The following is a 57,671-nucleotide window of genomic DNA, read 5'->3' as shown; positions in this document are numbered from 1 at the left end:
GAAGGCGCGTCGATGCCGGCCAAGCTGGTCGACTGCCGCTCCACCGGGGTCGAGCGCAGCGAGCTGTTCATCGTCGAGGGCGACAGCGCGCTCGGCACCGCCCGGCTGGCCCGCTCCGCCGAGTACCAGGCGCTGCTCCCCATCCGCGGCAAGATCCTCAACGTGCAAAAGGCCAACCTGCAGCAGGTCCTCGACAACGCCGAGTGCTCGGCGATCGTCCAGGTGCTCGGCGCCGGCTCCGGCCGCACCTTCGACCTGGCGTCGCTGCGCTACGGCCGCATCCTCATCATGGCCGACGCCGACGTCGACGGCTCACACATCCGCACCCTGCTGATCACGCTCTTCGCCCGCTACATGCGCCCGGTCATCGAGGCCGGCCGCCTCTTCGCCGCCATGCCGCCGCTGCACAAGGTGACGACCAAGGGGCGCGACCCGAAGACCGTGTACACGTACACCCAGGCGGAGATGGAGAGCACGGTCGCCCGGCTGGAAAAGTCCGGCAAGCAGGTGGTCACGCCGGTGCCCCGGTTCAAGGGACTCGGCGAGATGGACGCCGACGAGCTGTGGGACACCACGATGAACCCGGCCGCCCGTTCCGTGCGCCGCATCACCATGAAGGACGCCGACGAGGCGGAGCGGGTGCTCGACCTGCTGATGGGCGACGCGGTGCCACCACGCCGCGCCTGGCTGATCGACCAGGCGGCGCGGGTCGACCGCGACGCCATCGACGCGTGAGAGAGGTTTTGCCTCGGCGGCCGCCGGCGGGCGGCGCCGAACGAGCGACAACGGGAGCACACTGATGGCACGCCGCAAGGACAAGGGGTCCACTGTAGACCTTTCCGCCTTCGACCAGGCGGGGGCGACGGTGGTCGACAACCCGCTGGTCCAGGAGGTGGAAGACTCCTACCTGGAGTACGCGGTCTCGGTCATCCACTCCCGCGCGCTCCCCGACGCCCGCGACGGCCTCAAGCCGGTGCACCGCCGCATCCTCTACTCGATGTACGAGCAGGGCCACCGCCCCGACCGACCGCACGTCAAGTCCGCCCGCGTCGTCGGCGACTGCTTCGTGCGCGGCACGCTCGTCTCTACGCCGGACGGGCTACGGCCCATCGAGTCCATCGAGGCGGGCGAGCTCGTGCTCGACGGCCAAGGGCGTCCGGTGCCGGTCACGGCCGTTTACGAAAACCCGGTCTCCGAGCTGGTCCGCGTCCGTTGGTCGAATGGGCACACCATGTCGGTCACGCCAGGGCAGCGCTTCCGGGCCGTGGGCGAGGATCTCGACACCGAGTGGGTCGAGGCCCGCGACCTCGCCGGCAGGCTGACCATCGGCTACGGCGCCGCCCGCCACGACGGCCTGCGTCGCACCGGCGACGATACCTACGCGTACGTGCGCGGCCTCGTCGCCGCGGAGGGCTTCGCGGTCGACCGGGCGCGTCCGGCCGACGGGCGGGTCCGTCTCCGCATGGTCGACCCCGAGCCGATCGACGCGGCCCACGCGTGGGCGATCGAGGCCGGCCTGAACGTCTCGCGCGGCAAGCGTGAGGCCCGGCAGCCGCACCACAAGGACCAGCACATCCTGACGTTCGCCCGGCACGATGGCCTGCTGGAGGTGGCCACGCCGGGCGGCGACGCCAAGGCGGTGCCCGCCGACGTGCTGGCCGACCGCGCCGCCTGGGTGCCGTTCCTCGCTGGCTTCTTCGACGGCGACGGGTACGTGCGCAAGCGCTTCCGCGAGATCGTCCTCGTGAGCACCAGCGAGCGCCTGATCCGGCAGCTGCACTCGATGCTGGCCGACGCGGGCGTCCACGGCCACCACTGGTCCCGCCCCAGCGAGGCGGGCCACAAGACACTGATGGGCCTGTCCATCTCCGGCCGCGACGCCGCGACGCTCGCCAGCGCTCTTCTGGGGGCCGTGAAGGTTGGCTACAAGCGCGACGACCTCCACCGCGTCGCCGACCTCTCCTACGCCTACGGCGGCAAGCAGGGCAACGACCGCCTTCCCGGTGGCCCCGTGATGGCCGAGCGCGACGGCTGGATTCGCCGGCCGCACCGGATCGGTTCGCCGCTCGGGCAGCGGCTCGACGCGCTCGCCGGCTCGTCGTTCCTGCGGGTGGAGTCGGTCGAGCCGGTCGAGCCGGACGCCACGTACGACATCCAGGTCGGCAGCGACGAGCACGCCTTCGTGGCCGAGGGCTTCGTGGTCCACAACTGCATGGGTAAGTACCACCCGCATGGCGACGGGGCGATCTACGACGCCATGGTGCGGATGGCGCAGCCCTTCTCGCTCAACGCGACGCTCGTCGACGGGCACGGCAACTTCGGGTCCCCAGACGACGGACCGGCTGCTTCGCGTTACACGGAAGCGCGGATGTCGCGGGAGGCGATGCTGCTCGTCGGGGAGCTCGGCGAGGGGACCGTCGACTTCTACCCCAACTACGACGGGTCGCTGGAGCAGCCGACCGTGCTGCCCGCCGCCTTCCCGAGCCTGCTGGTCAACGGCACCTCGGGCATCGCGGTCGGGATGGCCACCAACATGATCCCGCACAACCTGGGTGAGGTGGTCGCGGCCGCCCGGTGGCTGATCAAGCACCCGGACGCGACGCTCGACAAGCTGATGACGTTCGTGCCCGGGCCCGACCTGCCCACCGGCGGGCTGCTGCTCGGCCTCGACGAGGTGCGCAAGGCGTACGAAACGGGGCGCGGGATCGTGCGCATGCGGGGCAAGGTGGAGATCGGGCCGCTGGAGGGGAGCCGCGGGCGGCAGGCGATCACGGTCACCGAGCTGCCGTACGGGGTCGGCGCCGAGAAGGTGATCGAGCGGATCACCGAGGAGGTCAACCGCACCAAGCGGCTGCAGGGCATCGCCGACGTCAAGGACCTGACCGACCGCGAGGCCGGCACCCGGCTCGTCGTCGAGTGCAAGGTCGGGGTCAACCCGCAGGCGCTGCTCGCCGACCTGTACCGGCTCACCCCGCTGGAGTCGTCGTTCGGCGTCAACAACCTGGTGCTGGTCGACGGGCAGCCGCAGACGCTCGGGCTCAAGGCGCTGCTGGAGGTCTTCCTCCACCACCGGTACGAGGTGGTGACCCGGCGCACCACGTTCCGGCGGCGCAAGCGGCAGGAGCGCCTGCACCTGGTCGACGGCCTGCTCATCGCGCTGCTCGACATCGACAAGGTGGTCCGCCTGATCCGGGCGAGCGAAAACGCGCAGGCCGCCAAGGACGGGTTGATGAGCCAGTTCAAGCTCTCCGAGATCCAGGCGACGTACATCCTGGACACCCCGCTGCGCCGGCTGACCAAGTTCGACCGGCTGGAGCTGGAGGCCGAGGGGGAAAAGCTGCGCGCCGAGATCGCCGAGCTCACCACGATCCTCGACGACGACCAGGTGCTCAAGAAGGTGGTCTCGGACGAGCTGGCCGCGGTGGCCAAGGAGTTCTCCCGCGAGCGGCGCACCACGCTGATCGGCGGCGACCTCAAGGAGACGCTCGCCGCGTCGGTGCCGTCCGGGCCCCTGGAAGTCGGCGACGACCCGTGCCAGGTGATCCTGTCGGCGAGCGGCCTCGTGGCCCGTACCGCCGTCGAGTCGGAGGAGGCGCCGGAGGGGCGCAGCCGCCGGGGCCGGGTCAAGCACGACAGCGTGCGCGCGGTGGTGCACTCCACCGCCCGGGGCCGGGTGCTGCTGGTGACCAGCCACGGGCGGGCGTTCAAGACGGACGTGCTGCCGCTGCCGGTGCTGCCCGAGCAGTCCGGCACGGTGTCGCTGAGCGGCGGCATGTCCGCCTCCGAGCTGGTCCCGCTCGCGGCGGGGGAGACGGTGATCGGGCTCGCCCCGCTGACCGGGGAGGGTTCGCCGGGGCTGGCGCTCGGCACCAAGCAGGGCGTGGTGAAGGTGTGCGCGCCCGAGTGGCCGGTGCGCTCGGACGAGTTCGAGGTGATCGGGCTGCGCGAGGGCGACGAGGTGATCGGCGCGACCTGGCTCACCGACGGCGCGGAGATGCTCACGTTCGTCAGCTCCGACTCCTCGCTGCTGTACTACGCGGCGGGCCTCGTCCGGGCGCAGGGCCTCAAGGGCGGCGGCATGGCCGGCATCAACCTGGCGGCCGGTGCGCACGCGGTGTTCTTCGGCGCGGTGCGCACCGACGACCCGGAGCACGGCGAACCGTTGGTGGTCACCTCCAGCGGCGGCAGCGTGAAGGTCACGCCGCTGTCGGCGTACCCGAGCAAGGGGAGGGCGACCGGCGGGGTGCGCACCCAGCGCTTCCTCAAGGGTGAGCGGCGGCTGGCCCTGGCCTGGGTGGGGCCGCGCCCGGCGGCGGCCAGCGGCAGCGGCGAGCCGGTCACGCTGCCCGAGGTCGACCCGCGGCGCGACGGGTCGGGCGCCGCCATGTACGGCCCGGCCGTTGTGGGGCACCTCATAGAGCGCGGCTGATTGACCTCAACCGGGGTTGAGGTTTGAGACTCGGACCTATGAGAGCGGCCATTTTCAGCGAGTACGGCGGTCCCGAGGTGCTGCGGGTGTCCGACGTGGACACTCCACACGCGAGCGACGGGCACGTGCGGGTCCGGGTGCGCGCGGCCGGCGTGCAGCCGTACGACCTGGCGGTGCGCGCCGGCTGGACGCCGCCCGGCGTGACGAAGCCGCTGCCGCGGATACCGGGCAACGAGTTCGCCGGGGTGGTCGACGAGGTCGGGGCGGGCGTCACCGGGGTCTCCGCCGGCGACGAGGTGCTCGGCTTCGGGCAGCTGCAGGCCTACGCGGAGTACCTGGTCGTCCCGGCTGACCAGGTCACGGGCAAGCCCGAGGCGATGCCGTGGGAGGTGGCCGGCGGCTTCACGGCGGGCGCGCAGACCGCGTCGCTCGCCCTCGAGGCGCTGAGTGTCGGCTCGGGAGACGTGCTGGTCGTGCACGGGGCGGCCGGGGCGGTCGGCACGATGGCGGTGCAGCTCGCCGTGCTGGCCGGGGCGGCGGTGGTCGGCACGGCGGCGCCGGACAACCACGACTACCTGCGGGAGCTGGGCGCGACGCCGGTCGCGTACGGCGACGGGCTGGTCGAGCGGCTGCGGCCGTTCGCGGTGACGGCGGCGCTCGACGGCGCGGGCGGGGCGGCGCTGGACGCGTCCCTGGCGCTGGTGCCCGACCGGCGGCGGATCCTCACGCTGGTGGACCACGGCCGGGCCGCCGAGCTGGGCGTGCGGGTGGTCGAGGGCGTGCGCTCGGCGCGCCGGCTGGCCTCTCTCGCCGACCGGTACGCGAAGGGTGAGCTGCGCTTCCACGTCCGGCGCACGTATCCGCTCGACCGGGCCGCGGACGCGCACCGGGAGCTGGAGCGGGGCCACGGCCGCGGCAAGGTGGTCCTGCTGGTCTGATCCCGTCCGGCGGCCCGGTCTCAGCCCTGGCGAAGGCGCGGACGCTGCCCGGACTCGGCCCGGACGCTGCCGGTCTCAGTCCGGGAGGGAGCGGACGATCGCCACCGGGCACTCCGCGTGGTAGAGCAGCTGCTGGCTGACCGAGCCGAGCAGCAGCCCGCGAAAGCCGCCCCGGCCGCGGGAGCCGACGACGGCGAGCTGGGCGCCGCGGCTCGCCTCGATCAGCGCCTCGGCGGGGCGGCCGGCGACCACGTGGATGCTCGCCGTCACCCGCGGGTACTTGTCCCGCCAGGCGGCGACGAACTCCGCGGTCTCCTCGTGCTGGGCGGCGATCTGCGCGTCCGGGTTGTAGCCCGACGGGCGCCAGCGCGCTGACGGCGGCTCCCAGGAGCGGATCACCCGCAGGCTGGTACCCCGGCTGGCCGCGGCGGCGAACGCGAACTCCGCGGCGAGCTGCGCGTAGTCGGAGTCGTCGACGCCGACCACGACCGGGGCGCCGGGGGCCGGCTCCGAGCCGCGTACGACGACGACCGGGCAGTGGGCGTGCGCCGAGACGCCGATGCTCGTCGACCCGATCAGCTGGTCGGCGAACCCGCCGGCGCCGCGGCCGCCGAGCACGACCAGGCGCGCCCCCCGGGAGCGTTGCACCAGGACCGCGCTGGCGGCGCCGGGCACCACCGCGCCGGCCACCGGTACGCCGGAGTGGCTCTCGCGCGCCTTCGACAGGGCAGCGGCGAGGACCCGGTCCGCCTCGTCGTGGGCGCCGTGGTCGGGCCAGGCGGTCGGGGCCAGGCCGGCGATCGCGGAGCTTGTCGGCCAGTCGAACGCGTACACGACGACCACCGGCGTTCCGGTGCGGGCGCCCTCGGCCATCGCCCAGTTCAGCGCGGCGTCGGCGCCGTCGGAGGCGTCGAAGCCGACGACGATCGGTGGTACGGCGTCAGACACCCCGCCACCGTAGGCACGGCCGGCGGCGGCCACGCCGGAAACCCGCGAACGCCGGGCGACGCCTCACCCGCGGCGGTGGAGCAGGGGTGAGCAAAGCGTAGGGAAGCACCCGATTCCCGCGCCCCGCCGCGCCCCTAGCGTCGTACGCATGAGAACTCGCGTACTCGTGCCGGTGGCGGTCGCCCTCCTCTTCGCCGTGGCCGGCTGCGGCGGCGGATCGGGTGCCGCGGCGGGTGAAGGGTCCGATGTGGACCTTCCGGTGGCCGGCGGCGACCTGGGTACGGCGGTGCCCGCGTGCCCGTTCACCGCGGAGAAGGTCGCCGAGATCGTCGGCAAGCCGATGGTGGACGAGGGGAACTGCCTCTTCGGCGACGGCAAGGGCGTCGGCAGCGTCACGATCACCATGTCGTCGCAGCTGGCCGGCTCCACCACGTACGACTACCAGCGCAAGACCGCCGACGAGTCGTACGCGACGGTGACCGACGTGCCGAAGGGGGACCGGGCGTACATCGCGGTGGACGACATCAAGGCCGAGGCGGTCCTGGTCGGCGCCGGCGGCAGCTACACGCTGATCATGTCGAGCCTCAGCCTCGACCCGCCCGCCTACGAGCGGGCCCTGCGGACGATGCTCGACGCGCTCCCCGCGTAGCCGGGACAGCTCAGCGGCCACCCGATAAGATCCCGGGTTGATCTCAGGCGCGTCGGACGGGGAGCGGTGAGCATCCACGATCTGCTGCTGGCCGGTGGGCACGTGGTCGACGTGGGCGGCGGCCACGTCGGCCGCTTCGACGTGGCGGTCCGGGGCGGGCGGATCGCCGCCGTCGCGCCCGCGCTGCCGGCCGGCTCCGCCCGCGAGGTGGTCGACGCCGGCGGGCACCTCGTCACGCCCGGGCTGGTCGACCTGCACACGCACGTGCACCCGGGCGCCACCTACTGGGGCATCCACCCCGATCCGGTGGCTTGGCACTCCGGCGTCACCACCTGGGTGGACGCCGGGTCCGCGGGGGCCTGGGGGATCGACGCGCTGCGGGCCGCGGTCGAGACTTATCGGGTACGGGTGCCGGTGCTCCTCAACGTCTCCGCGCTGGGCCTGACCGGCCGCACCGGCGAGTCCACCGACCTGGCGCACGTCGACGTCGACGCCGCGCTGGACGCGATCGCCCGCCACCCCGACCTGGTCGCCGGCGTCAAGGCGCGGATCGACCGGGAGACCGCGGGCGGCAACGGGCTGCGCCCCCTCGAACGCGCCCTCGACGTCGCCCGCGCCGCCGGGCTGCCGCTGATGGTGCACGTGGCCGCCGGCCCGCCCGGCCCCGCCGACGTGCTCCCGCTGCTGCGCCCCGGCGACATCCTCACCCACTGCGCCAGCGGCGTGGCGGCGACCGGGGCCGGCCCGGCGGTCCGCGAGGCGTACGCGCGGGGCGTGCTGCTCGACGTGGGGCACGGCGCCGGCGGGTTCGCGTTCGACGTGCTGGCGGAGCAGCTCGCCGCCGGGCTCCCGCCGCACACCGTCTCCACCGACCTGCACGCGCGGTGCCGGTACGGGCCGGTGTTCGACCTGCCCACGACGATGGCGAAGCTGCGCGCGGCGGGCATGGCCCTCGACGAGGTCGTGGCCGCCGCCACCGCCAACCCCGCGGCGGCGCTGCGCCTGCCCGGCGGGGTGGGGACGCTGGCGGTGGGGGCACCGGCGGACATGGCGGTGTTCGCGGTGGAGCAGGGGGCGTTTCCGGTCGTCGACGCGCACGGGCAGGTGCGCCAGGCCCCGGAGCGGCTGCGCAACGTCGCCACCTACGTCGCCGGCCGCCGCCTCCCGCCGTCACTGCCCGAGCCGCCACCGCCGTGGGTACCCCTGACCCGGGCGCAGCGGGCCGCCCTGGACCGGCGCGAGCAGGCCCTGCGCGACCTCCTCGGCGAGCCCCTGGTCGGCCCGGAAGGCCTGACCGAGCAGTTCCCGCGCTAGCCCGCGCCGGTGAGTCCCGCGCCGGTGATCGAAGCTCCCCTCACGTCGTTCTAACGACTTCAGGGGAGCTTCGATCACCCTTAGCCCACGGGGGTCGGTACCGGCTCGGGCTGGGCGATGTCGTCGCCGACCCGGCGGGCCCAGCGGCCGGCCACGACCGCGTACCAGCCGGCGATCACGGCGAACCCGGCCGCGACCACGAACACCGCCGCCGGCGAGTGCCCGTCGCCGGGGAGGGTGAGCGCGGCGGCGAAGAGCCCCAGCACGTACGAGAGGTTGTAGGTGGTGTCGTTGACCGCGAAGACCCGGCCCCGGTAGTCGTCGTCGCACTCGTGCTGGATCGACGTGTCGACCACGATCTTGGTGCCCTGCGCGGCGATGTTGACGCAGAAGACCGCGACCACCAGCAGCGGCTGGGTGAACGACGAGACCGTCAGCGGCAGCGCGATCGCGATCCCCGCGATCAGGCCGGCCACCCACCGCCAGCCGCCGATCCGCCGGGTGACCGCCGGCGTGACCAGCGCCGCCACCATCACGCCCAGGCTGCCGGCCACCACCACGAACGCCAGCCCGGTGATCGAGTCCTGCACGTCGTCGTCGGTGACGAAGTAGTTGCGGTAGAGCAGCAGCATGGCCAGGGTCAGTACGCCGAAGAGCGCGCGGAAGCCGGCCTTGGCCGCCATCGTGTACGCCGCGCCGCGCTTGCTCGCCAGGTGCGCCAGCCCGTCGCCCAGGCCGCGCACCACCTCGCCGAGCGCCGAGTGCATGGGCGCCCGCGCGGGTACGCCGGCGTGGTCCGGCCCGAGGTCGGACACCCGGAAGGAACGCCAGGCGAGCAGCGCGGAGGCCACGTACCCGATCGGTGCGACCAGCGCCATCGCCGCGTAGCCGGAGTCGCCGGCGGCGATCAGCCAATTGATCAGGACGACCGCGATGCCGAGGCCGGCGGAGAAGCAGACCGATCCGAGGGTGCCGGAGAGCGAGTTGGCTGTGACGAGGCGCCGATCCTCCACGACGTGCGGTACCGCCGCGGAGAGGCCGGCGAGCAGGAAGCGGTTGAGGCCGATGATCGCGAACGCCACCACCACGAACGCCACACCGTTGTCGCCGGCGCTGATCAGGTAGGCCGCGGGCAGCACGAGCGCCGCCCGCACCAGGTTGGTGAAGACCACGAGCTGGCGCCGGCTCCACCGGTCCAGGAACACCCCGACGAAGGGCCCGATCAGCGAGTACGGGGTGACGAGCAACGCCGACCCGGCGGCGATCGCCATCGCGCTGGTCTGCTTGTCGGGATTGAAGAGCACGCTGCCGGCGAGGGCGGCCTGGAAGAGCCCGTCCGCGAGCTGGCTGGACAGCCGTACGCCCAGGAGCCTCCGGAAGCCGCGGACGGCGAGCACGGAGCGCAGGTTGTGGGTGTCGCGGGTGGCCATGACGACCTAGCGTAGGCCGTGTTTCCGCGTTATCGGTTCGTGATGTGCGACGTTGGCTCACGAACCGCGTCACAAACCGGACAGAGGGCGGGTGAACGGCCGGTGTCCGCCGCCCGTCGGGTCGGTGCACCCCGCGTCCGGCGTGTCGTGGCGCGCCGCGCCGCGGATAGAGTTGGCGGGTGGCTGGACGTCTGACAACCGAACGACTGACCCTGCGCCCCTGGGAGGTCGACGACGCCGAAGCGGCGCTGGGCGTCTACGGCGACGGCGGTGTGGCCCGCTGGCTCAGTCCGGCCATGGACACGGTCTCCGACCTCGGCGCGATGCGGCTGATCCTGCAGCAGTGGATCGCCGAGGACCAGCGCCTCTTCACCCCCGCCGGGCGATGGGCGATCGAGCGCGTCGACGACAAGCAGGTCATCGGCGGCGCCCTGCTGCTCCCGCTCCCGCCCGGCGGCGAAGACCTCGAGATGGGCTGGCAGCTCCGCCCGGACGCGTGGGGCCAGGGCTACGCCGCCGAGGCCGGCCGCCGGCTGGCGCGGTGGGCGTTCGACGAGGGCTCCGACGAGGTCTTCGCGGTCGCCCGCCCGGCCAACGAGCGGGCCGGCGCCACCGCGCGCCGCATCGGCATGCAGTGGGTCGGCGAGACCGAGAAGTACTACGGCCTGCGCCTCCAGGTCTTCCGCCTCCGCCCCGGCGACATCGATTAGTGCTGTGGCCACTAACCTTTGCCGTCTTCGCCGGGCCGTGTGACCAGCGGCCGAAGGCCGCCGGTCACACGGTGAACGTCAGTGATCACCGCACTGGCCCCTTCCCGGCGAAGATCCGAGCTACCGCGACGTCCGCCGGGACCCGGACCCTTGCGCGGGGCCGAGGTCTCCGCGGGGCCGCGGCGCGGCGCGAACAGATCGTGGTATTCAGGTGCCCCCAGGGGGGCACTCAAATACCACGATCTCTTCCGGCGCGCCCGTCGCGGCGGCCGGGGCCGCCGCCGGTGGTCTCGGAGTGCCGATCACGGGCCCGCGACGGCCGGCCCGGCCAGCTGGGCCGGCGCGGGTGGGAAGCGCGGAGGGTGAGGCCGCGGGAGCGACGGTCGTGACCACCGCGGACGTCGCGGTAGCTCAAAATCTTCCGCTAGGGGTTGACAACGTTGTCCGTGCATCGACAGGCTTGACTGATCTCCGGCGCCGGCCGCCCACCCCCGCGGCCGGCCGTCCCCTGTGGAGGTACCGGCATGTCTGTGCGACGGCGCACCGCGCTCCTGGCAACCGCCCTGCTCGTTCCCGCCGCTCCGGTCCTACCGGCGCCGGCCGAGGCCGCGCCGCCGGCCGGCTTCTACTCCTCTTTCGAGGCCGGTGACCCGGCGCCGACCTGGGTCGACACCGCCGAGACCGACCGCTCCGGCGCCAAGCGGATGGACGGGGTGACCGGCGACCCGATCGTCGGCATACCCGGCAACCAGACCGACCGGGTCGTCGAGGTCACCACCGGCGGCGACAACCCGCCGAACGAGACCGCCGACCGGCTCGTGGACGGCAACATCAGTACCAAGTGGCTGGCGCACGCGCCGAACGGGTGGGTGAGCGTCCGGTTCGACGCGCCGGTCGCGATCGTCCACTACGCACTGATCTCCGCCAACGACGCGCCCGAGCGGGACCCGCGGGACTGGACCCTCGAAGGGTCGGCGGACGGCACCACGTGGTCCACACTGGACACCCGCGCTGGCGAGGAGTTTCCCGAGCGCTTCCAGGCCAAGGACTACCGCCTCGCGAACACCGCGGCCTACCTCCACTACCGGCTCACCGTCACCGCCGTCGCGGGCGGGCCGGCCACGCAGCTCGCCGAGCTCCAACTCTCCAATGGAGACGGTACGCCGCCGCCGGCCACCGACATGCGGGCGTTCGTCAGCGGCGGGCCGGTCAACGGGCCCACCATGCGCCCGAACGCCGGATGGACGGGCCTTCGGGCGCTGCAGATGTCCGGCGGCCAGACCAGCGACGGGCGCGGATACGCGTACGACAAGGTCTTCGACGTCGACATCCGGGTGACCCGGGACACCGAGCTGTCGTACGTGATCTTCCCGGAGCTGACCGCGCAGGACCTCGACTACCCGAGCACGTACGCGGCCGTGGACCTGGCGTTCACCGACGGCACGTACCTCAGCGAGCTGGGCGCGCGGGACCAGCACGGGTTCGGGCTCAGCCCGCGGGCGCAAGGGGCCGCCAAGTCGCTCTACGCCGACCAGTGGAACAGCAAGCGTTCCCGGATCGGCGCCGTCGCGGCCGGCAAGCGGATCGACCGCATCCTCGTCGGCTACGACAGCACGACCGGCAAGGGGCTCTTCAACGGGTGGATCGACGACGTCCGGATCGGCGCGGCGGCCGCCCCGAGCGCGGCCCACCTCTCCGACCACGTCGTCACCACCCGCGGCACCAACTCCAGCGGCGCCTTCTCCCGGGGCAACAACATCCCGGCCACCGCGGTGCCGCACGGCTTCAACTTCTGGGTGCCGATGACGAACGCCGGCTCCACCACCTGGCTGTACGACTACCAGCGGGGCAACGACGCGCAGAACCGCCCCACCCTGCAGGCGTTCACGGCCAGCCACGAGCCGAGCCCGTGGATGGGCGACCGGCAGACGTTCCAGGTGATGCCCTCGGCGGCGACCGGCACGCCGACCGCCGACCGGGCCGCGCGGGCGCTGCCGTTCAGCCACGCGAACGAGGTCGCCAAGCCGCACTACTACGGCGTGACGTTCGACAACGGGCTGAAGACGGAGATCGCGCCGACCGACCACGCGGCCGTGTTCCGGTTCACGTTCCCCGGGGACCGGGGCAACCTCGTCTTCGACAACGTCAACGGCGACGGTGGCCTCACCCTCGACGGCACCACGGTCACCGGGTACTCCGACGTCCGCAGTGGACTGTCCAATGGCGCCACCCGCATGTTCGTCTACGGCGTCGTGGACCGGCCGGTGGCCGCGAGTGGGCGGTTCACCGGCGTGGCCGGCTACCTCGCCTTCGACACCAGCGCCGGGAGGACGGTGACGCTGCGGATCGCCACCTCGCTCATCTCCGTCGACCAGGCGCGGCACAACCTGGAGCTGGAGGTCGGCGGGGCCGGCTTCGAGACGATCCGGGCCCGGGCCCAGCGGCTCTGGGACGACAAGCTCCGCGTCGTCGAGGTCGAGGGGGCCACCCCGGACCAGCTCACCACGCTCTACTCCAGCCTGTACCGCCTCTTCCTCTACCCCAACTCCGCCCACGAGAACACCGGCACCGCCCACCGTCCAGTGTGGAAGCACGCGGTGCAGTCCTCAGCCTCGACCGCGATCCCGGACGGCACCACGCCGACCGGGACGGGGGCGCCGGTGGTGGACGGCAAGGTGTACGTCAACAACGGGTTCTGGGACACGTACCGCACCACCTGGTCGGCGTACACCCTCTTCACCCCGCGGATGGCCGGTGAGCTGGTCGACGGGTTCGTGCAGCAGTACCGCGACGGCGGCTGGGTCTCCCGCTGGTCCGCGCCGGGCTACGCCAACCTCATGACCGGCACCAGCTCCGACGTCTCCTTCGCCGACGCGTACGTCAAGGGGGTGCGCGGCTTCGACGCCAAGGACGCGTACGACGCGGCGCTGCGCAACGCCACCTCCGCCCCGCCCGGCGCCGACCCCGACAACACCAACGTCGGGCGGAAGGGCCTCCAGACGTCGGTGTTCCGCGGGTACACGGCGTCGTCCGTCTCCGAGGGCGTGTCGTGGGCGCTGGAGGGGTACGTCAACGACTTCGGCCTCGCCAACATGGCCGCCGCGCTCGCCACCGACCCGGCCACGCCCCGCGCCGAGCGGGCCCGCTACCGGGAGGAGGCCGAGTACTTCCGCAACCGGGCGCTGGGCTACGTCAACATGTTCGACCCGGCGGTCGGCTTCTTCCAGGGGCGCGACGCGGCGGGGCAGTGGAAGTCCACACCGGACGGGTACGACCCGCGGGTCTGGGGGCACGAGCACGACTACACCGAGACGAACGGGTGGAACTTCGCCTTCCACGTGCCGCACGACGGGCAGGGGCTGGCCAACCTGTACGGCGGGCGGGCCGGGCTGGAGGAGAAGCTCGACGAGTTCTTCGCCACCCCGGAGACGGCCCGCTTCCCTGGCTCGTACGGCGGCACGATCCACGAGATGGTGGAGGCGCGGGACGTGCGGATGGGCATGTGGGGCTTCAGCAACCAGGTGTCGCACCACATCCCGTGGATGTACACGTACGCGGGGCGGCCGGCCAAGACCCAGGCGAAGACGCGCGAGGTGCTCTCCCGCATGTACGTCGGGAGCGAGATCGGCCAGGGCTACGCGGGCGACGAGGACAACGGCGAGACCTCCGCCTGGTACCTCTTCGCCGCGCTCGGCTTCTACCCGCTCCAGGTGGGCAGCGCCGACTACGTCATCGGCTCGCCGCTGTTCCGCAAGGCGACGGTGCACCTCGACAACGGCCGGCGCATCGTCGTCAACGCGCCCGACAACAGCCCGACCGACGTGTACGTCCAGAGCCTGCGGGTGGACGGCCGCCCGTACCAGAAGTCCTGGCTGTCCCACCGCGACCTGGCCGATGGCGCGGTGCTCGACTTCCGGATGGGTCCGTCGCCGTCGTCGTGGGGGACGCGGGCCGCGGACCTGCCGCTGTCGCTGACCCCGCCCGGCCCGCCGGCGCGGCCGCGCGCCGACCTCCCGGTGACCGGCGGCCCCGCCGCGCTCTCCGACGACACCTCGGGTACGGAGGCCGCGGTCGGCGGCACTCTACGGTGGACGGTCGAGGGTGGACCGAAGCGGGTGACCCAGTACACGCTGACGTCCGCCGCCCAGCGGGGCGCCGATCCCAGCGGCTGGCGCCTGTCCGGCTCGACGGACGGTCGCACGTGGACGGTGCTCGACCAGCGGTCGGGTGAGGACTTCCGGTGGCGGCAGCAGACCCGACCGTTCACGGTGGACAGACCCGGCGCGTACACCCACTACCGGCTCGATGTCACGTCCCCGGGGCCCGTATCGCTGGCGGAGGTGGAGCTGCTCGGGCATTAGGATGGGTGGATGCATGCGGTCGTCGTCGGTGGCAGCCTCGCCGGGCTCTGCGCCGCCCGTGCCCTCGCCGACCACGCCGAGCGGGTGACGGTGATCGACCGCGATCGCTACCCGGACGCGCCGGCGGTGCGCAAGGGCGTGCCGCAGGCGCACCACCTGCACGTGCTCATCACGTCCGGGCAGCGGGCGCTCGACCGCCTGTTTCCCGGGCTGGTCGCCGAGCTGGCCGACCGCGGCGCGGTGCCGGTCGCCGCCCCCACCGACTTCCTCTACCTGAGCGCGACCAGCTGGCGGGAGCGGTTTCCGGCCACCCACCAGCTGGTCGGCGCCAGCCGCGAGCTGATCGACTGGACGGTCCGGCGGCGGCTGGCCGAGGACCCGCGGGTGGTGTTCCGCGACGGCTCCGACGTGATCGGGCTCGGCGTCTCGGTCGGCGCCGGCGCGGCCTCGGGCGGCAGCGGCGCGGTCAGCGGGGTGGAGGTCCGCTCGCGGGAGAGCGGCGAGATCGAGTTCCTGCCCGCGTCCGTGGTGGTCGACGCGAGCGGGCGCGGCTCGCGCACGCCGCAGTGGCTGGAGGGGCTCGGCTACGGCCGGCCGGCCGAGACGCGGATCGACTCCGGGCTCGGCTACTCCAGCCGCCGCTTCCGGCTGCCGCCGGGCACCGCCAAGGGGTGGAAGACGATCCTGCTCATGCCCGAGATCCCGCACACCTCACGCGGCGGCGTGCTGTACCCGATCGAGGGTGACCGCTGGATGGCGACGCTGGCCGGCATCGCCGGCGACGCGCCCCCGACCGACGACGCCGGGTTCCTGGAGTTCGCGCGCGACCTGCGCAGCCCGGTCATCTACGACGCGATCCGCGACGCCGAGCCCGACTCGGCGGTGCACGGCTTCCGGCAGATGGCCAACCACCGCCGCCACTACGAGGAGATGGCGCGCTGGCCGGACGGGCTCGCGGTGGTGGGCGACGCGGCGTGCGCGTTCAACCCGATCTACGGTCAGGGCATGAGCGTGGCGGCGCTGCACGCGCTGCTGCTCGGCGAGCACCTGCGCGGCCGGGGCCGGCTCGACCGCACCACCCAGGCCGCGGTCGCCCGCGCCAGCGCGCCCGCGTGGGCGATCGCGACCGGCGCCGACCTGCGTTACCCGACGACGGCCGGGCCCCGGCGGCGTGGGGACCGGCTGTCCCGCTGGTACCTGGACCGGACCACCGACGTCGCCAACCGCGACGCGTACGTGTGCCGCGTCCTCACCGACGTGCTCCACCTGGTCGCGCCCCCCACCGCCCTGATGCGCCCCGCCGTGCTGGCCCGCGTCATGCGTGGCCGCCCCGGCCCGCCACTGACGGCACCGCCGCTCTGAAGAGCCGTCGAGCCGCGACGTCCCGCGAGGCGGGCACCAGCGGTACCGGAAGTACCTTATGGCGGCCTCATAAGGTACTTCCGGTACCGCTGGACACCGACCCGGCCGCGACGCGCCGCTCGCGACCTGTGTCCACCCGGCCGCCGCGCAGGTGCGCCCCACCCGCGCCGCGACGGCCAACCGGCACGCGGCTGCCCAGCCCGCCTCCGGCAGGCGCCGGGAGGTGGGGTCAGCGGGGGAGGCCGGCGATCGTCATCCGGATCAGGCGGGCGTACGTCTCGTCGAGGTCCTCGGGCAGGCCGAAGCCGCCACTGGCCTCGATCGACGCGAACCCGTGCACGACCGCGCGCACGCAGCGCGTCGTGTGGATGGCGTCGGAGTCGGTCAGGCCGTACCCGCGCAGCACCGCCAGGAAGACCTCCAGCAGCCGCTGCCCCGCCTCGGCGATGCGCGGGTCGTGCAGGGGGTCGGCGGGGGTGGCGGCGTAGCGGGCGGGGTGGGCGGTGACGTACGCCCGGTAATCGCGCATCAGCACCTCGACCGCGTCGTCGCCGGAGCGGCCGATCACGGCGCGGGTGAAGCGCTCGGTCATCTCCTCCAGCACCCGCGCGCCGACCAGCGTGCGCAGCTCGGCGAGGCTCCCCACGTGCTTGTACAGCGACGGGGCGGCGACCCCGGTGCGCTGCGCGACCGCGGCCAGGGTGAGCGCGGCGGGGCCCTGCTCGTCGATGATGGCGAGCGCGGCCTCGACCACGGCCGCGGTGGAGAGACCGGCCCGGTAACTACGCACCATAGCCGCAAAGCTAACGCCAGTAGCACGCCCCGTCAAGGAGGCGCCCCCATCAAGGATGGGCCATCACCAGCACGCCGCGCGCCGGGCCACCGATCGCCTGGTACACGTGGGGGACGTCGCCGGGAAACCGGATGAGGTCGCCCGGTCCCAACTCCGCCGGCCCGGCCACCGGGCCGACGCGGAGCCGGCCGGTCACCACGAGCAGCGACTCGGTCACGCCGGCCGGGTGCGGGTCGGCGTGGCGGGCGGTGGTGGCGAAGTCCACCTCGTAGAGCTCGGCGAGCCGCTGCCCGCGTACCCGATCGAGAAGGCGGGCGGAGACCGCCCCCTCCACCCGCGTGCCGCGACCGGCGCGCACCACCTCGACCCGGGTGCGGGCCGGCTCGTCGATGAGGTCGCCCAGCGCGGCGCCGAGCGCGTCCGCGAGCGCGTAGAGGGTGTCGATCGTGGGGTTGCCGCGCCCGGCCTCGAGGTTGGTGAGCGTGGCGCGGCCGACGCCGCTCCGCTCGGCGAGAGCCACCACCGACAGGCCGCGCGCCTCGCGGAGAGCGCGGAACCGGGTGCGCCTGGTCGGCGGCGTGCCCCGCTTCGCGCCGTACCGGGTGGTCGGCGGCGAGTGGCGCCTCGACCTGGACGCGCTGCGCGCCGCGGTGGGGCCGGCCACCCGCGCGCTGCTGCTGATGAGCCCCTCCATGCCCTCCGGCGCGGTGCTCGACGAGGAGGAGTGGCGCGCGGTCTGCGACCTGTGCCGCGAGCGTGACCTGCTGCTCGTCTACGACGGCGCGATGGAGAGCCTGCTCTTCGACGGCCGCCCGTTCGTCCACCCGGTGCGCGAGCCGGGCATGGCCGAGCGGACGCTGGTGATCGGCTCGCTCTCCAAGGAGTTCCGCATGATCGGCTGGCGGGTCGGCTGGGTCGCCGGCCCACCCTCCCTTGTGGAGCACGTCGGCTGGGCCCACGTCTACAACACCACCACGCCGGTGGGCATCGCCCGCGCGGCCGCGACCGCCGTCCTGCGCGGCGACCACGCGCACGTGTCGGCGGCCACCGCCGAGCTGCAGCGCCGCCGCGACACCATCCTCACGAGCCTGGCCGGCCTCCCGCTGGTGCGCCCGGCGGGTGGCTGGTCGCTGCTGCTCGACACGGTCGCGATGGGCGTCGACCCGGCCGAGGCCTCGCGCCGCCTGCTGCGCGACGGCGCGGTCGCGGCGACCGCGATGACCGGCTGGGGCGACGCGGTGGCCGCGCGGCACATCCGGTTCGTCTTCAGCGCCGAGCCCGTCGACCGCCTCGCCACCCTCCCCGAGCGGCTCCGCGCCGCTGGCCTCCGCTGACCAAAACCCAGAATTTCAGCGGGCTACCGCGACGCCCGTCGTGGTCCGGACCGTCGCGCGGGGCCCCCGGGGAAACGTGGAGCGCAGCGGAGCGTTTTCTTGGGGTGCATTCCCGCGGCCTCACCCTCCGTCGTCGGGAAGCGCAAACCGCGATCAAGATCGCGGAGACTTCGAGCGGGTGGCAGCCGGCGTTGGAGGTCGCGCAACCGTGCCTTCACCAGGGGCGGCGAGAGTCACGGCCGTTACCTGGTGTTGGGGAGGTTCCGAATGGACAACGACCGCAAGGCGCCCGGGGTCGGGCGCCGCACCCTGCTCGCCGCCCCCGCGGCCGCCGCGCTCGTCGCCGCGCCCGCGGTCGGCCTGCTCGCGGGTGGTGAGCCGGCATCGGCACAGAGCGGCGGGAGCGGCGGCTTCGACTGGCAGAGCCCGCGCTTCGCGCTCGCCGTGCTGCCGGACACGCAGTACCTCTTCGACGAGGACAGCTCCAACCCGGCGCCCCTGGAGGCGACGTTCCGGTACCTGAAGCAGGAGCGGGCCGAGGCGAACATCGCGTTCATGACGCACCTCGGCGACGTCACCGAGCACGGCAGCGACCACGAGATCGGCCTGGCGGACCAGGCGTTCCGGCTGATCGACGGGAAGGTGCCGTACAGCGTCCTGGCCGGCAACCACGACATCCGCGGCGGCGACGACCAGCGCGGCGACTCGGCGTACCTGCGCGCGTTCGGCCCGCGGCGGTTTGCGAACGTCCCCAGCTTCGGCGGGGCCTCGCCGGACGGGTACAACAGCTATCACGTGATCGCGGCCGGCGGGCGGGAGTGGCTGGTGCTCGCGCTCGACTGGCGGGTCTCCGACGCCGGGCTGGCCTGGGCGCAGGGCGTGATCGACGCGCACCCGCGTACCCCCGTCGTCCTCACCACCCACGACCTGGCCTTCGCCGAGGAGAACGGCCAGGCGCACCTGTCCGGCAACGGGCAGCGGCTCTGGGACCGGCTGGTCCGCCGCAACGACCAGGTGTTCCTGACGCTCAACGGGCACTACTGGCCGCCCGGCCGGACCACGCTCACCAACGACGCCGGCCGCGACGTCCACGTGCACATCACCAACTACCAGGACCGGTACTACGGTGGCGCGGCCATGATCCGGCTGTACCACTTCGACCTGGTGCGCGGCGTGATCGACGTGGAGACGTTCTCGCCGTGGTTCCTGGCCCGTGACCCGGCCAAGCGCTCGCCCCTCGAAGCCGAGACGATCGAGCTGACCGGCCCGGTCGACCGGTTCACTGTGGACATCGACTTCGCGGCCCGCTTCCAGGGCTTCGCGCCGGTCACCCCGCCCGCGCCCCGGCCGGCCGCCGCGGTGGTGTCGCGCACCACCGTGGCGTACTGGCGCTTCGACCGCTCCGGCCTCAACGGCGCCGTGAGCGCGGGCGCCCCGGTACCGGCCGGCGCCGTCGCCCGCGACCTCACCGGCAACGGCAACGACCTCACCCTGCAGCGGCTGCACACCAGCGCCCCCGAGGTGGTGACCTGGTCGGACGAGCACCACCCGGGCCAGCCCGCGCACGCCAGCCTCCGCTTCGACGGCGGCAAGAGCCCGGACCGCGGCGCGATCCTCCGGGCCGGGCCGGACGCGCCGATCAACAGCATGAAGTTCCTGACCGGGTACACGATCGAGGTCTTCGTCAAGCTGCCCGACCCGTTCGAGGGCGACCACGCGTGGATGGGCATCCTCAACTGGGAGGGGCGCAACGGCGACGCGGGCAAGACCACCGGCTGGTCCCCGCTCGAGCCGACGTGCAGCCTCAACATCTCGCCGGAGCGCTTCCTGCAGTTCGTCGTGTACCCGCAGGAGCAGGACGCCGACCCCACCTCGTGGAGCCACGCGCTGCCGGTCGGGCGGTGGACGCACCTCGCGGTGGTCAACGACTCCCGCCGCACCACCGTGTACGTGGACGGTTCGAAGATCGCCCGCAACCCCACCCAGCCCTCCACCGGCATCTGCACCATGGGCCGGCCGTTCGTGGTGGGGGCGAACTCGTTCGACCTCGGCTACGGGCAGGGCTTCTACGGCTGGATCGGCGACATCCGCGTCTCGTCCAAGGCGCTGCGGCCGGCGCAGTTCCTGACGCCGTACGAGTAGCGGCCCGCACGGGCGACGTTCATCGGGCGGTGGGCCGCGGTTAGCCCCGTGGCCCACCCGGTCGTCTAGCCTCGGAAGCCGTGAGCCCCAAGGCTTTGCTGGGTGGCAAGCGGGGGCTGCCCGCCCACGTGACCGTGTACCTGTTCGTCATCGTTCCGTTCCTCGCCCTGGTCGCGGCCGTGCCGATCGCCTGGGGCTGGGGACTGTCCTGGGTGGACGTCGGCCTCGCCGCCGGCTGGTACGTCTTCACCTGTCTGGGCGCCACCGTCGGCTTCCACCGCTACTTCACGCACGGCGCGTTCAAGGCGGGCCGCCCGATGCGGGTCGCGCTCGCCGTCGCCGGCAGCATGGCGGTGCAGGGGCCGATCCTGCACTGGGTGGCCGACCACCGCCGCCACCACGCCTTCTCCGACCAGGAGGGCGACCCGCACTCGCCGTGGCTGTTCGGCACGTCGGCGGCGGCGCTCGCCCGCGGCTTCTGGCACGCGCACCTGGGCTGGATCCTCGACCGCGACCTGACCAACCAGGAACGCTTCGCCCCCGACCTGCTCGCCGACCGCGACATCCGCCTGGTACACCGCACGTTCGGCCTCTGGACCGCGGTGACGCTCCTGGCACCCGCGGTGATGGGCGGCCTGATCACCTGGTCGTGGTGGGGCGCGGTGACCGCGTTCTTCTGGGCGAGCCTGGTCCGCGTGACGCTGCTGCACCACGTCACCTGGTCGGTCAACTCGGTCTGTCACATGGTCGGCGAGCGCCCCTTCGCCGCCCGTGACCGCTCCGCCAACTTCTGGCCCTTGGCGATCCTCAGCATGGGCGAGTCCTGGCACAACCTCCACCACGCCGACCCGACCTGCGCCCGCCACGGCGTACGCCCCTGGGAGGTCGACATCTCGGCCCGGGTGATCTGGCTCTTCGAAAAGCTGGGCTGGGTACGCGACGTGCGCTGGCCGTCCCGGCCGAGGCTGGCGCGGATCCGGCGGGCGGCCACCCCCGCGTAGTTCCCCGATCTGTGACAGGATCCTCGGCGGCGCGGCTCACTCGCTGTCGAGGAGGACGATTCATGCGTCGGCTGTGGAGCCGGTTCGGCATCCGGGCGCTGGCCCTGGCGCTGCTCGTCGCGGGCATCGGCGGTGGCTACCACCTCGGGCAGGGCCGCGAGGCGCAGCGGGAGGGTGTCCGCGCGCAGCTCGTCGCGGACGCCGACCAGCAGGAGGTCGAGTACCTCAAGGAGCGCCACCGGGAGTACACGGTCGCCACCGCCCACCAGCGGGAGGCCCAGCGCGCCGCCGCGGAGAAGGCGGCCGCCGCCGCGAAGACCGAGGCCGAGCGGGCCCGCAAGGCCGCCGACGCGGCCGGCCGCAGGAAGCGCGAGGAAGAGGAGGCCAAGGCGGAGCCCAAGCCGTACAGCGGCCCGATCCCGGCCTCCTGCAACGAGTACAGCGGCAACCGCAGGACCGGCTGCGCGCTGCTGCTGGCCAGCGGCTTCGGCATCGACCAGATGCCCTGCCTGGACAAGCTGTGGACCAAGGAGAGCGGCTGGAACCACAAGGCCCGCAACCCCTCCTCCGGCGCGTACGGCATCCCCCAGGCGTACCCGGGCGGCAAGATGTCCTCGGCCGGCACCGACTGGGAGACCAACCCGGCCACCCAGATCAAGTGGGGCCTCGGCTACATCAAGGGCCGCTACGACGACCCGTGCGGCGCCTGGGCCCACTCCGAGGACGTCGGCTCGTACTGACCCGCCGCCCGAGCCCCGTGATCGAAGCTCCCCTCAAGTCGCTAGAACGACGTGAAGGGAGCTTCGATCACGTCAGAGGTCGAGGTCGACGCAGGCCGGGTCGTGGTCGGAGCCGTCGCCGCTGATCTGGGTGCGGCGCATCACGTGGGCGGCGGCGACCGGCAGGTCGGGGCTGGTCCAGATCTGGTCGAAGAGGTTGAACGAGGTCACGCCCTTGGCCCGGTGCCGGTTGGTCCACATGTGCGGGCTCAGGTCGCCGAACGCGTCCTCGGTCATCGCGCCGTTGCGCTTCGGGCCCGGGATCGTCGTGCCCGTGCCCACCTGCTCGACCAGGCCGGCGTCGGCCAGCGCGGCGAGGGTGGGGGAGTCGGGGGCGTCGTTCATGTCGCCGGTCATCACGACCCGGCTGGTCATCCGCAGCCTGCGCAGGATCGTGCGGATCGCGACCGCCTGCGCGGTGCGGCGCGCGTCGATCCGGGCGCGCTCCTCCTCGACCTCGGCGGCGCTCAGCTTGAACTCGTCCTGGATGAACTGGCTCTTCAGGTGGTTGACGAAGATCCGCAGCGGCTTGCCGTCGGGGGCGGTGACCTCGGCCTGGAGCAGGTCGCGGCTGAACACCGCGCTGCCGTCCGCGCCGGGCCAGAAGCGCCACGAGCTGATCCGGGTGATCGGCAGGCGGGAGCAGAGCGCGACGTCGATGCGGCGCCGGTCGTTTCCCTCGACGACCACCCGGAACGGGTACTGGATACCGCGCTTGGCCAGGTCGTCGCGGTGGAACGCGTCCAGCGCGTCCTGGTCCTCCACCTCCTGCAGGCAGAGCACGTCGGCGTCGAGCGCGGCGATGCGGCGGGCGATCCAGTCGCGGGCCTTGGGGTCCTTGCCCCGCACCAGCCTGCCCTGGAACGTCCGCAGTACACCGGTCAGCGGCGTGTCGCCGGGCACGGTGACCTCGACGACCTCGGGCGTGGGCACCGGCTGGGCACCGGTGGCGGCGTTGCCCGCGACGCCGGCCGCCTCGCCCGCGCTCGCGTTGAGGGTGGGCAGGGCCTTGTCGGAGAGGGTGCGGGGGAGCTCCGCCTCGAAGGACCAGCGGGAGAAGAGGTTGTTGGCGTTGAACGTCGCGATCCGGATCGACACGGGTACCGCCTCAGGGTTGAGCCTGCGCCTCCGCTCAAGATAAGGCGGCACCCGCGCCGGTGTTGTCAGAACCGTGACGTATCAGCCCCGCGGAGGCGGACGGATCAGCCCCGCGGGAGCGGCAGCGCGCCCGGAAGGGGGAGGGCCAGCGGCGGGCCGCCCGCGGCGCGCGTCGCCGCCGCACCGGGACAGACGCCGGCGACCACGGCGGCGAGCCACGCGGTGTCGATCGGGTGCTCCTCGGGCAGGCCGATCTGGTAGTGGCTGAGGTTGGTGGCGAGCGACATCTGCCGGCTGGCGTCCGGCGCGTGCAGCGACACCGTGATCTGCCCGATCACCCCGCCGTCGTGCCCCCATCGCTGGCCGCAGGGTGTGGGCAGCCAGTAGACGCCCAGCCCGTACCCGCCGGCCTCGGGGGCCTGCGGGTCCATCGGCACGGTGGTGCGCATCTGCGCCAGCTGGGCCGGGGGCAGGAGCCTGCCGCCGAACAGCGCCCGGTAGAACGTGTCCAGGTCGGACGGCGTGGAGATCAGCTCACCGGCGGTCCACGCCCACGTCATGCCGTACCGGGCGAAGTCGCGGACGCCGAGCAGCGCGAAGTGGGCACCGGCGTGCGGGCCGCGGATCGCCGGGTCGGCGCCGGGGAAGTACGTGTCGCGCAGCCCCAGCGGGCCGATGACCCGGCGGGTGACCTCGGCGGTCGCGTCGTGGCCGGTGACCTTTTCGATGAGCAGGCCGGCGAGGATGTAGCCGGTGTTGGAGTACGAGTACCGCTCGCCGGGCGCCCCGGTCGGCGGCAGCGACAGCCCGATCCGGACCAGGTCTTCCGGCGTGAACGTGGCCGTCCCGACGCTGATCACCTCGGCGAGCGTGTCCAGCAGCGCGTTGGTGTAGTTGCCGATCCCGCTCGTGTGGTTGAGCAGCATCCGGACGGTGACCCGCTGACCCAGCTCGCCGGGGACGAGGTCGGGCAGCCACCGCCCGATCGGGTCGTCGAGCCCCACCTTCCCCTCGGCAACGAGCTGGAGCACGGTGGTCGCGACGAAGCTCTTGGTGATGCTGCCGACCCGGTGCCGCAGGTCGGGCCGGGCCGGGCGGCCGGTGGCGAGGTCGGCGACGCCGGCGGCCCCCGACCAGCGGCGGCCGCCGTCGCGGACCTCGGCGTAGGCGGCGGGCACCCCGGCCGCGTGTACGGCGGCGAGTGCCCTGCTCAGCGCGGTGCGGTCGATCGGGTCGGCGGGCGCGGAGGAGGCGGCCGCGGGCAGTCCGGCGACCGCCGCGAGCAGGACGGCGGCGGACGCGACGGCGCGTACGATCTGTCGTTTCCTCATCTGGCCATCGTCGGCCGCCGATCCCGCGGGCGCGTCCCCCCAGGGCGGGAGGTGGGTGTCCGTCCGAAGTGGGAGGCGACCCGGGCTTCCCTGATACGTGGCGGAGTGGTCGGACATCCGTCGTCCGGACGGCGGCTGCCCGACGAATGTCGCGTGGTGCAGACTGTGCCGCGTGGAAGCGCTGCGGCTCTTGGGCGGCCGGTACCGGCTGGAGGACCAGATCGGCACCGGCGGCATGTCGGTGGTCTGGCGGGCCACCGACGAGGTGCTGCGCCGCCCCGTCGCGGTGAAGGTGCTGGCCGGCCGGCTCGCCACCGACGCCGGCGCCCGGCTGCGCATCCAGGCCGAGGCCCGTTCCGCCGCCCGCCTCGCCCACCCGCACGTCTGCGGGGTGTACGACTACGGAGAGTCGACCGGCGCCGACGGCCGGCCGGAGCCGTTCGTGGTGATGGAGCTGCTGCGCGGGCCGACGCTGAGCCAGCGGATCGCCGACGGGCCGCTGCCGCCGCGCGAGGCGATGCGGGTCTGCGCCGAGGTGGCCGGCGGGGTCGCCGCCGCGCACGACGCCGGCCTGGTGCACCGCGACATCAAGCCGTCCAACGTCATCCTCACCACCGGCGGGGCCAAGGTCGTCGACTTCGGCATCGCCGCCGCGGCCGGCCCGCTCGAAGACCTCGACCAGGACGACCGCATGATCGGCACGCCCGCCTACCTGGCCCCCGAGCGGCTCACCGGCGACCAGGTCGTGCCCGCCTCGGACGTGTACGCGCTGGGGCTGCTGGTCCACTATGTCCTGGTCGGCAAGCTGCCCTGGGCGGCCGAGACGACCACCCAGATGATCCGCGCGCACACCTACGCGGAGCCCGACCCGCTGCCCGCGGTCGCCGGCGTGCCGCCCGAGGTCGCCGACCTGTGCGGCCGCTGCCTCGCCAAGGAGCCGGCCGACCGCCCCACCGCCGCCGAGGTCGCCGACGTCCTCGCCCGGGCCGCGGGGGTGGTCGTGCGCCAGGCCGCGGCCGAGCCGGGGGAGGGCACCGGTGACGCCGGCCCGGCGCCCGACGACCGCCCCACGGTCGAGCCGGCCGGTGTCCGGCGCCGGCGGCGCACCCTGGCCGTCGCGGTCGGCGCCGCCACCGTGGTCGCCACCGTCGTGGTGGCCGCCCTGATCGCCGGCTCGGGCAGGGACTCGGGCGGCGCGCTCGCCGAGCAGCGTTCCCCGGATCCGGAGGCGACCGGCGCGGCCGGGAGCGCGGTCACGGTGACCACCGCGCCCGGCGGCGACCCGGACGGCGCGCCGGCCGGTGGCGGCGGACCCGCCGCCGGGCAGCCACCGGGCGGCCCGGGTCCCGCGGCGGGCAGCGGTCCGGGCGGGCCGGCGACCAGCCCCGGGGCGCCCACGGCCGGGCCGGCGCCGGAGGCGACGCCGACCACGCCCGAGCCGGCGCCGTCGATCGAGCGGTCAGCCGACCCGACCCTGCCGCCGCGCAGCCGCGTGCTCGTCTCACCCGGCGGCACGGTCCTGGCCAAGTGCCAGCGGGACGGCGAGGTCAAGCTCCTGGAGTGGGACGCCGCCGGCGGCTACCGGGTGACGAAGGTGGTGGCGGGTCCGGCGCTCACCGCGCGGATCTGGTTCGACGGGCCGACCGAGGTCCGGATGAAGATCCGCTGCAAGCACGGGGAGCCGACCTGGGTCAACTCACCGGACTGAGCTCGATCACGTCGGCGTCGTACTCCGGGGTCCAGCGGACCGGCAGGCCGACCGACATCAGGTGGGCGCCGGAAAACTCCTGGCCGCCCGCCGCGTAGCGGGCCGCCGGGTCCAGGCCGCGCAGCGGGAGGCGGACCGGCCGCGCGGGCACCGTGCCGAGGCCGTCGAGCGGGCCGGTGTTCCAGGCGAGCACGACCACGCGACCGTCCAGTGTGTACTGCACGGCGCAGCGGTCGGAGTCCGGGCCGCCGATCCGGTGCACCTCGCCCCGGGTGACCACGTCGCGGACCTGCTTGTACCGGGCCACCCACCGGGCCGCCTCGACCCGCTCGGCCGGGCTCCACCGGCGGATGTCCGCGCCGATGCCGAGCACGCCGGCGCTGGCCAGCACGAACCGGAACGCGAGCGAGCGCGGCCGCGCGTCGAAGAGCCCGGTCGCGTCGGTCACCCACGAGCTCATCAGGTGCGGCGCGTGGGCGCGCAGGTAGCCGTCCTGGATCCGCAGCCGGTCGATCGGGGCGGTGTTGTCGCTCGGCCAGACCACGTCCACCCTGGACGCCATGGCCAGGTCGACCCGGGCGCCGCCGGCCGCGCACCCCTCGACCGTCACCTGCGGATGGTCGCGGCGCAGCGCCGCCAGGATCCGGTACAGCGCGGCCACGTGCGCGCCGTCGAGGTCCGGCTCCTCATCGGGTACGCCGGTGCGGCCCGGCTCGGTCCGCGGGCGGTTGAAGTCCCACTTGAGGTACGTGACGTCGTAGCGCCGCAGCAGGCCGTCCAGTGTGGAGTGGACGAACTGCGCCACCTCGGGGCGGCCCAGGTCGAGCAGGTACTGGTTGCGGATCGTCGTGCGCGGGCGGCCGTCCACCTGGTACACCCAGTCGGGGTGGGCGGCGTAGAGCGCGGAGCGCGGGTTGACCATCTCCGGCTCGACCCAGAGCCCGAACTCCAGCCCCAGCTTGCGTACCCGGTCGACGAACGTGTCGAACCCGTCCGGAAACTTCGCCGGGTCGGGCGTCCAGTCGCCGAGCCCGCCGGTGTCGTCGCCGCGCCCGACGAACCAGCCGTCGTCCACCACGAACGTCTCCACGCCGATCTCCGCCGCCACCTCGGCGAGGGCGAGCTGGCCGGCGGCGGTGACGTCGAAGTACGTGGCCTCCCACGAGTTGTAGATGACCTTGCGGGTGCGGGTGAGGCGGTCGCCGGCGAGGCCGCGCTCGTACGCGTGCCAGACCCGGGCCAGCCCGTCGACGCCGTCCGCGCTGTACGCCCCGGCGGCCACCGGTGTGACCAGCGTGGCACCGGGCGCGAGGATCAGCGGCCCGTCGACCGCGACCCGCCCGGCGCGCACGCGGGTGAGGCCGGCCGCGTCCCGCTCGGCGACGATCCGCCACGACCCGGTCCAGGCCAGCTGTACGCCCCAGGCCGGGCCGGCCTCGCGGGTGTCCTGGACCGCCAGGTAGGGCGAGAACTGGTGCCCGGTCACGCCGAGCGCGCTGCCGATCTCGAACCGCCCGCGCCGCAGCTCGGTCTCCGCCGGCGTGAACTCCTGCGCCCACTGTCCACTGAGGTACGTCAGGCGGGCGCCGTGCGGGGTGGGCACCGAGAAGCCGGCCGAGCCGAGCTCCACGAGCCGCAGCGCCGAGTCGCCGGTGTTGGTCAGCTCGACCCACCGCTCGACGACGTCGGAGCCGGCGGCGAACCGGTAGTGCAGGGCGGCCCGCAGCCCGGTCGCCGCGTCGGCGAAGTCCACGCGCAGCAGGCCACCCTCGTGGGAGGCGCCGTCGAACGACCAGGACAGGGCGCGTGCCGGCCGCACGACCAGGTCCGGGCCGGCGAACGGGCGCACCCCCTCCGGCGCGTACTCGACGGCGGCCACGTCGCCCGGGGTCATGTACTGCGGCCGCCCCACGTACGCCAGGGGAGAGGGGCCGTCGCTCACCCCGTGCGGCCCCCAGGCGCGCAGCTCCAGCCAGCCGTCGTGCTCCGGGAGCCCGACCGTGTACTCGGTGGTGGCTCCGACGAGCGTCCACTCACGACTCACCGTACGAACCCTTCGTTGAGCCGCCGCTGCAAGGCGACATCGTTCCACATCGGATGGTGCGGGGCGGCGTTGGAGCAGACGAGCGTGCCCCACGCGCCGACCTCGGCCGAGCGGCGCACCGCGTGCTCGCAGATCTCGGCGCCGACCGGCCCCTCTTCGAAGGTGCCGTACAGCGGCGTGTAGCCGACCCAGCCCTCGCCGAACACCAGCGGCACCGAGCGTTCGGCGGCCCAGTCGGCGGCGACGTCGATCCAGGTGTCCAGAGTGGACCGCATCGCCCGGCGGTGCTCGCCGTACCGGTCGTAGAGCCAGCGGTCCCACCTGTCCGGGTCGCACCAGTCGTGGGTGTACATCTCCCGGTGCCGCACGGCGGTCGCGTCGAGGCGCCACCGGTCGGCGGCCGGCGGCTGCCAGTCCTCAAGCTTCGGCGCGCCGTCCCGGAGCAGCTCGGCGTAGGCCCGCTCCTGCGGGTACGGCCGGGACTCGTCGCGGAGCGCGAACTCGTCCACGAGCTGTTCGAGCACCCCGTACACGTACGGGTGGAAGACGGCGACGCCGGCGTTGCGGGGCAGCCCGCGCATGTACCCGGCCGGCACCCGCGCGTAGTTCGCGGTCACCGGGATCTCCGGGTGCCGGGCCCGGAAGCGGTCGATGCCGCCCTCCAGGTACGGCTGGAGGCCGAGGATCGCCGCCTCGCCGCGAGTGCCGGTGACGTCGGCGAGCCGGCCGATCTGCACCTCGTTGTGCAGCTCCACGAACGCCACCCGGTCGTCGAGCCCCTCGGCCTTGAGCAGGTCGACGAGGGCGGCGAGGGCGTCGGCGAGCGCGTCCGCCCGGCCGGCCGGCGGGATCGCGGTGACCGCGCGGTGCCACGAGTCGTCGGTCAGGAACGAGGGGCTCTGCTGGTACTCCCAGCTGGAGACGATCACCTTGAAGCCGTGCCGGGCGGCGCCCCGGAAGAGCGCGAGCAGCTGGGCCCGGCCGTCCACAGTGGTGGTGTGCCGCACGTCGTACCAGCGGGTGCGCTGCCCGTAGTCGCCGCCGAGCCCGCTCAGGCGCAGCGCGCCGGTGTCCAGCGTGGAGCCGAAGAGCAGCAGCGGCATCGCGCAGATCCGGATCGTGTTGTAGCCCCGCTCGGCCGCCTGCCGGTACGCCGCGTCGAGGTCCTCGAACGGCTCGCCGGGGCCGGTGCGCGTGTACCAGGTGAAGTCCCAGAGGGTGATGGCCAGCTTTTCAAGCGTCATTTGGCGGAGCCCATCAGTAGACCGGAGACGAAGTGGCGCTGGAAGGCGAAGAAAACGATGGCGGTGGGGATCGCGGCCATGATGGAGGCGGCCGCGACGACGTTCCAGTTGCTGACGTAGCCACCCTGGAGGTTGAGCAGCGCGGCCGTCACCGGAAACTTCGCCTGGGTGCGGAGCACGGTGATCGCCCAGATCAGGTCGTTGAAGATCCAGGTGGTGGCGAGCGCGCCGAGCGCGGCGAGCGAGGGCCGGCACAGCGGCATCACGATCCGGGCGTAGACGGCGAACGCGCCGGCGCCGTCCATCCGCGCCGCCTCGGTCACCTCGCTCGGGATCGAGCGCATGAAGCCGTGCAGCACGAACGTGTAGAAGCCGAGCCCGAAGCCGACGTGGATGGCGACCAGGCCGACGAGCGTGTCGTAGATGCCGAGCGACTCGGTGATCCGGGAGACCGGGATCAGCAGGATCTGCGGCGGCAGCAGGTTGCCGGCGAGCATGACGAGCAGGATGGCGCGGCGGCCCGGGATCGCGTACCGGCTCAGCGCGAACGCCGCCATCGACGCCAGCAGCAGGCTCAGGATGACCGCGGGCACGGTGACCTGGACGCTGGTCCAGAGCGCCTCGCCCATCGCGCCCTCGCCGAACGCGGTGCGGAAACCCTCGAACGTGAAGCTGTCCGGCAGCGCGGCGGTGCCCCGGGCGGCGATGTCGTCGAAGCCGCGGATCGAGATCAGCACCACGAACGCCATCGGCGCCACCCACAGCAGCGTCAGCGGCACCATGACCGCGTGGAACGCCCAGCCCCTGCGCCGTACCCGCTGACGATCGTGCGAAGTGGAGGGTGATGCCGCCGGCGGCGCCGGCGCCGTGACGGCCGGTGCGCTCATGAGACCTCCTCCTTCAGGGTACGGACCAGGTACGTGATGATGAAGAGCAGGGCGAGGGCGAAGATGACGACGGCGACCGCCGAGGCGTAGCCGAGGTTGAGGAACGTGAAGCCCTGCTGGAACATGTAGGTGCTCAGCAGCTCCGAGGAGTGGTACGGCCCGCCCTGCGTCATCGCCCACACGATGTCGAACGTGCGCAGCGAGTCGATGACCGTCACCGCGAAGACGACCGTGTTGACGCCGCGCAGCTGCGGCCAGGTGACGTACCAGAAGCGCTGCCACGCGCTGGCACCGTCCACAGCGGACGCGTCGTCGAGGGACGGGTCGGTGCCCTTGAGGCCGGCCAGGTAGAGCACCATCACGTAGCCGACCTGCCGCCACACCGCCGCGACGAGCACCGCGTAGAGGGCGGTCTTCGGGTCGGCGAGCCACTGCCGTTCCAGGCTCTCCAGCCCGACCGCGCCGAGCAGCGTGTTGACGGTGCCGTCCGGCTGGTACTGCACCCGCCAGAACAGGCCGGTCACCGCGAGCGAGAAGACCATCGGCAGGTAGATCGCGCTGCGGTAGACGCCGACGCCGCGGCGGGGCTTGTTCAGCGCCACGGCGAGGGCGAGGCCGCCGGCCACGGAGAGACCTCCGAAGCCGACGGCCCAGATCACGTTGTTGCCCAGCGCCTCCCGGAAGACGCCGTCCGAGAAGAGTTCGCGGAAGTTGTCCAGCCCGACCTGCTCGGGCGCGCCGAGCCCGTTCCACCTCGTGAGGGAGAGGTAGAAGCTGTTGAGGGCGGGCCAGAAGACCAGACCGACCTCGATGGCGGCGGGTACGAGCAGGAAGAGCCAGACCACCGGCGAGATGTGGCGGCGCTGGCGCCGGCGCCTCGTGGGCGCTGCGACTGCGGTCACGAGGTGAGGACCTTCTGGGCCGAGGACTGCCAGCTGGCGAGGATCGAGTCGACGTCGCCGGGCGAGTCGAGGAACTTCGTGAGCGCCGTGTCGGCGGTGCTTTGCAGCTCGTCGCTGGAGTCGCGGTTGAAGAACTGGGTGATGGCCGCGCTCTCGTTGAGCAGCTCGATGCCCTTCTGCACCAGCGGCGAGAAGCCGGTCGTGCTCACCTGCGGCGAGGTGGGCAGGTTGGACGAGGCGGACTCCTTGATGTAGAGTTCCTGCGCCGGCGCGGAGGCCAGGTACGCGAGCAGCTCCTTGGCGCCCTCGACGTTCTTGGACTTGGCGCTGGCGAAGAAGCCGTCGGTCGGCGCCTCCTCGGCCAGCGGCACGCTCGGGTCGATGACCGGCACCCGGAAGAAGTCGATGTCGTCGACCACGTCCTTCGGCACGGACTGGGTGACGAACGCGCCGATCAGGTACATGCCGGCCTTCTTGCTGGCCAGCGGCGTGACCGCGTCCTGCCACGAGTACGAGCGCCCCTTCGGGTCGATGTACGGCAGCAGCTCGCGGTAGTGCTCCATGACCGCCTTGACCTCGGGGCTGTCGAAGGAGTGCTTGCCGGCGAGCAGGTCGCGGTGGAACTGGGCGCCGTTGACGCGCAGGTCGAGGTAGTCGAACCAGCCGGAGGCGACCCACGGGGTGGAGCCGGTCCCCATCGTCAGCGGGGCGACGCCCTTGGCCTTCAGCGCCTTGCACAGGTTGATGAACTCGTCCCACGTGGTCGCCGGCTGCACGCCCCACTCCTGGAACGCGCTCTTGCGGTAGAAGACGCCCCACCAGTAGTAGCTCGTCGGTACGAAGATCTGCTTGCCGTCCGCGCCGGTGGAGAGCTCCTTGAGCGCGGGGGAGAAGCCGGCGCAGGCGCCGCTGCCGGTCCACATGTCGGAGACGTCGAGCAGGAAGCCCTTGCTGGCGTAGTCGCGGGCCACCGAGCCGGCGTACCAGGTCAGCACGTCCGGGGGCGTGGCCGAGTTGAGGTAGGTCGGGAGCTGGGCCCGGAACGTCTCGATCGCGATCGTGTTGAGGGTGACCTTGGTCTTGGTGTATCCCTCGACCACCTTGGTCAGTGCGGCCTTGGGGGACGGGTCGGACAGCGACGACTGGAGCGTGAGGGTCGCCGAAGAGCCGCTGCCGCTGTCGGAGCCACTGGTCGCGCAGCCGCCGAGGAGCGCGGCCGCGCCCAGGCCACCGAGGCCGGCCAGGAAGCCGCGGCGGCTGAGTTCGCTGTGAACCATCGTTGTCCTCCTGCGAAGCAGGGCCCCGGGGCTGGCTCGACGCGGAGCTGGGCGCGGAGCGACCAGCTCGGATCGGGCCAGCAGCCGGGGCGGAAGCGAGCGGAGCGAGCCAGCTAGCAGAGCCCCGTTGTTTGTAAGCGGTGTGTTTCCGAAAGGTTGCATCAGCCCCGGCCGGCTGTCAAGATATCTTCGTAATTAATGGTTACTTCTCGGGAGTGGTCGGTGATTGGACGGCTCACGGGCAAGAATGCCCTGGTCACAGGCGCTGCGTCGGGCATCGGCGCGGCCTGCGCGCGCCGCCTCGCGGCCGAGGGTGCCTCGGTCGTGCTCGCCGACATCCGCCCCGCGGACGAGCCGGCCGGCGGCCGTTCCCTGGCGATCCGCGCGGACGTGTCCGACGAGGAGGACTGGGCGGCCGTCGTGGCGGCGGCGAACGAGCGCTTCGGTCCGATCAGCATCCTCGTCTCGAACGCGTACGCCGTCGAGGTCGCGCCCGCCGACGCCACCACCCGCGCCTCCTGGGATCACCAGATCGCGGTGAGCCTCACCGGCACGTTCCTCGGCGTCCGCGCCTGCCTGCCCGACCTGCGCGAGACCGGCGGCAGCGTCGTCGTCGTGTCGTCGGTGCACGCGCTGGTCGGGCTCCCCGGCCGCCCCGCGTACGCCGCCGCGAAGGGCGGGCTGGTCGCGCTCGCCCGCCAGCTCGCCGTGGAGTACGGGCCGCGGGTGCGGGTCAACAGCGTGCTGCCCGGTCCCATCCTCACGCCGGCGTGGGACGGCATCTCGGCCGCGGACCGCGCGCTTTCCGCGGCCGCGACGGTGGCCGGCCGCCTCGGCACGCCGGACGAGGTGGCGGCGGCGGTAGCGTTCCTCGCGTCGCCGGACGCCAGCTACGTCACCGGCGCCAGCCTCGTCGTCGACGGCGGCTGGACCGCGGTGAAGTCGTCATCCTGAGAATCGATTGGTGGGCAATGAGCGGGAGTCGGGGGGCCCGGGGAAACGCGGAGCGGCGCGAAGCGCCGCGCGGCGTTTTCGTGGGGTGCAGTAGCGAGGCTACGGGCCTTGACCACAACGACGGACGAGCGCCGAGCGACGGAGCGAGGTAGGCAATGCAGCAGTACGCGGCGCGCGGGGTGCACGGCCAGACGGTGGAGGTCATCGCGCAGCGCATCCTCACCGGGCAGTTCGCCGAGGGCTCCACACTGGACATCGCGGCGCTCCAGACGGAGTTCGACGTCAGCCTGACCGTGCTCCGCGAGGCGTTCAAGGTCCTCGCCGCCAAGGGGATGGTCGACGCGCGTCCCAAACGCGGCACGTTCGTCCGGCCGCGCGCCGACTGGAGCCTGCTCGACGGCGACGTGCTGCGCTGGCAGTTCGCCCGGGCGGCCCGGCCGAGCCTCTTCGAGGACCTGCACGAGCTGCGCAGCATCGTCGAGCCGGGCGCCGCCAGCCTCGCCGCCGCCCGCGCCACCGACGCCGACGTCGAGGCCCTGGACGCGGCGCTCGCCGCGATGGCCGCCGCCGGCTCCGACGCTTCGGCCGCCGTCGCGGCCGACCTCGCGTTCCATCGCGCGCTGCTCGCCGCCACCCACAACGAGCTTCTGGTACGGATGGAGGTCGTGATCGAGACCGGCCTGGCCGAGCGGGACCGGATGGTGCACGGCGCGCAGGGCAGCGACGACCCGGTCCCGTCGCACCGAGCCGTGGTCGACGCGATCCGCGCGCACGACCCGGCCTCGGCCGCCTCGGCGATGAGACTGCTGTTGCGGAAGGCCTTCGACGACGTGGTGAGGCTCGGTGGCGCGGAATGAAGCACCCCGAGAAGGCGCTCCGCTTCGCTCCACGCTTCCCCGGGGGCCCCGCATGAAGATCGACCGCGTCGAGACGTTCCTGGTGCCGCCGCGCTGGCTCTTCTGCCGCGTCTCCACCGACGACGGGCTGGTCGGCTGGGGTGAGCCGGTCGTGGAGGGGCGCGCCGAGGTGGTGCGGGCCGCGGTGGACGTGCTCGCCGAGTACCTGGTCGGCGAGGACCCGCTCCGCGTCGAGCACCACTGGCAGGTGCTCACCAAGGGCGGCTTCTACCGTGGCGGGCCGGTGCTCTCCAGCGCCGTCGCCGGGCTCGACCAGGCGCTGTGGGACATCGCCGGCAAGGCGTACGGCGCACCGGTGCACGCCCTGCTCGGCGGCCCGGTCCGGGACCGCGTCCGGGTGTACGCGTGGGTCGGCGGCGACGACCCCGCCGAGATCGCCGAGGGGGTGGCGGCGCACGTCGAGGCGGGCATGACAGCCGTGAAGATGAACGCCTCCGGCCGCCTCGCCCCGGTCCCCACCCTGGCCGACGTGGAAGACGTGGTGCGCCGCCTCGCCGCCGCCCGCGAGGTGCTCGGCCCGCACCGCGACGTGGCGCTCGACCTGCACGGCCGGGCCACGTACCCAGCCGCCCGCCTCATCCTCCCCGCCGTCGCCGCGCTGCACCCACTGCTGGTGGAGGAGCCGCTCGTACCCGAGCACGGCCACCGCCTCGCCGAGCTCGTCGCCTGCGCGCCGGTACCGGTGGCGACCGGCGAGCGCCTCTACGGCCGCGCCGACTTCCTGCCCGCCCTGCAGGCCGGGGTCAGCGTCGTGCAGCCCGACCCGTCACACGCCGGCGGCATCTCCGAGGTACGCCGCATCGCCGCCCTCGCCGAGACGCACGGCGCGCTGCTCGCCCCGCACTGTCCACTGGGGCCGGTCTCGCTCGCGGCGAGCCTCCAGGTCGCGCTCGCCACCCCCAACTTCCTCATCCAGGAGCAGAGCATCGGCATCCACTACAACGGCGGCACCGAGCTGCTCGACTACCTGGTCGACCCGGCGCCACTGCGCATCGTGGACGGACACATCGGACGGTTGGAGGCGCCCGGGCTCGGCATCGACGTGGACGAGGAGGCGGTACGCCGCGCCGACCGGGCCGGCCACGCGTGGCGCAACCCGGTGTGGCGGCAGGACGACGGCTCGTTCGCCGAATGGTGAGGCTCTCCTTCGCCGTCGACCTGGTCCACGGTGGACGGTGGACGAGCCTGCGCTCCGGCGGGCGCGAGTGGCTGTGGCGGCGGCCCGCGGAGCGGGAGTCGGTGCGCCCCGGCGACGCCTTCGTCGACGCGGGCGGCCTGGAGGAGTGCCTGCCGACCGTACGCGGCACACCCGACCACGGCCACGTCTGGTCCCGCCCGTGGCGCGCACCGGGCTGCGTCGAGGGGCCGGGCTTCGCGCTGCGCCGCTCCGTCGAGGAGGTGGAGGGGGCGGTGGTGGCGAGCTACGCGCTGACCGCCGCGCCCGGCTTCCGCTTCCTGTGGGCCGCGCACGCCCTGCTCGACCTCTCGCCGTCCGCGCGGATCGTCGCGCCCCCGGGCACCGCTACGCGGGTCTTCCCGGACGCCGGCCCGTGGCGCTCGGGTCCCTGGCCCGCACCCCTGGGCACGCCGCTGGACGCGTGCGGCCCGGACGACGGCACGGCGACCGGGGCCATCCTGACCGACTGTCCACAGGTGACGGTCGAGGACGGCGGGTCGCTCACCTTCTCGCTCGCGGCCGAGGGGCAGCCGGTCTCGGTCGCCCTCTGGCGCAACCTGGGCGGCTGGCCGGCCGGCGACCCGTACCGGAGCATCGGCGTGGAACCCATGCTCGGCCGCGCCTTCGACCTCGCCGAGGCGGGCGACGGCGACGCCGCGGTCGTGCCCGCCTCGGGCGTGCTGCGGTGGCGCCTGACCGTGACCGCCACCGGCTGAGCCACGGGCGCGGCGCCTACACAGCGTGGCGCGTGCGCAGCACCTCAAGGGCACGGTCGGCGTGCTGCTCCATGCTCAGCTCGCTGTGGATGACCGCGAGGATCCGCCGGTCGGTGCCGATGACGAACGTCATCCGCTTCATGCTCATCGGGCCGAGCGGCAGCTTTCGCTTTACGCCGAGGGCCTCCGCCACCTCACCGTCCGCGTCCGACAGCAGCGGGTAGTCGAAGCTGTGCTTTTCGGCGAACTCCCGCTGCCGCGCCACGCTGTCGCGGCTGATCCCGACCCGCTGCGCGCCCGCCGCCTTGAACTCCCGTGCCAGGTCGCGGAAGTGGCAGCTCTCCGCCGTGCAGCCCCGGCTCAGCGCGGCCGGGTAGAAGAACAGGACGACCGGCCCACCGGCGAGCAGCTCGGAGAGCCGCCGCAGCCGGCCGGTCTGGTCGGGCAACTCGAAGTCCGGGACCAGGTCCCCCTTGTCCACACCAGAAGCCATGGCGCAAGGCTACGCCGGTCGGCGGCGGCCGTCGGGCTCCGGTGGCGCCACCAGATGCCGGGCGCCGAGGGCCAGGCCGAGCTGGAAGCGGTTTTCCACGCCCAGCCGGTCCATCAGCGAACGGACGATCGTGGAGACGGTCCGCGGACTGACCCGCAGCTCAGTGGCGGCGGAGGCGTCGGTGTGGCCCTGTGCCAGCAGTCCGATGAGCGTGTGCTCGCGCGGGTCGAGTTCCAACCGTGACATCGGATTCTCCTGTACGGCTCGGCCGGCGGCCCAGTGCCGCTCGAAGAGAGCCACGAGCGCGGCCACGACGGGCGGCTGGGTGACCTCCAGGTAGCCCCGGTTGACGTCGGTGGGCGTCACCGGAAACAGGGCCACCTTGCGGTCGACCACGAAGAGCTTCATCGGTACGGCCGGCATCTCCCGGTACGCCGGCTGCGGGTCGGACGGGGTGCGCCCGTACGTCGACAACGGGTCCGGGGTGGCCGGCTGGACGCCGAGCACCCGCATGGAGACGCCGCGTTCGAGCAGCGTCCGGTCCATGGCGAGGGCCGGCTTCGCGGCCTCGGCGTCGAAGCTCGACTCGGGGTGCATGGCCAGGTGCTCGTGCCGGGCCACCGCGACGAGCTCGCCCAGCCGGGCCCGGCTCGCCGCCCGGCTGGGCAGGTGCCGCAGCCCTTCGCCGAGGTGCGTGGCGTGGTGCACGACCACGTCCGGCAGCGCCTCCCGCGGCCACGCGCCGGCCGCCGGCGGGGACGGGGGCTCGCGGCGCACCCGCGCGGTGGAGCGGGGTGCCCAGACCATGCTCGTCCGGCCCGGGGGCCGGCGGGCGACGGCGAGGCCGAGGGCGGCCAGCTTGTCCAGGGCCGCGTCGACCCGCGCGCGGGGCATCCCCAGCTCGCGGAAGAGCTCGCCCGCGGTGGCCCGGCCGAACGTGGAGAGCTGGCGGTAGACCAGGTCGGCGTCGGGCGAGGCGCCCCAGCCGATCAGCGACGGCACCGGCTCCGCGGACGCGGTCACAGGCACGTCCCGCAGACCGGGTCCGTGCGCACGTCGCTCGGCTTGGTCACCGGCACCGGGTACTGGACGCGCGGGTCGTCGGGCGGGATGGGGGTGACGGCCGGCAGGACACCTGGCGTGTCGGCGTCGATGGCGAGGCAGGCCAGCCGGCCGTCGTAGTGGTACGCGACGCAGAGCGCGGTCAGGCCGAGCGTCGGCTCGGGACCGCCGGGCGTGGCGATCCTGACGGAGAAGGGGGTCGGCTCGTCGAACGAGAAGTAGTCGTACACCTGGCGGCTGCGCATCGCGACCGGCCCGTAATACCAGAAGACGGCGAACCCGTCGAAGAGGCCGGGGCCGCACGGCTGGATCCAGCCGGAGACCCACAGCCCCGACGGCTCGGTCAGCTCCTCGCGGACGCCGGTGATCGCCCCGGTGGCGCACCGGGCCGGCAGCCAGACCTCCGCCGACCCGGGCGGATACACCTCCGGAACCGCGGTGGGTGGCTCGGGCCGCGTCCGGACATCGTCGTCCGCGGCCGCCGCCGGCACGGACATGGCCAGCGTCGCGGCGAGGCAGATCGCCCCGAGGACCGCCAACCGGGTGCGGTGGGAACCCACCATCGAGTCGCCTCCCCAAGCCACTGCGTGTTTGCGTCATCATGCAACCAAGCGTCGAGCGGACAGTCACGAGCCGTTGCCGATTCGTGTCCAATGCTGCGTGATCACGCAGCCGGCGGAGCTGTCGAGCTCCCCGCAGGGGCCGGGGTGAGACCGCGAACCGCGCAGGGTGAGGCCGCGGGAGCAACGGTCCGGACCACGGCGGGCGTCGCGGTAGCCCGCTGTCTCTGTCTTCCGGGTCGTCCGGGCTAGAGGTCGAGCGTCTCCGCGGGGAGGACGCCGTAGGTGCGGCGGTAGGCGGCGGCGAAGCGGCCCGGGTGCACGAAGCCCCACCGGCTGGCGACGCTCGCCACCGTCGCCTCGCCGCGGCTGGCGACGCGCAGCTCCTCGTGGGCGCGGGCCAGGCGCAGCCGCCGCAGGTAGGCCATCGGGGAGACGCCGACGTGGCGGTGGAAGCCCTCCTGCAGCGCGCGCACGCCGACGCCGGAGATCCGGGCGAGGTCGTGGACCGTGACCGGGCGGCCCGGGTCGGCCTCCATCACGTCGATCGCCCGCTTGACGTGGCGGGGGCGGCTGGGGGTGGCCTGGCTGGCCAGCTCCTCCCGGTACGGGTGGTCGGCGGCCAGCAGCAGCCCGGTCAGGATGCCGTGCCACAGCCGGCCGGCGACCATCGGGTGGAAGATCAGGCCGCCCTCGTCGTGCAGTTCGGCGCCGGCCAGCCGGACCAGCCGGTAGAGGCTGCGGCCGGGGCCGCCGGTCAGGTCGAGGCTGCGCGACAGCCGCAGCGGGCCGCGCACCGGGTGGCCGAGCAGGCTCTCCAGCTCGGTCTCCAGGCCGGCCGGCTCCATCTTCACGCTGAGCAGCCGGCAGTCGCCGCTGATCCGGGGCGCGAGGATGGCGCCCGCGTCGGGGCGGTACAGCCCGGCGCGCTCCGGGGTGGCGGTGACGGCCCGACCGGCCTGCACGGTCTCCGCGAAGCCGGCCAGCGGCAGATCCATGTGGTATGTGGTGATCTGCTCCACCTCCACCGCGACCTCCGCGCCGAACCGGACCTCGGCGAGCGTGACCGGCCCGAGCCGGAGCACGTCGAGGTCGAAGGTGAACGTCTCGGCCGGCCCCCGGAGGTCCATCGCGACGGCGTAGAAGTACTCCGCCACCAGCGCCCGGGACTCGTCGACACTCTTGGTGACGAAGGACATCGGCGGCGGCATCCTTGGGAGTATGCCGGCAGGCGGCGGGGGCGGCGTAGGACAGCGGGTCCCCGTCACGAGCCAGCGCGCCGGGCGACCATGCGCGGTTATGGTGGGACCACCCCACGGATGATCAAAGGAGTGCCCAGGTGTTCGTCGACCTGCCCCTGGACCAGCTGCGCGCCTACCGGCCGGAGCGGAGCGAGCCCGCCGACTTCGGCGCGTTCTGGACCGCCACGCTCGACGCGGCCCGCGCCGCCGCCACGCCGCCCACGTTCACGCCGTACGACAGTGGACTGTCCACAGTAGAGGTGCACGACGTGACGTTCAGCGGGTTCGGGGGACACCCGGTGAAGGGCTGGTTCCTCGCGCCGCGCGGCGCCGCCGGCCCGTTGCCCTGCGTGGTCGAGTTCATCGGGTACGGCGGCGGCCGCGGCCTCCCGCTCGACTGGCTGGCCTGGAGCTCGGCCGGCTACGCCCACCTGGTCATGGACACCCGCGGCCAGGGCAGCGGCGGCTGGCTGCCCGGCGACACCCCGGACCCCGAGGCGTCGGGCGGCCCGCACACGCCCGGCTTCATGACCCGCGGCATCCTCGACCCGCGGACCTACTACTACCGCCGCCTCTTCACCGACGCGGTGCGCGCCGTGGAGACCGCCCGCGAGCACCCGCTCGTCGACCCCACCCGGGTCGCCGCGGCCGGCGCCAGCCAGGGCGGCGGCATCGCGCTGGCGGTCGGCGGCCTGGTGGACGGGCTGGCCGCGGTGATGCCGGACGTACCGTTCCTGTGCCACTACCGGCGGGCCACCGAGATCACCGACAAGGCGCCGTACTTCGAGCTCACCACGTACTGCAAGACGCATCGCGACCAGGTGGAGCAGGTCTTCGACACGCTGCGCTACTTCGACGGCGTCAACTTCGCCGCGCACGCGAGCGCGCCGGCCCTCTTCTCGGTCGCCCTGATGGACGACGTCTGCCCACCCTCCACTGTGTACGCCGCGTACAACCACTGGCCGGCGGAGAAGGACATCCGGATCTGGTCGTACAACGGGCACGAGGGCGGACAGAACTTCCAGAAGGCCGAGCAGATCGCCTTCCTCGCCGACCTCCTGAAGCGCTAGTGCGGTGGCCACTGACGTTCGCCGGGTGACCGGCGGCCTTCGGCCGCTGGTCACCCGGGCCGGCGAAGCCGGCAAAGGTTAGTGGCCACCGCACTATCAAGTTCCTTGCCGGGCGCCGCCTGGACTCCGGCTCGCCAACAAACTCTTTGATACAGGCCCAGGGGCTTGTGTTCAGCGTCCCGGCGGCCTGTGATCAAACCGTCGCGCCGACTCCGAAAGGCTTGGGCCACCGCGACGTCGTCGTGGTCCGCTAGCGAGCCGCCGGCCGCGGCGGTGCCCGCGGGAAAGCATCGGGGACACCGCGCAAACGGTCCGCGGCCGACGCGGGCCGGGGCGAATTGGATTGTCCTAATGGGACTCGCGGCCGACGTCGGGGCCGCTGGCGCCGGTGAGGAAGTCGAGGTCGGCGCCTTTGTCGGCTTGCATGACGTGGTCGATGTAGAGGCGTTCCCAGCCGCGGGTGGGTGCGGCGTAGGCGGCGGTGCTGGTCTGGGAGGGGGTGCGCTGGGCGAGTTCTTCGGCGGGTAGGTCGATGTCGAGGCGGCGGGCGGGGACGTCGAGGATGATGGGGTCGCCGGTGCGGACCAGGGCGAGGGGGCCGCCGACGGCGGCTTCGGGGGTGGCGTGCAGGACGACTGTGCCGTAGGCGGTGCCGCTCATCCGGGCGTCGCTGATGCGTACCATGTCGCGGACGCCTTTGGCCAGCAGCTTGGCGGGCAGGGGGAGGTTGCCGACCTCGGGCATGCCGGGGTAGCCCCTGGGTCCGCAGCCGCGCAGGATGAGGACGGAGTCGGGGGTGACGTCGAGGTCGGGGGAGTCGAGGCGGGCGTGCAGGTCTTCGACGCTGTCGAAGACGACGGCGGGGCCGCGGTGCTGGAGTAGTTCGGGTGAGGCGGCGGCGGGTTTGACGACGGCGCCGTCGGGGGCGAGGTTGCCTTTGAGTACGGCGATGCCGGCGTCGTCGAGCAGGGGCTTGGCGCGGCGGCGGATGACCGTCTCGTCCCAGATCTCGGCGCCGGCCACGTGTTCGACGAGGGGGCGGCCGGTGACGGTGATCGCTTCGGCGTCGAGCAGGTCGATGACCTCGTTGAGGGCGGCGTGCAGGCCGCCGGCGCGGTAGAGGTCGTCCATCAGGTGGCGGCCGGCGGGTTGCAGGTCGACCAGCAGGGGTACGCCGGAGCCGATCTGGTCGAAGTCGTCCAGGGTGAGGTCGACGCCGGCCCGGCCGGCGATGGCGAGCAGGTGTACGACGGCGTTGGTGGAGCCGCCGATCGCGGCGAGGGTGACGATGGCGTTGCGGAAGGAGGCCTTGGTCAGTACGTCGCTGGGGCGTCGGGCGGCGGCGACGAGGTCGACGGCGAGTTTGCCGGTCTCGTGGGAGAGGGCGAGCAGGCGGCTGTCCGGCGCCGGGGTGCCGGCGATGCCGGGCAGTGTCATGCCGAGCGCCTCGGCCATGCTGGCCATCGTGGAGGCGGTGCCCATGGTGTTGCAGTGGCCGCGGCTGCGGATCATCGCGGATTCCGAGCGCATGAACGCCTCGTGTGACAGGGTGCCGGCGCGTACCTCTTCGGAGAGCCGCCAGACGTCGGTGCCGCAGCCCAGCGGGGCGCCGCGGAAGTGGCCGGTGAGCATCGGGCCGCCGGGCACCACCACGGCCGGCAGGTCGACCGAGGCGGCGGCCATGAGCAGCGCGGGGATGGTCTTGTCGCAGCCGCCGAGCAGTACCACGCCGTCGATCGGGTTGGCGCGCAGCATCTCCTCGATGGCCATCGCGGCGAGGTTGCGCCAGAGCATCGCGGTGGGGCGCACCTGGGTCTCGCCGATCGAGACGACGGGCAGGTTGAGCGGTACGCCGCCGGCTTCCCAGACGCCGGCCTTGACGCTGTCGGCGACGTCGTTGAGGTGGATGTTGCAGGGTGTGAGGTCGGAGGCGGTGTTTGCGATCGCGATGTGCGGCCGCCCGGAGAACGCCCCGTCCGGCAGCCCGCGCCGCATCCACGCCCGATGGATGTACGCGTTGCGGTCGTCGCCGGCGTACCACTGGGCGCTGCGAAGATCGGTCACACCGGCGAGCCTACCGGCGCGCCGGGCATCGATCAGCCTACGTGTCCGCGGCGTCGTCCACCGCGGAGAGGAGGGCCTCCAGGGAGTGCGGGGCGTCGTGGCGGATGCCGTTGACGAAGAACGTGGGCGTGCCGGCCACGCCACTGCGCACGCCGCTGCCGAAGTCGCGGCGGATGCGGGCCAGGTAGTGGTGGCCGCCCATCGCCCGGCCCACCCGCTCCACGTCCAGCCCCAGGCGGTCGACCGCGAGCGCGAGCTGCAGCGGCTTGAGGTGGTCCTGGTGGGCGAAGAGCCAGTCGTGCATCTGCCAGAACCGGCCGCGGGCGGCGGCGGCCTCCGCGGCCTCGGCGGCGATCTCCGAGTACGGGTGCACGTCGGTCAGCGGGAAGTGCCGGTAGACGAACGCGACCTTGGTGGGACGCTGGCGAAGTACCTCCCGGACCACCCCGTGCGCGACGGCCGAGCCGGGGCACTGGTAGTCCCCGTACTCGACGAGGGTGACCGGGGCGTACGAGCTGCCGAGGAGGTGGTCCTCCTCGGTGACCGGCCCGCGGAGCCGGCTCATCGTCAAGCGGAAAGGATCATCCATGTCGGGATGGTCGCGAACGGTGGGGTGACGGCGCGTCACGCCGGCCGGGTGACCGTCTCCGGGCCGCCCACGCCGGTCGGGTCTGCGGTCATGTCGCCGGTCGCGACCGCCTCGTCCGCGGCGGCGCCGGGGTCGCGCGAGACCGACTCGGCGGGCAGCAGGTGCCACGAGCGCGAGCTTTCGTCGGCGATCGCGTTCACGCGTTCCTCGGTTTCCTGGTCGGCGCCGGTGAACCGGTTGTCGTGCTGCCGCAGGTGTTCGCCCCACGTCGCGATCTGGTACACCTCGACGAACCGGTGCGGCTCCTCGCCGACCCGGAAGAGCCCCCACCGCCGCGCGCCGGTGCGCATCCGGGTGCCGCGGACCAGCCGCATCGCGTCCATGAACTCCTTTTCCCGTTCGGGGCGTACGTCGTAGCTGGAGGCGACCAGCACCGGGCCGGCCTCGGGATCGGGGCGGACGCCGAGCGACACCTCGGGCCAGATGACCGCCGGCTCGCGGTCCACGTCGCGCAGGTCGGGCAGCGGCCACCGGGCCAGCGCCACCGCGTCGAGGAGCATGATGACGGCCGCGAGCAGGAACGTCAGCTCGAGCCCGACCACCTGCGCCACGGCGCCCCAGGCCAGCGCGCCCAGCGCCTGCCCGCCGGCGAACACCACCTGGTAGACGGCGAGGCCGCGGGCGCGTACCCAGTTGGGCAGGAAGAGCTGGATCTCCGCGTTCAGGTTGGCCAGGACGATGACCCACGCGGCGCCGGCCGGGGCGAGCGCGACCGTGACGGCGAGCAGGTCGTTGAGCGTCGCCACGTCGAGGAGGCTGAGCCCGAAGATCACGCCGGCCAGGCCGAGCAGCTTGCTCGCGGACATCCGCGAGCGCAGCCTGGGCAGGCCGATGCCGCCCGCGATCGCGCCGACGCCGAGCGCGGCGAGCAGCAGGCCGTACCCGTGCGAGCTGGTGCCGAGCCGCTCGCTCGCCACCAGCGGCAGCAGCGCCCACAGTGCGCTGCCGGGCAGGATGAACAGCACGATCCGCAGCAGCAGGTGGCGCAGCGTGGGGGAGTAGCGCACGTAGCGGCCGCCGGCCCGCAGCGCGGCGGTGAAGCGCTCGGGCGCCTCGGTCGGGCGTGCGCTGCGCGGCTTCCAGCGGATCAGCGTGGCGGCGAAGAGCACGAACGTGGCCGCGTTCAGGCCGAAGACGAACGCGATGCCGACCTCGGCGATGAGGACGCCGGCGACGGCCGGGCCGATCGCCCGGGCCACGTTCACGCTGATCGCGCCGAGGGCGGAGGCGGGCCGGATCTGGTCGCGCGGGACGAGCTGCGGGATCACCGCGGCCCACGCGGGCAGGGTCACCGCCTGCCCGGTACCGAGCGCGAACGTCAGCGTCAGCAGCAGCGCCGGCCCCATGTGCCCGGTCGCGGTGAGCACCGTCATCACGATGCCCACCGTGGCCAGGAAGCCCTGCACGGAGATCAGCAGGTACCGCCGGTCGAACGCGTCCGCGAGCACGCCGGCGGGGAGCGCGAAGAGCAGGATCGGCAGCATGCTGGCCGTCTGTACGGCCGCGACCAGCGTCTCCGCGTCCGTGGTGTTGACCAGCAGCCACTGGGCACCCACCGTCTGCATCCAGGTGCCGATGTTGGCCGCGAGCAATGCCAGCCACAGGTTGCGGTACACCGCGATGCGCAGCGGCGACCACGCCTGTGCCTGGCCCCCGGTGCTCACCACCTACCGTTGGCCTGCAGCACCCTGAGATCGGAGACGTACGGGTCCTCCGGCGCGAGCAGGAGCAACCGTACGATCTCCCGGGCCACCGCGGCCGGCGGGGTGTAGACCGTGTCGAGGAACGAGTCGCCCACCCGCTCCTGCAGGCGGGTGGGCATCGGACCGGGGTGTACCTGCATGAGCTTCACCTCGTTGCTGCCGGTGGCCTGGGCGACCGACTCCACGAGGCTCTTGCCGTAGCTCTTGGTGGCCCGGTACACGGGGATGCCGGGGCGGGCGGCGTCCACCGCGACCGCGCCGACGTACACCGCGTTGCCGAAGCCCTGCGCCCGCATCCGGCGCAGCGCCTCGCGCAGTACGTACGTGGGACCCAGCACGTTCACCTCCACAGCGCGGCGGATCGTCTCCGGCGCCAGCTCGTCCAGTGCCCCGCCGGCCCACATGGCCGCGCAGTGCGCCACCCCGTGTACGGCCCCGCGCATGGCGATCTCGTCGAACGCGCGCTCCACCTGGTCGTACCGGGACACGTCGCAGGTCAACCCGTCACAGCCGAGATCGGCGGCCACGTTCTTGACCTCGTCCACCCGGTCACCCACGACGACGACCCGGTGCTCGGGCGCCAGGAGCCGGGCCACCTCGAACCCGAGCCCGCTCGTCCCGCCGATCACTACGAACGTCTTCACCGGCCCAGAGTGGGGGCCGGCCGGGTGAGGCCGGATCACGCGGCGCGGGTGAGTCCCCCTCTGTGATCGAAGCTCCCCTCACGTCGTTCCAGCGACTCGAGGGGAGCGTCAGATCAGGCGCAGCTCCCGGCCGCGGCGTACCGCCTCCCGGCGGCGGGTCGCCGACAGCTTGCGGTAGATGTTGCGCACGTGCGTCTTGACGGTGTTGACCGAGAGCGACAGCTCGCCCGCTATCTCCACTGTGGACAGCATGCTCTGCAGGTACCGCAGGACGGTCAGCTCCCGCTCGGTGAGCGTCTCCCCGGTCTCCGGCGACGGCGGCGGGTCGGCCGCGGCCGGCGGCGGCATCGCCGCCACCAGGTCGGCGACGAGCGGCCAGTACGCGGTGCCGGCGTCGAGGTGGGCGGCGAGCAGGTCGCGCGCGTCCGTCCCACCCCGGGTGAAGACCCGCCGGAACCCCTCCGGCCCGGCCAGCCCCAGCACCGCCTCCAGGTCGCGCGCGGCCCGGCGGTGGTCGCCGCCGCGGCGGGCGGCGATCGCGGAGAGCAGGCCGGCGTCGACCCGGACGGCCGGCGGGACGTCGGCCTCGAGGTCGTCCCAGGGCGGCAGCGCCCGGGTGGCGGCCGCCGGGTCGCCGGCGCGCAGCTGCGCCCGGGCCAGGGCGACCGCACCGGCGACGTCGCCGGCGGTGCGCTGCCCGGCCGCGTCCTCCCGGGCGGCGACCGGGCCGAGCAGGACCCGCGCGCCGGACGCGTCGCCGCGCGCCGTGTGCAGGTCCGCCTCGGCGACCGCCAGCCACCGTTCGACCAGCGGCGGCAGCGCCCGGTCGGCGCGGGCGGCGGAGATCGCCCGGTGCGCCGCGGCCAGGTCGCCGCGCGCCTCCAGCAGCCCCGCGCGGGCCACCGCGACCAGCGCCGGGAACGCGGTGCCGGCCCGCTCCGCCGAGGGCACGCCGGCGTCCGCCGGGGCCGGCGGAGCCGCGCGGTCCAGGTGCGCGGCGGCTTCCGCGAGCTCGTCGCGGTGCAGGGCCACGAGGGCGAGCGCCAGGTGCGCGTGCCGGCGATCTCCCGAAGACCCGCCCTGGTACGCCCGCGCGGCCTCGCCGGCCTCGCGCAGTTCGCCCCGCACGGCGTGCACCACGGCGAGCCGCGCCGCGCAGGCCGACGCGGGCCGGGTGAGCCCGGCGGCGCGCGCCTCGGCCAGCCCGGCGGCGAGCGCGTACCCGGCGGCCACGAGGTCACCGGCCTCCATCTCGGCCACGCCGACCGCGGCGAGCGCCACCGCCCGGGTGGCCGGATCGGCCGCCCGGAACGCCCGCTCGCCGGCGCCCGCCGCACCGTCCCCCGCGCGCCCGAACGGCGACAGCTCCCCGTGCCCGTTCCCCGGCCCGCCGTTGCGGACGGAGACCGATGCCGGGCCGTGCGGGCCGGCGTTCTGGCCGGCCTGCACCGTGGCGGTCGGCCCGACGCCCGTGGCCGTGCCGTTGCCGCCGGAGTTCCGGGCCAGGGTCGAGGCGGGTACCGGGCCGGTGCCGGGCGTGACCGGGCCGGCGTTGCGGATCAGCGGGGCGGCCGCCGTGGCGCCGGGCCCGCCGTTGCGCCCACCGGCCGCCGTACCCGCCGTGGCCGCGAGCGGGCGGGCCGCCGCCGCGCCGACGCCCGCCGTGGCGGAGAGGTCGAGCAGCTGGCGGGCGGCCGGCAGCACCGCCGCGTGGTCGCCGTAGAGCTGCGCCTCGGCCAGCCGGAGCGCGGCCGCGACCAGCGCGTACCGGGCCCGCTGCCCCTGCGGCATCCGATCCCGGTGCCGCTGCGCCAGCCGCAGGAACGCGGTCGCCGACGTCCGGTCCTGCGCGTCGAGGAACGCGGCCGCGTACGCCAGCGCGAGGGCCGGGTCGGCGCGCAGCGCGCTGGCCGGTGGTGGCGGGATCGGCGGCGCGGGGAGCCGGTCGCCCTCCGGGCCGTACGGGATCAGCTCCGGCCAGCTCTGCACCAGCAGCTCGGTCGCCCTGGGCCAGTCCCGGCCGGCGAGCGCGTGCCGCAGCGCGTCCGGCGGCATGTGCCGGTCGGCGTGCCAGGCCGCGGCCCGCCGGTGCAGGTCGGTGAGCTGGTCGGGCGAGCGGCGGCGCAGCTCCGCGCGGAGCAGCTCGCCGAACATCCGGTGGTACCGGTACGCGCCCGGCCGGCTCTTGAGCGGCATCACGAAGCCGTTGGTGCGCTCCAGCTCGGCCAGGACCCGGGCGGCGTCCTCCCGCCCGGTCAGCACGTCGGCGAGCTCGCCGCTCACCGGCTCGGCGATCGACGTGCGCAGCAGCACGTCCCGGGCCTCGGCCGGCTGCCCGGCGAGCACCTCGTCGACCAGGTAGCCGGCGACGCTCGGATGCTCCCCGCCGTACCCGGCGATGAAGCGGTCCGGGTCCGGGTGGGCGTACAGCGAGCGGGCCGCGAAGCGCAGCCCCGCCGGCCACCCCTCGGTGCGCAGCTGCAGGTCGTCGACGCGCCGCGCGCTGGCCGGCACCCGGTGGCGGGCCAGCAGCTCCGCCGTCTCCTCCCGGTTGAAGGCCAGGTCGTGCGCCGACACCTCGACCAGCCCGCCCTCCAGCCGCCACCGGTGCAGCCCGAGCGGCGGCTCGGTGCGCACGGCGGCGACCAGGTGCAGGCGCCGGTCGGCGTGCCGCACCAGGAAGTCCAGCCCGTCCGCCAGCTCCTGGTCGACCGCCAGGTGCAGGTCGTCCAGGAGCAGCACGGCGGGCCGCTCCAGCCGGGCGATCGCGGCGGCGAGCCGTTCCGGGTCGGCGTCCTCGGGCGCGTCGACGCCGTGCTTTCGCAGCGCCGCACCCACGTACGCCCAGAATCTCGGGCCGTCACCCGCCTCGGCCGTGTACCAGGCCACCGGCTGGTCCGGTTGTGCCCGCGCCCACGCGCCCAGCAGTACCGTCTTTCCCCACCCCGCGGGAGCCGTCACCAGTGTCACCGGCCCGCGCACCCCGGCATCGAGCAACCGGGTCAGGCGCGGGCGGGCGAGCGGGACCTCCGGCGGTGGTGGGACCGCGAGCTTCGACGCCAGCAGGGGGATGGCGTGCTCTCCGGTCCCGACGTGCCATTCATGCATCCGTCGCACCCCCGTGATGACGCTAGGGGACCGTTTCGCGTACCAGGGCGGGCTTATGGTTTTTGTCCGCCATCCGCGAATCACCCCGTTTGTGCGCTCGGCTCGCGCACCGCGCCGGCGAAGCCGTGAGGCGGTGGCGTTTCAGCCCCGGCTACCTACCCGAGGGTGACCCCCGAGCCGCTCCGTCCACATAGGAGGGTGGGGCACGCCGGCCGGCGGATCTACCGGATCTCTGGGCGCTTTCCAGGGAGGCAGGGTAGCCTTACCTAATGCCAAAGGGTGATCGTGAGCGGCGGGCGCCGCGCCAGTACGTCCTCGCCGTCGAGTCGACCGAGTGGCTGACGCCGCACCTGGTGCGGGTGGTCGCGTCCGGTGGGACGCTGGACGGCTTCGGCGGCGAGGGGTACACGGACGCGTACGTCAAGCTGCTCTTCGTCGACCCCGCGCTCGGCCTCGAGCCACCCTACGACCTCGCCGCGCTGCGGGCCACCCTGCCGGCCGACCGGCTGCCGGTCGTGCGCACCTACACCGTGCGGTGGGTGGACCGGACCCGGCGGCGGCTCGCGATCGACTTCGTGACGCACGGCGACACCGGCGTCGCCGCGGTCTGGGCCGCGGGCGCGGCACCCGGCGACCGCCTCGTCCTGTCCGGGCCCGGCGGTGCGTACGCGCCGGATCCGGCGGCCGGCTGGCACCTGTTCGCCGGCGACCTGTCCGCGCTGCCGGCGATCGCCGCGGCGCTGGAGACGCTGCCCGGACACGCGAACGGCGTCGCGCACGTCGAGGTGGGCGCGGCGGCCGACATCCTCGACCTGAAGGTCCCGGAGCAGGTGGCGGTCAACTGGCTGGTCAACCCCGATCCGGCCGACACCGGGTTCCTGGCCCGCGCGGTCGACGGCGGCCCCTGGCCCGCGGGTCCGTACGGCGCCGGCGCGGTCCAGGTCTTCGCGCACGGCGAGCGCGAGTCCGTCAAGGCGGTCCGCCAGGTCCTGCGCGACCGGGGCGTGCCGCGTGAGGCGATCTCGATCTCCGGCTACTGGGCCCGCGGCCGGACCGAGGACGTGTTCCAGGCCGAAAAGCGCGAGCCGGTCGGCCGGATCGACTAAGGCGTATGGGCTGTGATCGAAGCTCCCCTCACGTCGTTCTAGCGACATGAGGGGAGCTTCGATCACAGCCGTGGGGGGGCGGGGTGCGTCCGGGCGTGGCGCCGACGAGCGGTGGCGCCCAAGGTCCTCTATGGTGGCGGGCGATGGCCAGTGCTGCAGCGGTGGACGACCTCCGACCCGGTGACCACGCGTGTCTTACCTACTCGGACGCGGACGAGCGCCTGGACATCGTCGCCGCCTTCGTCCGCGACGGCCTCGGCGCCGGCCAGCGGATCATCTGCTTCACCGACCCCGGCGGCCCGCCCGACCTCGCCGACGAGCTGGCCGAACGGGACGTCAAGCCGACCGACGGCGGCCAGCTCACGATCCGCGACAACGACACCGCCTGGCTCGCCGGCGGCCGGGTCTCCGCCACCAACGTGATCGAGATGCTCGCCCACGAGGTGGCGGCCGCCCACCGGGACGGGTTCGCCGGGCTGCGGGTGACCGCCGACATGTGTTGGGCCACCCGCCCGGTCGCGGCCGTCGACGAGCTGCTGGTCTTCGAGACCCGGGTCGCCGGGCTCTTCGCCGGCGGGCGGTTGACCGCGGTCTGCCAGTACGACCGGCAGAGCTTCGACCCGGTGACGCTCGCGTTCGCGGCCAAGGCGCACCCCCGCGCGGTCGCCGCCGCCGTCTACCACGAGGACCCGCTGCTGCGGATCTGCCGGCAGCACGCGCCGCCCGGCGTCCGGCTGGCCGGTGAGATCGACTACCGGCGGGTGCCCGAGCTCAACCAGGCGCTCGCCGAGGCGCTGCGGCTGGGCGGCGACATCCACGTCAACCTGGCGCACCTACGCTTCATGGACGCGGCGGCCGCCGCCGCGGTCGGCCGGGCCGCGCTGAGCCTCCAGCCCGGCCGCGCGATGGTGATCGTGTGCCGCCGGGCCGTGCGCAAGGTGCTGGACCTGGTCGGCGTGACCGACCAGCCGGCGGTCCGGGTGAGGCAGGCTGATGGCCGATAGTGACCGCGGTCCCGCACGCGCGGAGGGGACGGTCGCGCTCGACCAGCCCTTCGACTCCGACGCCCTGTACTCCCTGCGCGCCGCCGTCGCCGCCCACGCCGCCGACCTCGGTGCCGGCGAGGAGCTGGTCGAGGAGCTGGTGGTGGTCGCGAACGAGCTGGCCAGCAACGCCGTACGGCACGGCGGCGGCACCGGCCGGCTCCGCCTCTGGCGCGCCGGCGACCTCATCCGCTGCGAGGTCAGCGACGCCGGCCCGGGGCTGGCGGACGGCGAGGCGGGGCACGAGCCGGTGCCGGTGACCGCGTACGGCGGCCGGGGCCTCTGGGTGGTCCGCCAGATGTCCGACGAGGTCGACGTCCGCACCAGCCCGGCGGGCGCGACGGTCACCGCCGCGTTCGTCGTTCGCTCCTAGCGTGACCCGTTCCTGAGCCGGCGCCCATACGATCGGGTGATGCCGCCGGTCGCCGCCTACGACGCCCACGCCGACTGGTACGAGGAGTACGTCCGTGGCAAGGCCGCGCCGTACACCCGGCGCAGCGGCGACCTCCTCGCCGACCTGCTCGGCCCCGGCCAGGGCACCTGCCTCGACCTCTGCTGCGGCACCGGGGTGCGGGCGGAGCCGTTGCGGGCGCTGGGCTGGACCCCGCTCGGCGCCGACATCTCCCGCGGCCAGCTCCGCCACGCCACCGCCCGCATGCCGGTGGCCGCCGCCGACGCGGCCGCACTCCCGGTGGCGACGGCGTCACTGCCCGCGGTGGTGTGCGCGCTGGCCCACACCGACCTGCCCGACTACGCCGCGGTGCTGCGCGAGGTCGCGAGGGTACTGCGCCCGGGTGGACGCTTCGTCCACGTTGGAGTGCACCCGTGCTTCGTGGGCGCGTTCGCCGACTGGAGCGACCGCCCGCGCGTCCTGGTCGACGAGCGCTACGCCGACCGCTCGTACACCACGCGGGCCTGGGACCCGTCCGGCGTACGCGCGCGGGTCGGCGCCTGGCACGTCCCCCTCGCCGACCTGCTGAACGCCGTGACCGGCGCCGGCCTCCGCCTGACCCGCACCGCCGAGTCCAGCCCCGCCGGCGTCGCCGACGTATTCGGCCTGCTCGCCCTCAAGCCGGCGTAGCGGCCTTCACGGTCAGGCGAGGGCGGGTACGCGGGGGCGGGCGGTGGTGTGGAGGGTGCGCAGGACGCGGGTGCGTTCGTCCACATCGGAGACCGTGACGAGCAGGCAGCCGGGGCGGGTGAGGACGCCGGCGGTCACGCCGAGCAGGCGGGCGGCCCGGACCAGGACGGCGGCCATCTCCTGGTCGCCGAGGCGTACCCCCAGGGAGTCGGCGCGGAGCCGCCGGCCGCCGGCCAGCAGGGCGGCCCGCCAGGCGGCGCGGGCCAGCACGCCGCGCCGGGCGTGGCGGGGGGAGGAGGAGCCGACCGGGTCGGTGCCGAGCAGGGCGCGGCGGCCCTGGCGCCAGGCGGCGGCGAGCAGGCGGCCGGCGTCGTCGCGCTGGGTGGGCGGGATGACCACGCCGTGTACCTGGTAGCGGCGGCGGCCACCGCCGATGGTGACCTCGTGCTCGGCGGTGAAGCCCAGGTCGTCGAGGAGGGTGGCGAGGCGGACCGCGGCCTCCGCGTGGTCGAACTCGGCCAGGGCCGGCAGCACCGGCGGCGGCATGCTCCCGGCGGCGCGCCACTCGGGGCGGCGGCGGCCGGGTACGCGGCTCACCTCGGTGCACTGGATGAGGCTGGTGGCCTCGAAGGCGGCGGGCAGCGCGTCCGCGGGGACGGTGTCGAGCGGGACCCGTGCCGTGCGTACCGGCTCGCCGACCATCGCCCGTCCCCTTTCCCGCGGCTGGGCGGGCGGCGCGAGGTGCGCGCGGCCCGTCCGCAATCACGGTCGCTGATCCGCCCGTTCGGCCGGTACACCGGCGGGCAGGACTTGAGGGAAACTTGCGCGGACCGGGCCTTGCGCCCGAGCCGCACTGTCGAGAGGGCTGTGCCTTGGTGAGGGCTGCGGGGTGACCTCCCAGACGACACCTCTACGGCGTCGCCGCCTGGCACGCCGCACCGTGTTGTCCGGACTGTCGGCTATGACCGCGGCCGCGCTCACCGCCTGTATGGGTGGCGCTCCGGAGCGGCGCCGCATCCGCATCGCGACCGGCAGCCGCACCGCCGTGTACTACGCGGTGGGCACCGCGCTGGCCGGCATCGTCGAGCAGGAGCTTCCGGAGACCGACGCGGAGGCGATGGTGACCGCGGCGTCGGCGGAAAACGTCGACCTGATCGTCAACAACGAGGCCGAGATCGGCTTCACGCAGGCCGACATCCTGGTCACCGGTGCCACGCCCGACCCGCGGATCGCCGCGCTCGCCCGGGTCTACGACGACCTGCTGCACCTGGTCGTGCACGCCGACAGTCCGATCAGGACACTCGACCAGCTGCGCGGCCGGACGGTGTCGGTGGGGGCGGACGGCTCCGGCACGGGCATCACCGTGGGGCGGCTCCTCGACGTGGCCGGCCTCGGGCGTCCGGGCCTGGTGACGCAGCAGAAGCTCAGCCTCGACGACTCGCTCCAGGCCCTGACGGCCGGCGAGATCGACGCGTTCTTCTTCTCCGGCGGGCTCCCGGTCTCCGGCATCAAGCAGCTCGCCGGCAAGCGGATCGTCGACCTCTCCAAGTGGGTCGCCGACATGCGCGCGCGGTGGAGCGACGTGTACGTGGTGCGCGACGTCCCCGCCTCCGCCTACCAGCTGCCGCCGGTCTCCACGATCGCCGTGCCCAACTTTCTCGTCGTGCCCCGCCAGATGGCCGACGAGCTCGCCCACGACCTGGCCCGGATGCTCCTCGAACGGCGCGACGTGCTGGCCCGGGCGCACCCCGCGGCGGAAAACCTCGACATCCGCTCGGCGGTCGCCACGCTCCCGGTGCCGCTCCATCCCGGCGCCGCCGAATACTTCAGATCCGTCAAACCCTGAAGCGGCCCCCGCCCGAAGCGTCCGCGAACCATTGGGCGGCCGCCGCCTGAAGAGTCCGCCAACCATGGGGCGTCCGCCGCCCTGAGGCGGCCGTCGAAACCGGAAGCGGCCGTCAGGCCTTGAGCGGCGCCTCGGCGGCGGGTGCGGGTGACGGCGCCGGAGCGGGGCCGGCCGGAAACCACATCCGCGCCTCCAGGCCGTGCGGCTCGGCCGGGCCGAGCGTGAACCGCCCGCCGGACGCCTCGACCAGCACCATCACGATCGGCAGGCCGAGGCCGGCGCCTTCGACGTTCTGCGCGTCGGGGGCCCGCCAGAAGCGTTCCGTGGCGAGCCGGCACTGCTCCTCGGTCATGCCGCAGCCGTTGTCGCGCACGATCACGTCGACGCCGCCGTCCCGGGCGGAGACCTCGATCTCGACCCGCCCGCCGGTCGGCGTGAACTTCAGCGCGTTGTCGACCAGCGCGTCCAGGGACTGGTCGAGCGCGGTGGCCACGTGCCGCGCGTACAACGGCTGGTCCGGCACGAGGGTGACCAGGTCGATGCCGCGACGTTCGGTCATCGGTCGCCACGCCAGCCACCGGCCGCGGGCGACCTCCACCGCGTCGACCACCTCGAACCGTTTCTGCCCGCGCTCGGCGCGGGCCAGCGCGAGCAGCCCGTCGAGCACGCTGGCCAGCCGGTCGGTCTCGGCCAGGGCGATCTCGTGGTCGGCGCGGGCCAGGTCGTCGTCGACGAGCCTGGTGCCGAGGTCTTCGACGCGCAGCCGCAGCACGGTGAGCGGGTTGCGCAGCTGGTGGCTGGCGTGCGCGACGAACGCGCGCTGCCGTTCGAGGGCCTCGGCGAGCGCGTCGGCCATCTCGTTGAAGCTCGCCGACATCCGTCTCAGCTCGGGCGGGCCGTGCTCGGGCTGCACCCGGGCGCCGCTGTCGCCGGCGGCGATCTCGTGCGCGACCGCGTCGAGCCGGGTGACCGGCCGCAGCACCCAGCCGGCCATCCGCAGCGCGGTGACCACGCAGGCGACGACCGCGAGGAGACCGAGCAGGCCGAGCTCCAACCACGACGAGATCACCACCCGCCGGTTGCGGCTCGTGGGTGAGATTGTGACGACGGTACCGAGGACGGCGCCGCCGTCGTTGACCGGCACCGCCACGATCAGTGGCTGCCCGTGCCACGGCCAGAGCGTCGCCGGCGTGCCGACCTGCCGCCCGGCGAGCGCGCCGCGGATCGCCGCGTTGAGCCGCTCGTCGCCGGGGAGCGCCCCGCCGAAGACGCTCTTCGTCCGCGCGTCCTGGTCGAGCAGGACGGAGGCGATCCCGTACAGGTCGTAGTAGCGGCGCAGCTCGTCCTTGACCGCGTCGAACTCGTTGCTGCGCAGGGCGGGCGCGGCCAGCGCGGCGAAGCGGGTGGCGTCGGCGAGGCGGTCGGCGAGCACCCGCTGGGTCTCCCGGTTGGTGAGCGACACCGCCAGCGGTACCTCGAGCGCGAGCAGGACCATGCAGAGCAGCAGCACGTACGTACTCACGAGTCGTCGACGCATTTCCTACCCTTGTGTGCCCCGCCAGCTCTCAGTCGGTGCGCAGACGGTAGCCCACCCCGCGGACGGTCTGCACCAGGTTGGGCTCGTCGAGCTTGGCGCGCAGCGACGCCACGTGCACCTCCAGCGTGTGGCGGCCGGACCAGGTGGTCTGCCAGACGTCGAGCAGGATCCGCTCGCGGGTGACCACGACGCCCGGCTGCCGGGCCAGCGAGGCGAGGATGTCGAACTCCTTGCGGGTCAGGCTCACCGGCCGCCCGCGCAGCAGCACGGTGCGGGCCGCGTGGTCGATCCGCAGCGGGCCGACCTCGACCGCCTCGCGCGGCGGGACGTGCCGCACCGCCCGCCGCAGCAGCGCCTCGATCCGGGCCTGGAGCTCGGCCATGGAGAACGGCTTGACCACGTAGTCGTCGGCGCCCATCCGCAGCCCGGTGACCCGGTCGCGTTCCTCGCCCCGCGCGGTGACCGCGATGATGCCGAGGTGCTCGCTGCGCGCGCGGAGGGCGCGGCAGACGTCGACGCCGTCGCCGTCGGGCAGGTTGAGGTCGAGCAGCACCAGGTCGCACGGGGCCGCGGCCAGCGCGGCGGTGGCGGTCGCGGCGTGCTCCACCTCGTAGCCGCGCCGTTGCAGCATCGACGTCATCACGGCGGTGACCCGCCGGTCGTCCTCCACGAGCAGTATCCGCATCGGCTTCCGCCCATCGCCCGTCATCCCGTGAACCTCTTCGACCTCCCTGCCGTGCGGGTGGTGCGCACGCTCCGCGCCGTCCAGGTTGACGAAGGGCCTGACCGGCCGGAATGTAACCGATGGATGTTTCCGGAAGGCGCGCGCCGACCCGAGCTTTTGGCGTCACGCTAGTCCACGGCGCCGCTCCCACCGGTGCCGGACGAGGTAACGGGACGATAACTCGCCGGCACTATCGCGGTGACCGTCGGATCGGATACAGTGCGGGCGGCTAGCCGGGCGATCCACCATCCTGGATGGGATGTGATGTCGAGTGCCCCGCTTGTCCGTCATCTTCCTCGCGGTCCTGGTCACCGGGATCGTCGTGCCCGCGGCTCCCGCGTCCGCCGAGGTCACGTTCACCAGCACGGTCGTCAACCAGAGCGCCGGTACCTGCGCCGAGGTGCCCGGCGGCGCCTCCACCAGCGCCCTGCAGCTCGCGCAGGCCGCCTGCGGCGCCGGCGCGCGGCAGACGTTCACGTTCACACCCGTGGCCGGAGTGGCCGCCACGTACACGATCCGCACGCTCACCGCCGGCAGCTGCGTCGACGTGTACGGCGCCTCCACCGCCGACAACGCGACGATCATCCAGTACGCCTGCCACAGCAACGACAACCAGCGCTTCCGGCTCGCGCAGGCCGCCGGCGCGTTCCAGGTGATCGCCGTCCACTCGAACAAGTGCGTGGCGCCGGCGACCGACGGCCGGCTCGTCCATCTGCCGTGCACCACGGCCACCGCGCGGCTGTGGCGGCTGCCCGGGTACACCGACGGGGGCACCGGCACCCGCACGTTTACGAACCCGTTGAAGGTGCGGGGTCCGGATCCGTGGTTGACGTATTACGAGGGCTTCTACTATTTGGCGACGACGACGTGGAACAACACGGTGACGATGCGTCGTTCGCGGACGTTGGGTGGGTTGGCGTCGGCGGTGGATACGGTGTTGTTCACGTTGAGTCGGCCGAATGGTGCGGGGACGATGTGGGCGCCGGAGTTTCATTTGTTGGATGGTCCGAGTGGTCGGCGGTGGTATTTCTATTACACGGCGGGGCGGGAGCCGTTTGATCTGGGTTCGCAGCGGATTCATGTGTTGGAGAGTGCGGGGTTGGATCCGATGGGTCCGTATTCGTTCAAGGCGGACATGTTGGATCCGGTGTCGGACAATACGTGGGAGTTGGATCCGGGGATTCTGCGGTTGAATGGGAGTTGTATTTGTTGGGGACGTTTTACAACGGGTCGCAGCCGATGTTCATCCGGCCGTTGAGTAATCCGTGGACGGCGTCGGGGACGCGGCGGGTGTT

General features: G+C 73.6%; 46 protein-coding genes and 3 pseudogenes (1 of these 49 running past the window's edge). 26 read left to right on the top strand and 23 right to left on the bottom strand.

What is annotated here, in order from left to right; genetic code table 11:
• The 5 genes and pseudogenes from RB614_RS40205 to RB614_RS40185 form a co-directional block, all read left to right on the top strand.
• On the top strand, window positions 1–735 hold the final stretch of the coding sequence (locus RB614_RS40205) for a DNA gyrase/topoisomerase IV subunit B (protein ID WP_428983205.1). 1,302 nt of this gene lie to the left of the window's left edge; the window shows 735 of its 2,037 coding nt (coding positions 1,303–2,037); its start codon lies off the left edge, out of view; the stop codon is at window positions 733–735.
• Window positions 736–799: 64 nt separating this feature from the next.
• Window positions 800–1,060 (top strand): annotated as a pseudogene (locus RB614_RS40200) (DNA gyrase subunit A); the annotation flags it as partial.
• Between the two features lie 171 nt (window positions 1,061–1,231).
• A pseudogene (locus RB614_RS40195) lies at window positions 1,232–1,867 on the top strand (LAGLIDADG family homing endonuclease); the annotation flags it as partial.
• Window positions 1,853–4,429, top strand: a complete 2,577-nt coding sequence (locus tag RB614_RS40190; RefSeq protein ID WP_428983207.1) for a DNA topoisomerase (ATP-hydrolyzing) — start codon at window positions 1,853–1,855, stop codon at window positions 4,427–4,429. The pseudogene RB614_RS40195 and the gene RB614_RS40190, both read left to right, overlap by 15 nt.
• A 38-nt stretch (window positions 4,430–4,467) precedes the next feature.
• Entirely contained in the window at window positions 4,468–5,367 is a 900-nt protein-coding gene (locus RB614_RS40185) for an NADP-dependent oxidoreductase (RefSeq protein WP_308717977.1), read from the top strand.
• A 75-nt stretch (window positions 5,368–5,442) separates the two neighbouring features.
• Here RB614_RS40185 and RB614_RS40180 read toward each other — a convergent pair whose 3' ends face one another.
• Complete coding sequence (locus tag RB614_RS40180; protein WP_308717976.1) at window positions 5,443–6,315, bottom strand: universal stress protein; 873 nt, start codon at window positions 6,313–6,315, stop codon at window positions 5,443–5,445.
• 148 nt (window positions 6,316–6,463) lie between these two features.
• On the opposite strand from RB614_RS40180, the gene RB614_RS40175 reads away from it, so the two are divergent.
• A complete protein-coding gene (locus RB614_RS40175) occupies window positions 6,464–6,964 on the top strand; it encodes a hypothetical protein (protein WP_308717975.1) in 501 nt (166 codons plus the stop codon).
• Window positions 6,965–7,030: 66 nt separating this feature from the next.
• Window positions 7,031–8,278 carry an amidohydrolase/deacetylase family metallohydrolase gene (locus tag RB614_RS40170; RefSeq protein ID WP_308717974.1) on the top strand — a complete coding sequence of 416 codons (1,248 nt, stop codon included), beginning with the start codon at window positions 7,031–7,033 and terminating at the stop codon, window positions 8,276–8,278.
• An 80-nt stretch (window positions 8,279–8,358) separates the two neighbouring features.
• On the opposite strand, the gene RB614_RS40165 is transcribed toward RB614_RS40170, so the two are convergent.
• A complete protein-coding gene (locus RB614_RS40165; protein ID WP_308717973.1) occupies window positions 8,359–9,708 on the bottom strand; it encodes an MFS transporter in 1,350 nt (449 codons plus the stop codon).
• A 179-nt stretch (window positions 9,709–9,887) separates the two neighbouring features.
• Here RB614_RS40165 and RB614_RS40160 point away from each other — a divergent pair, with 179 nt between their 5' ends.
• The 3 genes and pseudogenes from RB614_RS40160 (at window position 9,888) to RB614_RS40150 (ending at window position 16,141) form a co-directional block, all read left to right on the top strand.
• Window positions 9,888–10,418, top strand: a complete 531-nt coding sequence (locus tag RB614_RS40160) for a GNAT family N-acetyltransferase (protein WP_308717972.1) — start codon at window positions 9,888–9,890, stop codon at window positions 10,416–10,418.
• Between the two features lie 524 nt (window positions 10,419–10,942).
• A pseudogene (locus RB614_RS40155) lies at window positions 10,943–14,770 on the top strand (GH92 family glycosyl hydrolase); the annotation flags it as partial.
• An 18-nt stretch (window positions 14,771–14,788) separates the two neighbouring features.
• A complete protein-coding gene (locus RB614_RS40150; RefSeq protein WP_308717971.1) occupies window positions 14,789–16,141 on the top strand; it encodes an NAD(P)/FAD-dependent oxidoreductase in 1,353 nt (450 codons plus the stop codon).
• Between the two features lie 229 nt (window positions 16,142–16,370).
• On the opposite strand, the gene RB614_RS40145 is transcribed toward RB614_RS40150, so the two are convergent.
• Both RB614_RS40145 and RB614_RS40140 read right to left on the bottom strand, forming a co-directional pair.
• Window positions 16,371–16,934, bottom strand: coding sequence for a TetR/AcrR family transcriptional regulator (locus RB614_RS40145; protein WP_308717970.1), 564 nt, complete (start codon window positions 16,932–16,934; stop codon window positions 16,371–16,373).
• A 49-nt stretch (window positions 16,935–16,983) separates the two neighbouring features.
• Complete coding sequence (locus tag RB614_RS40140; protein WP_308717969.1) at window positions 16,984–17,598, bottom strand: XRE family transcriptional regulator; 615 nt, start codon at window positions 17,596–17,598, stop codon at window positions 16,984–16,986.
• On the opposite strand from RB614_RS40140, the gene RB614_RS40135 reads away from it, so the two are divergent.
• The 4 genes from RB614_RS40135 (at window position 17,495) to RB614_RS40120 (ending at window position 22,151) form a co-directional block, all read left to right on the top strand.
• The gene (locus RB614_RS40135; protein ID WP_308717968.1) at window positions 17,495–18,268 is read left to right on the top strand and encodes a pyridoxal phosphate-dependent aminotransferase; all 774 of its coding nucleotides are present in this window, start codon (window positions 17,495–17,497) and stop codon (window positions 18,266–18,268) included. The genes RB614_RS40140 and RB614_RS40135 overlap by 104 nt on opposite strands.
• Window positions 18,269–18,535: 267 nt before the next feature.
• On the top strand, window positions 18,536–20,410 hold the full coding sequence (locus RB614_RS40130; RefSeq protein WP_308717967.1) for a LamG-like jellyroll fold domain-containing protein: 1,875 nt from the start codon (window positions 18,536–18,538) through the stop codon (window positions 20,408–20,410).
• Window positions 20,411–20,490: 80 nt separating this feature from the next.
• On the top strand, window positions 20,491–21,411 hold the full coding sequence (locus RB614_RS40125) for an acyl-CoA desaturase (protein ID WP_308717966.1): 921 nt from the start codon (window positions 20,491–20,493) through the stop codon (window positions 21,409–21,411).
• Window positions 21,412–21,473: 62 nt separating this feature from the next.
• Window positions 21,474–22,151, top strand: a complete 678-nt coding sequence (locus RB614_RS40120) for an aggregation-promoting factor C-terminal-like domain-containing protein (RefSeq protein ID WP_308717965.1) — start codon at window positions 21,474–21,476, stop codon at window positions 22,149–22,151.
• Window positions 22,152–22,223: 72 nt separating this feature from the next.
• On the opposite strand, the gene RB614_RS40115 is transcribed toward RB614_RS40120, so the two are convergent.
• Complete coding sequence (locus RB614_RS40115) at window positions 22,224–23,288, bottom strand: endonuclease/exonuclease/phosphatase family protein (RefSeq protein WP_308717964.1); 1,065 nt, start codon at window positions 23,286–23,288, stop codon at window positions 22,224–22,226.
• A 104-nt stretch (window positions 23,289–23,392) separates the two neighbouring features.
• The gene (locus RB614_RS40110) at window positions 23,393–24,502 is read right to left on the bottom strand and encodes a serine hydrolase domain-containing protein (protein ID WP_308717981.1); all 1,110 of its coding nucleotides are present in this window, start codon (window positions 24,500–24,502) and stop codon (window positions 23,393–23,395) included.
• Window positions 24,503–24,791: 289 nt separating this feature from the next.
• Between RB614_RS40110 and RB614_RS40105 the strand changes: the two genes are divergently transcribed.
• The gene (locus tag RB614_RS40105; protein ID WP_308717963.1) at window positions 24,792–26,327 is read left to right on the top strand and encodes a serine/threonine-protein kinase; all 1,536 of its coding nucleotides are present in this window, start codon (window positions 24,792–24,794) and stop codon (window positions 26,325–26,327) included.
• Here RB614_RS40105 and RB614_RS40100 read toward each other — a convergent pair.
• The 5 genes from RB614_RS40100 to RB614_RS40080 are packed head-to-tail and all read right to left on the bottom strand — an operon-like array spanning window position 26,311 to window position 32,681.
• Window positions 26,311–28,371 carry an alpha-galactosidase gene (locus tag RB614_RS40100; protein ID WP_308717962.1) on the bottom strand — a complete coding sequence of 687 codons (2,061 nt, stop codon included), beginning with the start codon at window positions 28,369–28,371 and terminating at the stop codon, window positions 26,311–26,313. The genes RB614_RS40105 and RB614_RS40100 overlap by 17 nt on opposite strands.
• Window positions 28,368–29,615 (bottom strand): cellulase-like family protein, encoded by a 1,248-nt coding sequence (locus RB614_RS40095; RefSeq protein WP_308717961.1) that lies wholly within the window; start codon window positions 29,613–29,615, stop codon window positions 28,368–28,370. Before RB614_RS40095 ends, RB614_RS40100 begins: the two co-directional genes overlap by 4 nt.
• Window positions 29,612–30,502 (bottom strand): carbohydrate ABC transporter permease, encoded by an 891-nt coding sequence (locus RB614_RS40090; RefSeq protein ID WP_308717960.1) that lies wholly within the window; start codon window positions 30,500–30,502, stop codon window positions 29,612–29,614. The genes RB614_RS40095 and RB614_RS40090 overlap by 4 nt, the downstream gene beginning before the upstream one ends.
• Window positions 30,499–31,404 carry a carbohydrate ABC transporter permease gene (locus RB614_RS40085; protein ID WP_308717959.1) on the bottom strand — a complete coding sequence of 302 codons (906 nt, stop codon included), beginning with the start codon at window positions 31,402–31,404 and terminating at the stop codon, window positions 30,499–30,501. Before RB614_RS40085 ends, RB614_RS40090 begins: the two co-directional genes overlap by 4 nt.
• Window positions 31,401–32,681, bottom strand: coding sequence for an ABC transporter substrate-binding protein (locus tag RB614_RS40080; RefSeq protein ID WP_308717958.1), 1,281 nt, complete (start codon window positions 32,679–32,681; stop codon window positions 31,401–31,403). Before RB614_RS40080 ends, RB614_RS40085 begins: the two co-directional genes overlap by 4 nt.
• Window positions 32,682–32,903: 222 nt before the next feature.
• On the opposite strand from RB614_RS40080, the gene RB614_RS40075 reads away from it, so the two are divergent.
• From RB614_RS40075 to RB614_RS40060, 4 genes are all read left to right on the top strand, one after another.
• Window positions 32,904–33,635 (top strand): SDR family NAD(P)-dependent oxidoreductase, encoded by a 732-nt coding sequence (locus RB614_RS40075; protein WP_308717957.1) that lies wholly within the window; start codon window positions 32,904–32,906, stop codon window positions 33,633–33,635.
• Between the two features lie 155 nt (window positions 33,636–33,790).
• Window positions 33,791–34,492 (top strand): FadR/GntR family transcriptional regulator, encoded by a 702-nt coding sequence (locus tag RB614_RS40070; RefSeq protein ID WP_308717956.1) that lies wholly within the window; start codon window positions 33,791–33,793, stop codon window positions 34,490–34,492.
• A 52-nt stretch (window positions 34,493–34,544) separates the two neighbouring features.
• The gene (dgoD, locus tag RB614_RS40065) at window positions 34,545–35,690 is read left to right on the top strand and encodes a galactonate dehydratase (protein WP_308717955.1); all 1,146 of its coding nucleotides are present in this window, start codon (window positions 34,545–34,547) and stop codon (window positions 35,688–35,690) included.
• On the top strand, window positions 35,684–36,445 hold the full coding sequence (locus tag RB614_RS40060; RefSeq protein ID WP_308717954.1) for a hypothetical protein: 762 nt from the start codon (window positions 35,684–35,686) through the stop codon (window positions 36,443–36,445). The genes dgoD and RB614_RS40060 overlap by 7 nt, the downstream gene beginning before the upstream one ends.
• A gap of 16 nt (window positions 36,446–36,461) precedes the next feature.
• Here RB614_RS40060 and RB614_RS40055 read toward each other — a convergent pair whose 3' ends face one another.
• The 4 genes from RB614_RS40055 to RB614_RS40040 form a co-directional block, all read right to left on the bottom strand.
• Window positions 36,462–36,938, bottom strand: coding sequence for a peroxiredoxin (locus tag RB614_RS40055; protein ID WP_308717953.1), 477 nt, complete (start codon window positions 36,936–36,938; stop codon window positions 36,462–36,464).
• 9 nt (window positions 36,939–36,947) lie between these two features.
• Window positions 36,948–37,961 carry a LuxR C-terminal-related transcriptional regulator gene (locus tag RB614_RS40050; protein WP_308717952.1) on the bottom strand — a complete coding sequence of 338 codons (1,014 nt, stop codon included), beginning with the start codon at window positions 37,959–37,961 and terminating at the stop codon, window positions 36,948–36,950.
• Window positions 37,958–38,563, bottom strand: a complete 606-nt coding sequence (locus tag RB614_RS40045) for a hypothetical protein (RefSeq protein WP_308717951.1) — start codon at window positions 38,561–38,563, stop codon at window positions 37,958–37,960. The genes RB614_RS40050 and RB614_RS40045 overlap by 4 nt, the downstream gene beginning before the upstream one ends.
• 245 nt (window positions 38,564–38,808) lie before the next feature.
• On the bottom strand, window positions 38,809–39,759 hold the full coding sequence (locus tag RB614_RS40040; RefSeq protein ID WP_308717950.1) for an AraC family transcriptional regulator: 951 nt from the start codon (window positions 39,757–39,759) through the stop codon (window positions 38,809–38,811).
• A gap of 140 nt (window positions 39,760–39,899) precedes the next feature.
• Between RB614_RS40040 and RB614_RS40035 the strand changes: the two genes are divergently transcribed.
• Entirely contained in the window at window positions 39,900–40,871 is a 972-nt protein-coding gene (locus tag RB614_RS40035) for an acetylxylan esterase (RefSeq protein WP_308717949.1), read from the top strand.
• A gap of 348 nt (window positions 40,872–41,219) precedes the next feature.
• Here RB614_RS40035 and RB614_RS40030 read toward each other — a convergent pair whose 3' ends face one another.
• The 5 genes from RB614_RS40030 to RB614_RS40010 form a co-directional block, all read right to left on the bottom strand.
• Window positions 41,220–42,935, bottom strand: a complete 1,716-nt coding sequence (locus RB614_RS40030; protein WP_308717948.1) for an IlvD/Edd family dehydratase — start codon at window positions 42,933–42,935, stop codon at window positions 41,220–41,222.
• A 37-nt stretch (window positions 42,936–42,972) separates the two neighbouring features.
• On the bottom strand, window positions 42,973–43,524 hold the full coding sequence (locus RB614_RS40025; protein ID WP_308717947.1) for a DsbA family protein: 552 nt from the start codon (window positions 43,522–43,524) through the stop codon (window positions 42,973–42,975).
• Between the two features lie 35 nt (window positions 43,525–43,559).
• Entirely contained in the window at window positions 43,560–45,248 is a 1,689-nt protein-coding gene (locus RB614_RS40020; RefSeq protein WP_308717946.1) for an MFS transporter, read from the bottom strand.
• A complete protein-coding gene (locus tag RB614_RS40015; RefSeq protein WP_308717945.1) occupies window positions 45,245–45,931 on the bottom strand; it encodes an SDR family NAD(P)-dependent oxidoreductase in 687 nt (228 codons plus the stop codon). The genes RB614_RS40020 and RB614_RS40015 overlap by 4 nt, the downstream gene beginning before the upstream one ends.
• 108 nt (window positions 45,932–46,039) lie before the next feature.
• Window positions 46,040–49,039, bottom strand: coding sequence for a winged helix-turn-helix domain-containing protein (locus tag RB614_RS40010; RefSeq protein WP_308717944.1), 3,000 nt, complete (start codon window positions 49,037–49,039; stop codon window positions 46,040–46,042).
• A 269-nt stretch (window positions 49,040–49,308) separates the two neighbouring features.
• On the opposite strand from RB614_RS40010, the gene RB614_RS40005 reads away from it, so the two are divergent.
• From RB614_RS40005 to RB614_RS39990, 4 genes are all read left to right on the top strand, one after another.
• A complete protein-coding gene (locus tag RB614_RS40005; RefSeq protein WP_308717943.1) occupies window positions 49,309–50,145 on the top strand; it encodes a siderophore-interacting protein in 837 nt (278 codons plus the stop codon).
• A gap of 143 nt (window positions 50,146–50,288) precedes the next feature.
• Window positions 50,289–51,149, top strand: a complete 861-nt coding sequence (locus RB614_RS40000) for an MEDS domain-containing protein (RefSeq protein WP_308717942.1) — start codon at window positions 50,289–50,291, stop codon at window positions 51,147–51,149.
• Complete coding sequence (locus tag RB614_RS39995; protein WP_308717941.1) at window positions 51,139–51,561, top strand: ATP-binding protein; 423 nt, start codon at window positions 51,139–51,141, stop codon at window positions 51,559–51,561. Before RB614_RS40000 ends, RB614_RS39995 begins: the two co-directional genes overlap by 11 nt.
• A gap of 39 nt (window positions 51,562–51,600) precedes the next feature.
• Window positions 51,601–52,269 carry a class I SAM-dependent methyltransferase gene (locus tag RB614_RS39990; protein ID WP_308717940.1) on the top strand — a complete coding sequence of 223 codons (669 nt, stop codon included), beginning with the start codon at window positions 51,601–51,603 and terminating at the stop codon, window positions 52,267–52,269.
• A 12-nt stretch (window positions 52,270–52,281) separates the two neighbouring features.
• On the opposite strand, the gene RB614_RS39985 is transcribed toward RB614_RS39990, so the two are convergent.
• Window positions 52,282–52,971 carry a hypothetical protein gene (locus RB614_RS39985; RefSeq protein ID WP_308717939.1) on the bottom strand — a complete coding sequence of 230 codons (690 nt, stop codon included), beginning with the start codon at window positions 52,969–52,971 and terminating at the stop codon, window positions 52,282–52,284.
• Between the two features lie 223 nt (window positions 52,972–53,194).
• On the opposite strand from RB614_RS39985, the gene RB614_RS39980 reads away from it, so the two are divergent.
• Window positions 53,195–54,115 (top strand): TAXI family TRAP transporter solute-binding subunit, encoded by a 921-nt coding sequence (locus tag RB614_RS39980; protein ID WP_428983206.1) that lies wholly within the window; start codon window positions 53,195–53,197, stop codon window positions 54,113–54,115.
• Window positions 54,116–54,227: 112 nt separating this feature from the next.
• Here RB614_RS39980 and RB614_RS39975 read toward each other — a convergent pair whose 3' ends face one another.
• Window positions 54,228–55,652: a sensor histidine kinase gene (locus tag RB614_RS39975; protein ID WP_308717937.1), complete on the bottom strand. Its 1,425-nt coding sequence runs from the start codon at window positions 55,650–55,652 to the stop codon at window positions 54,228–54,230.
• Window positions 55,653–55,680: 28 nt separating this feature from the next.
• Window positions 55,681–56,337, bottom strand: a complete 657-nt coding sequence (locus tag RB614_RS39970) for a response regulator transcription factor (protein ID WP_308717980.1) — start codon at window positions 56,335–56,337, stop codon at window positions 55,681–55,683.
• A 310-nt stretch (window positions 56,338–56,647) separates the two neighbouring features.
• Here RB614_RS39970 and RB614_RS39965 point away from each other — a divergent pair, with 310 nt between their 5' ends.
• Entirely contained in the window at window positions 56,648–57,634 is a 987-nt protein-coding gene (locus RB614_RS39965; RefSeq protein ID WP_308717936.1) for an RICIN domain-containing protein, read from the top strand.
• The last annotated feature ends 37 nt before the right edge of the window (window positions 57,635–57,671 follow it).

This window comes from Phytohabitans maris, from assembly GCF_031085175.1.
Taxonomy (GTDB): Bacteria; Actinomycetota; Actinomycetes; order Mycobacteriales; family Micromonosporaceae; genus Phytohabitans; species Phytohabitans maris.
Note: the sequence above shows the minus strand (reverse complement) of the source record. Positions and strands in the feature narration are given on the sequence as shown.

Excerpts from the sequence above, each read along its gene's own strand:
- RB614_RS40190 (WP_428983207.1), top strand. The coding sequence starts at position 1,853 with ATGGGCCTGTCCATCTCCGGCCGCGACGCCGCGACGCTCGCCAGCGCT.
- RB614_RS40185 (WP_308717977.1), top strand. The coding sequence starts at position 4,468 with ATGAGAGCGGCCATTTTCAGCGAGTACGGCGGTCCCGAGGTGCTGCGG.
- RB614_RS40175 (WP_308717975.1), top strand. The coding sequence starts at position 6,464 with ATGAGAACTCGCGTACTCGTGCCGGTGGCGGTCGCCCTCCTCTTCGCC.
- RB614_RS40165 (WP_308717973.1), bottom strand. The coding sequence starts at position 9,708 with ATGGCCACCCGCGACACCCACAACCTGCGCTCCGTGCTCGCCGTCCGC.
- RB614_RS40150 (WP_308717971.1), top strand. The coding sequence starts at position 14,789 with ATGCATGCGGTCGTCGTCGGTGGCAGCCTCGCCGGGCTCTGCGCCGCC.
- RB614_RS40145 (WP_308717970.1), bottom strand. The coding sequence starts at position 16,934 with ATGGTGCGTAGTTACCGGGCCGGTCTCTCCACCGCGGCCGTGGTCGAG.
- RB614_RS40130 (WP_308717967.1), top strand. The coding sequence starts at position 18,536 with ATGGACAACGACCGCAAGGCGCCCGGGGTCGGGCGCCGCACCCTGCTC.
- RB614_RS40120 (WP_308717965.1), top strand. The coding sequence starts at position 21,474 with ATGCGTCGGCTGTGGAGCCGGTTCGGCATCCGGGCGCTGGCCCTGGCG.
- RB614_RS40095 (WP_308717961.1), bottom strand. The coding sequence starts at position 29,615 with ATGACGCTTGAAAAGCTGGCCATCACCCTCTGGGACTTCACCTGGTAC.
- RB614_RS40090 (WP_308717960.1), bottom strand. The coding sequence starts at position 30,502 with ATGAGCGCACCGGCCGTCACGGCGCCGGCGCCGCCGGCGGCATCACCC.
- RB614_RS40080 (WP_308717958.1), bottom strand. The coding sequence starts at position 32,681 with ATGGTTCACAGCGAACTCAGCCGCCGCGGCTTCCTGGCCGGCCTCGGT.
- RB614_RS40070 (WP_308717956.1), top strand. The coding sequence starts at position 33,791 with ATGCAGCAGTACGCGGCGCGCGGGGTGCACGGCCAGACGGTGGAGGTC.
- dgoD (WP_308717955.1), top strand. The coding sequence starts at position 34,545 with ATGAAGATCGACCGCGTCGAGACGTTCCTGGTGCCGCCGCGCTGGCTC.
- RB614_RS40060 (WP_308717954.1), top strand. The coding sequence starts at position 35,684 with ATGGTGAGGCTCTCCTTCGCCGTCGACCTGGTCCACGGTGGACGGTGG.
- RB614_RS40055 (WP_308717953.1), bottom strand. The coding sequence starts at position 36,938 with ATGGCTTCTGGTGTGGACAAGGGGGACCTGGTCCCGGACTTCGAGTTG.
- RB614_RS40045 (WP_308717951.1), bottom strand. The coding sequence starts at position 38,563 with ATGGTGGGTTCCCACCGCACCCGGTTGGCGGTCCTCGGGGCGATCTGC.
- RB614_RS40040 (WP_308717950.1), bottom strand. The coding sequence starts at position 39,759 with ATGTCCTTCGTCACCAAGAGTGTCGACGAGTCCCGGGCGCTGGTGGCG.
- RB614_RS40025 (WP_308717947.1), bottom strand. The coding sequence starts at position 43,524 with ATGGATGATCCTTTCCGCTTGACGATGAGCCGGCTCCGCGGGCCGGTC.
- RB614_RS40010 (WP_308717944.1), bottom strand. The coding sequence starts at position 49,039 with ATGCATGAATGGCACGTCGGGACCGGAGAGCACGCCATCCCCCTGCTG.
- RB614_RS40005 (WP_308717943.1), top strand. The coding sequence starts at position 49,309 with ATGCCAAAGGGTGATCGTGAGCGGCGGGCGCCGCGCCAGTACGTCCTC.
- RB614_RS40000 (WP_308717942.1), top strand. The coding sequence starts at position 50,289 with ATGGCCAGTGCTGCAGCGGTGGACGACCTCCGACCCGGTGACCACGCG.
- RB614_RS39995 (WP_308717941.1), top strand. The coding sequence starts at position 51,139 with ATGGCCGATAGTGACCGCGGTCCCGCACGCGCGGAGGGGACGGTCGCG.
- RB614_RS39990 (WP_308717940.1), top strand. The coding sequence starts at position 51,601 with ATGCCGCCGGTCGCCGCCTACGACGCCCACGCCGACTGGTACGAGGAG.
- RB614_RS39985 (WP_308717939.1), bottom strand. The coding sequence starts at position 52,971 with ATGGTCGGCGAGCCGGTACGCACGGCACGGGTCCCGCTCGACACCGTC.
- RB614_RS39975 (WP_308717937.1), bottom strand. The coding sequence starts at position 55,652 with ATGCGTCGACGACTCGTGAGTACGTACGTGCTGCTGCTCTGCATGGTC.
- RB614_RS39970 (WP_308717980.1), bottom strand. The coding sequence starts at position 56,337 with ATGCGGATACTGCTCGTGGAGGACGACCGGCGGGTCACCGCCGTGATG.